Source organism: Streptococcus sp. SR1 (genome assembly GCF_000526075.1).
Taxonomy (GTDB): Bacteria; Bacillota; Bacilli; order Lactobacillales; family Streptococcaceae; genus Streptococcus; species Streptococcus halitosis.
This window is the reverse complement of sequence record NZ_JATR01000015.1, coordinates 115,343-173,013: the sequence shown is the minus strand read 5'-3', so window position 1 is coordinate 173,013 and position 57,671 is coordinate 115,343. Positions and strand designations below refer to the sequence as shown.

General features: G+C 43.3%; 52 protein-coding genes (1 of these 52 cut by a window edge). 11 read left to right on the top strand and 41 right to left on the bottom strand.

The genetic code is table 11. The annotated features are described in order from the left end of the window. Positions 1 to 11: 11 nt before the first annotated feature. The 15 genes from dltB to HMPREF1518_RS05735 form a co-directional block, all read right to left on the bottom strand. Positions 12 to 1,166, bottom strand: a complete 1,155-nt coding sequence (gene dltB / locus HMPREF1518_RS05805) for a D-alanyl-lipoteichoic acid biosynthesis protein DltB (RefSeq protein ID WP_033584782.1) — start codon at positions 1,164 to 1,166, stop codon at positions 12 to 14. A 159-nt stretch (positions 1,167 to 1,325) separates the two neighbouring features. Next, on the bottom strand, positions 1,326 to 2,018 hold the full coding sequence (locus HMPREF1518_RS05800; protein WP_000137507.1) for a methionine ABC transporter permease: 693 nt from the start codon (positions 2,016 to 2,018) through the stop codon (positions 1,326 to 1,328). A 1-nt stretch (position 2,019) separates the two neighbouring features. Further along, positions 2,020 to 3,081 carry a methionine ABC transporter ATP-binding protein gene (locus tag HMPREF1518_RS05795; protein WP_033584780.1) on the bottom strand — a complete coding sequence of 354 codons (1,062 nt, stop codon included), beginning with the start codon at positions 3,079 to 3,081 and terminating at the stop codon, positions 2,020 to 2,022. Then, a complete protein-coding gene (locus HMPREF1518_RS05790; protein ID WP_033584778.1) occupies positions 3,074 to 4,447 on the bottom strand; it encodes a M20 family metallopeptidase in 1,374 nt (457 codons plus the stop codon). Before HMPREF1518_RS05790 ends, HMPREF1518_RS05795 begins: the two co-directional genes overlap by 8 nt. A 98-nt stretch (positions 4,448 to 4,545) precedes the next feature. Then, on the bottom strand, positions 4,546 to 5,400 hold the full coding sequence (locus HMPREF1518_RS05785) for a MetQ/NlpA family ABC transporter substrate-binding protein (RefSeq protein ID WP_033584776.1): 855 nt from the start codon (positions 5,398 to 5,400) through the stop codon (positions 4,546 to 4,548). A gap of 154 nt (positions 5,401 to 5,554) precedes the next feature. After that, a complete protein-coding gene (locus tag HMPREF1518_RS05780) occupies positions 5,555 to 6,385 on the bottom strand; it encodes an amino acid ABC transporter substrate-binding protein (protein WP_000724973.1) in 831 nt (276 codons plus the stop codon). A gap of 103 nt (positions 6,386 to 6,488) precedes the next feature. After that, a complete protein-coding gene (locus tag HMPREF1518_RS05775; RefSeq protein ID WP_000253936.1) occupies positions 6,489 to 6,812 on the bottom strand; it encodes an AzlD domain-containing protein in 324 nt (107 codons plus the stop codon). Then, positions 6,802 to 7,497, bottom strand: coding sequence for an AzlC family ABC transporter permease (locus HMPREF1518_RS05770; RefSeq protein ID WP_081730819.1), 696 nt, complete (start codon positions 7,495 to 7,497; stop codon positions 6,802 to 6,804). Before HMPREF1518_RS05770 ends, HMPREF1518_RS05775 begins: the two co-directional genes overlap by 11 nt. Before the next feature lie 158 nt (positions 7,498 to 7,655). Further along, the gene (locus tag HMPREF1518_RS05765) at positions 7,656 to 8,882 is read right to left on the bottom strand and encodes an MFS transporter (protein ID WP_033584774.1); all 1,227 of its coding nucleotides are present in this window, start codon (positions 8,880 to 8,882) and stop codon (positions 7,656 to 7,658) included. A gap of 70 nt (positions 8,883 to 8,952) precedes the next feature. Then, positions 8,953 to 9,618 carry a CPBP family intramembrane glutamic endopeptidase gene (locus HMPREF1518_RS05760; protein ID WP_033584772.1) on the bottom strand — a complete coding sequence of 222 codons (666 nt, stop codon included), beginning with the start codon at positions 9,616 to 9,618 and terminating at the stop codon, positions 8,953 to 8,955. 115 nt (positions 9,619 to 9,733) lie between these two features. Continuing rightward, on the bottom strand, positions 9,734 to 10,597 hold the full coding sequence (locus tag HMPREF1518_RS05755) for an XRE/MutR family transcriptional regulator (protein WP_033584770.1): 864 nt from the start codon (positions 10,595 to 10,597) through the stop codon (positions 9,734 to 9,736). A gap of 103 nt (positions 10,598 to 10,700) precedes the next feature. Then, positions 10,701 to 11,711 carry a tRNA (adenosine(37)-N6)-threonylcarbamoyltransferase complex transferase subunit TsaD gene (gene tsaD / locus HMPREF1518_RS05750; protein WP_033584768.1) on the bottom strand — a complete coding sequence of 337 codons (1,011 nt, stop codon included), beginning with the start codon at positions 11,709 to 11,711 and terminating at the stop codon, positions 10,701 to 10,703. After that, positions 11,701 to 12,138 (bottom strand): ribosomal protein S18-alanine N-acetyltransferase, encoded by a 438-nt coding sequence (gene rimI, locus HMPREF1518_RS05745; RefSeq protein ID WP_033584766.1) that lies wholly within the window; start codon positions 12,136 to 12,138, stop codon positions 11,701 to 11,703. The genes tsaD and rimI overlap by 11 nt, the downstream gene beginning before the upstream one ends. Next, positions 12,135 to 12,818, bottom strand: coding sequence for a tRNA (adenosine(37)-N6)-threonylcarbamoyltransferase complex dimerization subunit type 1 TsaB (gene tsaB, locus HMPREF1518_RS05740; protein ID WP_033584764.1), 684 nt, complete (start codon positions 12,816 to 12,818; stop codon positions 12,135 to 12,137). The genes rimI and tsaB overlap by 4 nt, the downstream gene beginning before the upstream one ends. Before the next feature lie 235 nt (positions 12,819 to 13,053). Further along, entirely contained in the window at positions 13,054 to 13,269 is a 216-nt protein-coding gene (locus HMPREF1518_RS05735; protein ID WP_000492029.1) for a hypothetical protein, read from the bottom strand. An 836-nt stretch (positions 13,270 to 14,105) separates the two neighbouring features. On the opposite strand from HMPREF1518_RS05735, the gene HMPREF1518_RS05730 reads away from it, so the two are divergent. Continuing rightward, positions 14,106 to 14,339 (top strand): DNA-dependent RNA polymerase subunit epsilon, encoded by a 234-nt coding sequence (locus HMPREF1518_RS05730; RefSeq protein WP_033584763.1) that lies wholly within the window; start codon positions 14,106 to 14,108, stop codon positions 14,337 to 14,339. 1 nt (position 14,340) lies between these two features. Then, positions 14,341 to 16,023, top strand: coding sequence for a ribonuclease J1 (gene rnjA, locus HMPREF1518_RS05725; RefSeq protein ID WP_033584761.1), 1,683 nt, complete (start codon positions 14,341 to 14,343; stop codon positions 16,021 to 16,023). Positions 16,024 to 16,220: 197 nt separating this feature from the next. On the opposite strand, the gene mnmG is transcribed toward rnjA, so the two are convergent. The 7 genes from mnmG to HMPREF1518_RS05690 all read right to left on the bottom strand — a co-directional run bounded on the left by mnmG (position 16,221) and on the right by HMPREF1518_RS05690 (position 24,608). Next, the gene (mnmG, locus tag HMPREF1518_RS05720) at positions 16,221 to 18,134 is read right to left on the bottom strand and encodes a tRNA uridine-5-carboxymethylaminomethyl(34) synthesis enzyme MnmG (RefSeq protein WP_033584760.1); all 1,914 of its coding nucleotides are present in this window, start codon (positions 18,132 to 18,134) and stop codon (positions 16,221 to 16,223) included. Positions 18,135 to 18,142: 8 nt separating this feature from the next. Then, positions 18,143 to 18,598 carry an NUDIX hydrolase gene (locus HMPREF1518_RS05715; RefSeq protein ID WP_033584759.1) on the bottom strand — a complete coding sequence of 152 codons (456 nt, stop codon included), beginning with the start codon at positions 18,596 to 18,598 and terminating at the stop codon, positions 18,143 to 18,145. Positions 18,599 to 18,738: 140 nt separating this feature from the next. Then, positions 18,739 to 19,860 carry a tRNA 2-thiouridine(34) synthase MnmA gene (gene mnmA, locus HMPREF1518_RS05710; RefSeq protein WP_033584758.1) on the bottom strand — a complete coding sequence of 374 codons (1,122 nt, stop codon included), beginning with the start codon at positions 19,858 to 19,860 and terminating at the stop codon, positions 18,739 to 18,741. A 427-nt stretch (positions 19,861 to 20,287) separates the two neighbouring features. After that, positions 20,288 to 21,679 carry an argininosuccinate lyase gene (gene argH / locus HMPREF1518_RS05705; protein ID WP_033584757.1) on the bottom strand — a complete coding sequence of 464 codons (1,392 nt, stop codon included), beginning with the start codon at positions 21,677 to 21,679 and terminating at the stop codon, positions 20,288 to 20,290. A 27-nt stretch (positions 21,680 to 21,706) separates the two neighbouring features. Further along, positions 21,707 to 22,903 (bottom strand): argininosuccinate synthase, encoded by a 1,197-nt coding sequence (locus tag HMPREF1518_RS05700; RefSeq protein WP_033584756.1) that lies wholly within the window; start codon positions 22,901 to 22,903, stop codon positions 21,707 to 21,709. A gap of 15 nt (positions 22,904 to 22,918) precedes the next feature. Next, the gene (locus HMPREF1518_RS05695) at positions 22,919 to 23,725 is read right to left on the bottom strand and encodes an ABC transporter substrate-binding protein (protein ID WP_033584755.1); all 807 of its coding nucleotides are present in this window, start codon (positions 23,723 to 23,725) and stop codon (positions 22,919 to 22,921) included. Between the two features lie 277 nt (positions 23,726 to 24,002). Then, positions 24,003 to 24,608 (bottom strand): LysM peptidoglycan-binding domain-containing protein, encoded by a 606-nt coding sequence (locus HMPREF1518_RS05690; RefSeq protein WP_000060311.1) that lies wholly within the window; start codon positions 24,606 to 24,608, stop codon positions 24,003 to 24,005. Between the two features lie 241 nt (positions 24,609 to 24,849). Between HMPREF1518_RS05690 and sdaAB the strand changes: the two genes are divergently transcribed. From sdaAB to HMPREF1518_RS05675, 3 genes are read left to right on the top strand one after another with little or no spacing between them, the layout of a single operon-like run. Then, positions 24,850 to 25,521 carry an L-serine ammonia-lyase, iron-sulfur-dependent subunit beta gene (gene sdaAB / locus HMPREF1518_RS05685; RefSeq protein ID WP_033584754.1) on the top strand — a complete coding sequence of 224 codons (672 nt, stop codon included), beginning with the start codon at positions 24,850 to 24,852 and terminating at the stop codon, positions 25,519 to 25,521. An 8-nt stretch (positions 25,522 to 25,529) separates the two neighbouring features. After that, positions 25,530 to 26,402, top strand: a complete 873-nt coding sequence (gene sdaAA / locus HMPREF1518_RS05680) for an L-serine ammonia-lyase, iron-sulfur-dependent, subunit alpha (protein WP_033584753.1) — start codon at positions 25,530 to 25,532, stop codon at positions 26,400 to 26,402. A gap of 27 nt (positions 26,403 to 26,429) precedes the next feature. Next, entirely contained in the window at positions 26,430 to 27,059 is a 630-nt protein-coding gene (locus tag HMPREF1518_RS05675; RefSeq protein WP_033584752.1) for an HAD hydrolase-like protein, read from the top strand. A 91-nt stretch (positions 27,060 to 27,150) separates the two neighbouring features. Here the strand turns inward: HMPREF1518_RS05675 and HMPREF1518_RS05670 are convergent, their stop codons facing one another. Both HMPREF1518_RS05670 and HMPREF1518_RS05665 read right to left on the bottom strand, forming a co-directional pair. Further along, complete coding sequence (locus tag HMPREF1518_RS05670) at positions 27,151 to 29,001, bottom strand: polysaccharide biosynthesis protein (protein ID WP_001035719.1); 1,851 nt, start codon at positions 28,999 to 29,001, stop codon at positions 27,151 to 27,153. A 75-nt stretch (positions 29,002 to 29,076) separates the two neighbouring features. Next, positions 29,077 to 29,907, bottom strand: a complete 831-nt coding sequence (locus tag HMPREF1518_RS05665) for a glycosyltransferase (protein ID WP_033584751.1) — start codon at positions 29,905 to 29,907, stop codon at positions 29,077 to 29,079. A gap of 221 nt (positions 29,908 to 30,128) precedes the next feature. Here HMPREF1518_RS05665 and HMPREF1518_RS05660 point away from each other — a divergent pair, with 221 nt between their 5' ends. The 5 genes from HMPREF1518_RS05660 to HMPREF1518_RS05640 all read left to right on the top strand — a co-directional run bounded on the left by HMPREF1518_RS05660 (position 30,129) and on the right by HMPREF1518_RS05640 (position 34,311). Continuing rightward, positions 30,129 to 31,295 (top strand): CynX/NimT family MFS transporter, encoded by a 1,167-nt coding sequence (locus tag HMPREF1518_RS05660; protein ID WP_033584750.1) that lies wholly within the window; start codon positions 30,129 to 30,131, stop codon positions 31,293 to 31,295. Positions 31,296 to 31,430: 135 nt separating this feature from the next. Continuing rightward, positions 31,431 to 31,757: a PadR family transcriptional regulator gene (locus HMPREF1518_RS05655; protein WP_000273860.1), complete on the top strand. Its 327-nt coding sequence runs from the start codon at positions 31,431 to 31,433 to the stop codon at positions 31,755 to 31,757. Continuing rightward, positions 31,744 to 32,337: a DUF1700 domain-containing protein gene (locus tag HMPREF1518_RS05650; protein ID WP_033584749.1), complete on the top strand. Its 594-nt coding sequence runs from the start codon at positions 31,744 to 31,746 to the stop codon at positions 32,335 to 32,337. Before HMPREF1518_RS05655 ends, HMPREF1518_RS05650 begins: the two co-directional genes overlap by 14 nt. Continuing rightward, positions 32,330 to 33,262 (top strand): DUF4097 family beta strand repeat-containing protein, encoded by a 933-nt coding sequence (locus HMPREF1518_RS05645; protein ID WP_033584748.1) that lies wholly within the window; start codon positions 32,330 to 32,332, stop codon positions 33,260 to 33,262. Before HMPREF1518_RS05650 ends, HMPREF1518_RS05645 begins: the two co-directional genes overlap by 8 nt. A 62-nt stretch (positions 33,263 to 33,324) precedes the next feature. Further along, positions 33,325 to 34,311: a DUF6574 domain-containing protein gene (locus HMPREF1518_RS05640; protein WP_033584747.1), complete on the top strand. Its 987-nt coding sequence runs from the start codon at positions 33,325 to 33,327 to the stop codon at positions 34,309 to 34,311. A gap of 62 nt (positions 34,312 to 34,373) precedes the next feature. Here the strand turns inward: HMPREF1518_RS05640 and HMPREF1518_RS05635 are convergent, their stop codons facing one another. From HMPREF1518_RS05635 to HMPREF1518_RS05585, 11 genes are all read right to left on the bottom strand, one after another. Next, positions 34,374 to 35,234 (bottom strand): DUF4299 family protein, encoded by an 861-nt coding sequence (locus HMPREF1518_RS05635; RefSeq protein ID WP_033584746.1) that lies wholly within the window; start codon positions 35,232 to 35,234, stop codon positions 34,374 to 34,376. A gap of 120 nt (positions 35,235 to 35,354) precedes the next feature. Beyond that, positions 35,355 to 36,341, bottom strand: a complete 987-nt coding sequence (gene trhO / locus HMPREF1518_RS05630) for an oxygen-dependent tRNA uridine(34) hydroxylase TrhO (protein ID WP_033584745.1) — start codon at positions 36,339 to 36,341, stop codon at positions 35,355 to 35,357. Positions 36,342 to 36,472: 131 nt separating this feature from the next. Continuing rightward, positions 36,473 to 36,769 (bottom strand): bacteriocin immunity protein, encoded by a 297-nt coding sequence (locus HMPREF1518_RS05625; RefSeq protein WP_033584744.1) that lies wholly within the window; start codon positions 36,767 to 36,769, stop codon positions 36,473 to 36,475. 68 nt (positions 36,770 to 36,837) lie between these two features. Further along, a complete protein-coding gene (locus HMPREF1518_RS05620; RefSeq protein WP_009729617.1) occupies positions 36,838 to 37,527 on the bottom strand; it encodes a CPBP family intramembrane glutamic endopeptidase in 690 nt (229 codons plus the stop codon). Positions 37,528 to 37,687: 160 nt separating this feature from the next. Then, entirely contained in the window at positions 37,688 to 39,172 is a 1,485-nt protein-coding gene (locus HMPREF1518_RS05615; protein WP_033584742.1) for an ABC transporter substrate-binding protein, read from the bottom strand. 108 nt (positions 39,173 to 39,280) lie between these two features. After that, positions 39,281 to 40,204, bottom strand: coding sequence for a carbohydrate ABC transporter permease (locus HMPREF1518_RS05610; RefSeq protein WP_000818344.1), 924 nt, complete (start codon positions 40,202 to 40,204; stop codon positions 39,281 to 39,283). A gap of 13 nt (positions 40,205 to 40,217) precedes the next feature. Continuing rightward, positions 40,218 to 41,147, bottom strand: coding sequence for an ABC transporter permease (locus HMPREF1518_RS05605; protein WP_000714584.1), 930 nt, complete (start codon positions 41,145 to 41,147; stop codon positions 40,218 to 40,220). Positions 41,148 to 41,347: 200 nt separating this feature from the next. Beyond that, the gene (locus HMPREF1518_RS05600) at positions 41,348 to 43,228 is read right to left on the bottom strand and encodes a beta-N-acetylhexosaminidase (protein WP_033584740.1); all 1,881 of its coding nucleotides are present in this window, start codon (positions 43,226 to 43,228) and stop codon (positions 41,348 to 41,350) included. Further along, entirely contained in the window at positions 43,222 to 44,091 is an 870-nt protein-coding gene (locus HMPREF1518_RS05595) for an ROK family protein (protein ID WP_002880939.1), read from the bottom strand. Before HMPREF1518_RS05595 ends, HMPREF1518_RS05600 begins: the two co-directional genes overlap by 7 nt. Positions 44,092 to 44,189: 98 nt before the next feature. After that, the gene (locus HMPREF1518_RS05590) at positions 44,190 to 46,835 is read right to left on the bottom strand and encodes an alpha-mannosidase (RefSeq protein ID WP_033584739.1); all 2,646 of its coding nucleotides are present in this window, start codon (positions 46,833 to 46,835) and stop codon (positions 44,190 to 44,192) included. Between the two features lie 93 nt (positions 46,836 to 46,928). After that, the gene (locus tag HMPREF1518_RS05585; protein WP_033584736.1) at positions 46,929 to 48,209 is read right to left on the bottom strand and encodes a glycoside hydrolase family 125 protein; all 1,281 of its coding nucleotides are present in this window, start codon (positions 48,207 to 48,209) and stop codon (positions 46,929 to 46,931) included. Between the two features lie 170 nt (positions 48,210 to 48,379). Between HMPREF1518_RS05585 and HMPREF1518_RS05580 the strand changes: the two genes are divergently transcribed. Continuing rightward, positions 48,380 to 50,467, top strand: a complete 2,088-nt coding sequence (locus HMPREF1518_RS05580; RefSeq protein ID WP_033584734.1) for a GH92 family glycosyl hydrolase — start codon at positions 48,380 to 48,382, stop codon at positions 50,465 to 50,467. Positions 50,468 to 50,503: 36 nt separating this feature from the next. Here the strand turns inward: HMPREF1518_RS05580 and HMPREF1518_RS05575 are convergent, their stop codons facing one another. The 6 genes from HMPREF1518_RS05575 to nt5e all read right to left on the bottom strand — a co-directional run. Further along, positions 50,504 to 52,183, bottom strand: a complete 1,680-nt coding sequence (locus HMPREF1518_RS05575) for an alpha-L-fucosidase (protein ID WP_033584816.1) — start codon at positions 52,181 to 52,183, stop codon at positions 50,504 to 50,506. Positions 52,184 to 52,696: 513 nt separating this feature from the next. After that, the gene (locus HMPREF1518_RS05570) at positions 52,697 to 54,202 is read right to left on the bottom strand and encodes a zinc ABC transporter substrate-binding protein AdcA (RefSeq protein ID WP_000736542.1); all 1,506 of its coding nucleotides are present in this window, start codon (positions 54,200 to 54,202) and stop codon (positions 52,697 to 52,699) included. Positions 54,203 to 54,211: 9 nt separating this feature from the next. Beyond that, entirely contained in the window at positions 54,212 to 55,018 is an 807-nt protein-coding gene (locus HMPREF1518_RS05565) for a metal ABC transporter permease (RefSeq protein WP_000950023.1), read from the bottom strand. Next, a complete protein-coding gene (locus HMPREF1518_RS05560; protein ID WP_001269482.1) occupies positions 55,011 to 55,715 on the bottom strand; it encodes a metal ABC transporter ATP-binding protein in 705 nt (234 codons plus the stop codon). Before HMPREF1518_RS05560 ends, HMPREF1518_RS05565 begins: the two co-directional genes overlap by 8 nt. Beyond that, positions 55,715 to 56,155, bottom strand: a complete 441-nt coding sequence (gene adcR, locus HMPREF1518_RS05555; RefSeq protein ID WP_001249327.1) for a zinc-dependent transcriptional regulator AdcR — start codon at positions 56,153 to 56,155, stop codon at positions 55,715 to 55,717. Before adcR ends, HMPREF1518_RS05560 begins: the two co-directional genes overlap by 1 nt. A 148-nt stretch (positions 56,156 to 56,303) precedes the next feature. Continuing rightward, positions 56,304 to 57,671 carry the 3' portion of a cell surface ecto-5'-nucleotidase Nt5e gene (gene nt5e, locus HMPREF1518_RS05550; protein WP_033584731.1) on the bottom strand. The gene runs 684 nt beyond the window's last position, so the window shows 1,368 of its 2,052 coding nt (coding positions 685-2,052); its start codon lies off the right edge, out of view — the gene reads right to left on this strand; its stop codon occupies positions 56,304 to 56,306.

The following is a 57,671-nucleotide window of genomic DNA, read 5'->3' as shown; positions in this document are numbered from 1 at the left end:
TTTTCAATCTCTTATCTCTTTAAAATCGTCAGTAAGATTTTATAGGGTTCACCTGAAAAGATAAAGAAACCAATCATAACCAAATGCATGGTCACAAACCAACTTAGTAGCTTATACCAGTTTTTGTTTTTATTTTTCTTATAAAAATTGCTTTTCTTTTGATACACTTCAAATCCAGCCATCAAGACACCATGGTAAAAACCATAAACAATGTAGCTAACACTAAGACCATGCCAAAAACCCATGACCAACATATTGACCATATAGGCATAGGTTGCATTGTGTAGTCTATTTTTAAACCATTTTTTCCTGATAACCTGCATCAATACTCTTGAAAATACAAAATCTCTCAGCCAGGTCGACAAGGTGATATGCCATCTGGTCCAGAAATCCTTGATATCAACACTCAAGAAAGGTTTGTTAAAGTTCATCGGTGTCTGAATACCTAGAATGTTGCTACTTCCAACGGCCATTAGACTATAGCCTGCAAAGTCAAAGAACAGATACAAGGTATAGAGGTACATATACTTGATTGAATAAACGACTGTGCCAGTATTATTTAGAGCGAGTAACATCTGGTAAACATAGGTTGATAAAACAACCTTGTAAAGAAGGCCTAGAACGATACGATACACACCGTCCCCTGCTAACTCTAGATACTCTTTTCGGGGCATGACCTCGTTTATCTCTTTTAAAAATCTCCTACTCCGATCAATCGGACCAGCACTAACTGTTGGAAAAAAGAGCAAAAACTGTAGGTAATCTTTTACACTGATTTTTTCTTTGATCAAGCCATCCGATATTTCTAGCATGATCTGAATGGTCTTAAAGGACATGTAAGAAATTCCAATAAAGGCCAACAAATGCAGAGAAGTCAGAGCAAAGACTTTATTGATTATCAAAGGAAGAATGGAAAGGAAAACCAGTGGTTTCAGCCGCTTTGCCTCTATCCTCTGTGCTAGAAAAACCAGAAAATACTGGTAAACGACAAAGGCGAGCAAATAGACCATCATCGCTCGACTCTTACCATAGATAGCTCCTGCAAATAAGAGGGAGAGCGTCAAAATATAGTAGTCCTTACGTTTTTCAAAAAAATTTACCACAAAACCAATCAGTAAAACTACAAACAAGAGAAGGAAGAAATCATTCCCCTCGAAATAATTCATACCAGCCAAACTCCTTTACATTATCATCCCTTCGACAGCAAACTTTCTGATTTGCTAATTGAGGGACCTTTCTTTATTATAGCATATTTCTAAAAAGAAGCTTTACTCTTCTTGCATTTCAGTGAGAAAACAAAAAGGAGTCCTGTTGAACTCCTCCCATTATTTATGACTTAATTTCTTGGTCAAGAAATCTCCCAAGAACTGGATTGTAAAGATAATCAAGATGATAATGATGGTTGCCAAGATGGTCACATCGTGATTGTAACGGTTAAATCCATAAGCAATGGCTACGTTACCGATACCACCAGCACCAACTGCTCCCGCCATAGCCGTTTCCCCAACAAGGGAAATCAAGGTCACTGTCGTCACACGAATCAAATCTGGAAGACCTTCTGATAGATAAACACCCACGATGTCCCAGAAGGTCGCTCCACTAGCCTGCGCCGCCTCAATGACACCACCATCTAGCTCAGCCAAGACCACCTGCACCTGACGGGCAAAGAAGGCAAAGACCGCAAAAGAAAGTGGGACAAGGGCTGCATTTGGCCCGATACTCGTCTTCACAATCAAGTGAGAAAGTGGCGACATGATTGCCAAGAGGATGATGAAAGGAACCGCACGGAAAATGGAGGTGATCTTGTCTAAAATCCAAAAGATAACCTTATTTTCCAAGACACCGCCTGGCGCTGTCAAGACAAGGAAGAGACCTGCCACCAGCCCCAAGAACCCTCCGATGATGAAGGAAAGAACTGTCATATAAAGAGTTAGGTAGATAGCCGTTCCCCAGCCTGCCTGACCAGCCCAGCCCATCTTATAGACATTTGGTAGATAAGTTTGAATCAACTCTGTCATCTTACTGTCCTCCCTTCAATACTTTTAACTGGACACCCGCTTGACGAATGGCTTCTTGAGCACCTGCTAGCGCTGCTTTTTCACCTGACAAGACCACCACCAATTCTCCAACGGGAGTGCCATCGAGAATTTCGATATTTCCATAGAGGATATTAGCCGTTACTTGGTAACGCTTGTACAATTCATTCAAAAGTGGTTCGTCTGTCGAAGCACCTGCATACTTGAGCTGCACTAAGATACTGTTCTCAGATAAATGCTCTACGATTTCTTGCTTCTCAATCTTGACCATGGCTTCATCAATACCTGTCGCAGTTGAGATAAAGTCCTGGGTCAAAGGCTGTTTAGGATCTGAGAAGATTTCAAGGACACTGCCCTCTTCAATCAAACGACCATCCTGCATAACTGCCACACGGTTGGCAATGTCTTTGACAATCTGCATTTCGTGCGTAATCAAAACAACCGTCAAGCCTAATTTTTGGTTCAAATCTTGCAACAAGGCCAAAATCTGCTTGGTTGTCTTAGGATCAAGGGCAGACGTTGACTCGTCTGAAATCAAGATTTTTGGATCATTGGCCAAGGCACGCGCAATGGCCACACGCTGTTTTTGCCCTCCGGATAGTTGTGAAGGGTAGTTTTCAGCACGATCCGCCAAGCCAACCAAGTCCAACAACTTAGCTACTTTGGCTTTCTTTTCTTCCTTGCTGAGTCCAGAGTGTTTGAGGGCAAAGGCCACATTCTCCTCTGCTGTCTTCTGACTCATGAGGTTAAAATGCTGGAAAATCATCCCAATGTCTTGACGCTTACGACGCAACTGCTCTGCTGTCAAGGTCACTCTGCCATCAAAGATTACATCGTCGTCAATGGTAATTTCCCCAGCAGATGGCTTTTGCAAGAGGTTAATCACCCGTACAAGGGTTGATTTCCCTGCTCCAGAATATCCAACGATTCCGTAGATATCCCCTTCTTGGATGTGAATGGTCACATCCTTAACCGCTGTGATGGTTCTCTTCTTTTGGTGAAAAGTCACATCGATCTGATCTAACTTGATAATATCTCTACTCATAGCTTCTAATCAGCTCCTCTACTAATTCAATATGGGTGTAGTAATCGGCGATTCGCACATTTTCATCTCCACCGTGGTCTCGGCTATTGGCATTTCCTAAACCAAAGGCCACCATTGGTACCTCTAGGGCATCAAAGACCGTATGCATAGGCCCTGTTCCTGCTGTGGTCGGCAAGACTGATACGCCCTGTGGATAGAATTTCTTGGCCAACTCGATCACATTGAGAATGGCTGGTGCGCTCATATCGCTTCGATAGCTCATCTCTCCCAAGGTATAGTATAATTCTACCTTATCAAAGCCATTTTTGTCTAGCTGTTTCCGAATTTTTTCCAGAACATCATGCGGTTCTAGGCCAGGAACCAAACGAACCTCTAGCTTGGCACTAACCTCTGCTGGCAAAATCGTTTTAACCCCTTGTCCTTGATAACCTGACTGAATCCCTTCGATATTAAGGGCCGGCTCGAAAAAGAACCGTTTTAGAAAGGCTGCACGATCCTCTTGTAAGAGAGGCAATTCCAAACCATAAATGCGACTAATTTCCTCAGGATTGCGTTGGGCGTAGGTATCTACCAAGGCTAGTTCTCGTTCATTTGGCTCTTGAACATCCTCGTACAAGCCTTCTACCAAGATACGTCCATCTGCTGCGCGTAGACTACTTAGAGCCTGGACAAGATACCATGGAGCTGATTCCACAACCCCACCATAACTAGAGTGAATATCCACATCGGCACTTTTTACCTTGGCATCAAAGGTCACAATTCCCTTGTTTCCACCAGAAATTTCTAACTGCTCCAAGGCATTCTTAGTCCCTTGTTCCCAGACCAACAAATCAGCCCCACGGAGTTTGTCCGCATGTTTTTCCAGATACTTATCTAGGTCTGTTGAAGCCGATTCCTCCGCTCCTTCCATGATAAAACTGATATTGACAGGTAGGTCATCGTGGTGCTGCATATACTTTCTCAGAGCACTCAAACGAGCCGTGATATGGCCCTTGTCGTCGTCAACCCCACGCCCATACATAAAGCCATTGCGGACCGAAAGCGTAAAAGGATCCTCTGTCCACACCTGGTCACCATCCGCCGGCACAGTGTCATAGTGGTTATAGAAGATCAAGGTCTTGGCATCCGGACGCGAACTCTTGAAGTGCGCCATGACAAAGGGCGCCGTATAAGTCTCATCAATCTCCACTTCAGCCCCTACACGCTTGCAAATCTCACCCAGATAGTTTGCAACCTCCTTGAGTCCAACCTGTTGGGCAAAGACTGATTTCTTGGAAATCAAGGTACGCAAAACCTCAAAATAATGCTGGGCTATATGATCCCTTTCAAATTTTTCAATCTGTTCTTGTTCGCTAGGAAAAACCATATTCTCTCTACCTTTCTATGAACCTATAGTCTTCTTTACAATCCATGCTCTATACAAAAGCAAGAGGTGGAAACTCTCTCCCACCTCCCTGTGTCTTATTACCAAACTGGTTGGTCCAAACCGTCTGATGTTTCTTCGATAACTTTTTTCACTTCATCAGTGTGGTAAGCTGCGATCACTTTCTTGATGGCATCAGCCTTAGGTGATGATTCCCAATCTTTTTTCGCAACGATGATGTTGTACCATTGTTTTGAGTTTTCATCAGCTTGCTCTTTAAAGAGTGCTTTCTTGTAGTCCAATTTTGCTTCTGTAACGAAGGTATTGTTTACAACGGCAGCGTCAACTGATGACAATGAACGAGCTGTTTGACTAGCGTCCAATTCAGTAATCTTCAAGTTCTTTGGATTTTCTGTAATGTTCGCAACTGTTGCAAGAGCAGTTCCAGAAACATCCAATTTGATCAAACCAGCTGATTGAAGCAAGTAAAGCGCACGGCTTTCGTTTGTTGCATCGTTTGGTACGGCGATTTCACCCTTATCTGGGATTTCTTCCACTTTGGTATACTTGTTTTCTTCCCCATTTTTACCTGAGTAAAGGCGGATTGGTGAGATATATGTATCTGCAATCGCTACAAGGTCTTTCCCGTTTTCTTTGTTCCAGTTGTTCAAGAAGTTGTAGTGTTGGAAAGCATTCAAGTCTACTTCGCCATCAGCAGTTGCCTTGTTTGGTTGTGAATAGTCTGTGAACTCTGTGAATTCCAATTTAATTCCATCTTTTTCAACCAATTCTTGGATTTTATCCCAACGCGCTTCTTCAGAACCGCTACGGTTAACTGTTGCAATTTTGACAACTGTTTCGTTGTCTGCTTTCTTTTCTGAATTTCCGCAAGCTGCAAGAGCCAAACCTGCGACTGTAGCAAGAGCCGCTACACCGAGCCATTTTTTAATTTTCATGATTCTATCTCCTTTAAAAATAATACCGTAATAGTATCTCATACTTTATTTGATTTAGCAAATTGTTATTAGATAGGCAGACATATAGTTTGAAACTATATACCTAAAAATTGAGAAATCATCCGCCTTTCTCAGACTGGATGATTTCATACCACTATTTAATATCAGCTTCTGCTGGGAGATAAGTGTCTCCGAAGAACTGTTTAGACAACTTTTCAAGAGTTCCGTCTTTGTAGAGTTCTTGGATACGTTTGTCTACAAATGTTTTCAACTCATCTTGACCTTTAGCAAGAAGTGGGTAAACGTAAGGTTGTTGGTCGCTTGGAAGTTCAATGACTTTCAAGTTGTCCAAACCTTGGTCCTTGATGACTGTTTCAACACCGATTTTATCAAAAATCTTGTAGTCAAACTGGCCATCGCTCAAGCGTCCCATGATTTGTTGGAAGTCCGCTTTAGTATACTTTAGGACAGTTGGATTATCTGAATGTTGTTTGTTGTAGTCTTCTAGCTGTTTAGCAGAAGTTGTCCCTTGAACAACTTCTGTTGATTTTCCACCGATATCATCAAGCGATTTGATGCTAGGGTCATCTTTTTTCACTACAAGAACGTTAGGGTTTTTAGCAGTTGGAGCTGCATAAAGGTATTTTTCAGCACGTTCTTTAGTGTAGCTGATGTTGCTAACAGCCATATTGTAACGGTCAGCATCAAGTCCTGCAAAGACTCCTGACCACTCTGTCTTCTCAAACTTGACATCATACTTGTCAGAGTCTTTAAAGATAGCGCGAACCACTTCAATTTCGTAACCAGTCAATTCGCCATTTTCTTCATAGTTGAATGGTTTTGGTGTAGCATTAGTTGCAACGATAATTTCTTTCTTGCTAGCTGCTTCTCCCTCTTTTTTCGCACCACCTGAGCAAGCTGCTAACACACCTACAGCCACAAGTCCTAGAGCAGCAAGAGATGAGTATTTAACGATTTTTTTCATGTCATTTCCTCCAAAATAGAATACTTTACTATCTTAACAGAAAATATTTTTTTTTGCCATTATATGATATCTATCTCGGTGATAGGTTTTTTTTATGGCTGATTTAAAAGACCAGACGCAAGACTGCAATCAAGACTACCCCAAAAAGAACCGTACCTACTAGATTGCGGTAGCGAAAGGCTACCCAAGCCGTTGGAAAGACTGCTAAAAAGTCCAGCCATTTGATTTGAGGGAGACTGCCAACTTTGCCAGTCACTACGCTTGAAAGGATCAAGGCAAAGATAATGGAAACAGGCAAAAACTTCAAAAACCGCTCGACGATAGCTGGCAAGCCCTTGTACTTAACCAAGATGAAGGGAATCATACGGGGAATCCAAGTCACTAGGCCTGAAAAGATAACGGCTAACAAAAGATATTTACTGACCATCTAAGACCACCCCCATGGTACAACCTAGCAAGGTCGCAAACAAAACAGCTAGCGACTGAGACACTACTGTCAAGAGCAAAAAGAAGGACACCGCAACAACGGCTAGGATTAGTAGCAGATTCCGTACAGGAACCCGTCTTTGCATAATCTGAAATTGTGAAGTAAAAATCCCGATAAACATCCCAACAAGGGCAAAGTCCAAGCCAAAGACTTCAGGATTCGGAAGAAGGCCACCTAAAGCCGTCCCCGCCACTGTCCCAATAAACCAGGCTACATAACTATTGAGATTGTTCCCGTGCATCCACATAGGATGGACTTTATCTGTATGGGCTAATTCTCCCATCAAAACGCCATAGGTCTCATCTGTCAGGAGACTAGACATGCCGATATTTTGCCAGAGACTAGTATGACGGAAATAGGTCGATGCATGCAAGCTCAGCAAAAAGAGTCGCAAGTTGATCAAAAAGACCGTCATAGCAATAGCTGCCACAGGCGCTTGTACCGCAATCAGTGCCAACATGGCAAACTGGGCGCTCCCGGCATAAACAAAGAGGCTCATCAAGCCCATCTCAACAGGTGTCACATAGGGCGCACCGATAATCCCACAAGCCAGACCGATACTAACATAGCCGAGGGCAGTCGGCATGGCCGCATGTACACCTTCCCAAAATCCTTTTTCTTTCATCCTTCTCCTCATATTTTCTCCAGTTGAGGCTGTTCATCATCACAGCCACAGCACGGACTATTATAACATATTCAAAGAAGAGAAAAAAGTCTGCTGATTTTGGCCGTCATAAAAAGACTGGCGATCCAGTCTCAAACACCTATTATACAAATTCTCCTCTAAATGCTCTCACGAATATTCAAGAGCATGACAAATGCGGTTAGGAGTAATAGCAATAGAATAAAGCTGACCGCTAGGACCCCAAAACTTGTAGCAATCGTTACGAAAACGATTGTGAATAGACTTGGTAAGACAACCGTAATAGCACCAATAGAGGATTGAACCGCTCCCATTGACTCCTCAGGTATTTGTTTAAAGACGAGTTCTTGCAATCTAGGAGAGAGTAACCCTGCGATGAAGGCATCCAAGGAGCTGAAAAGCAGAATCAAACCAAAATGAACTGTGGCAAATCCTACTAGAAGGAGTAACTGGATGACGACCGAAGCGTATAGAGCTGTTTTTATAGAAATCGTATTTTTCAGATAGCCACTTACAAGGCTTCCGACAATAAGTGCTAACAATTCTAGTGTTGATAACAAAGCGAGTGATTGACCAGTTTGTAAATCCAAAAACGGTTGGTTTCTTAAAAAAAGAGTTGAAATAGGAACAGTAACATTAATCACCGCTTGGCTGATAGAGACGATAAATAAAATGAAGATCACTCTATCCATATTCCAGATCAATTTTGATGATTGGAACAAATGCTGGCAAAACGATTTTATAGAAAGACCTTCTTGATAGCTAATTGTTTTTTCAACTTTCAAAAGATCATTTTTTATGAGAAGAATACCTACAAATGCTATCAGAAACGTCAGAGCGTTTAGCAAGGAAATGAACTGAATGGAAAGAATTCCTAGTAAAACCCCTCCTAGAATATTACTGATTGTCCGAACTAAACTAACTGTTGATTGTTTAAAGCCAATAGCTTCTGTCAGATGTTCTTTCCCAATGATTCTTATAAAAATAGGAGTAAGCATGGCTCCTGAAAAGTAACTCAATGTATCCGACAAAAGGTTCATTAAACAAATAAAGAATACAAGCCATAAGGAAAAGGGCTGCCCTGAAAGCGAAAGCGCCACTATAGAATAAAGTACAAATTTGACAAAACTAATAACCGTATACTTTAGAACACGATGGTGTTGAAAGTCAGCCAAAACTCCCATAAAAATTTGCAGAACTTGAGGAACAGTCTCTGAAATCGTAATGAGTAAAATTGCCAAGGGGGCAAACGAAGCATCTGCCACATAATTCAAAAAAGCAAGATAAAAAATTGTATCCCCAACCATTGAAATCCACTGGTTGATGGTTAGTTGCCTAAAATCTCTATTTTGAATAAATACTTTCATCGCAACTCCTTTTTGAGTTCAAATGGGAACTTTTCCCCAAGGATAGACCGATATTGCTGAGCACCCAAAATTACAGCAACGGTAAAATTTGACCAATGCCATTGTAGACTATGTGCAGTCCAATAGGCCAATAAATGGACTTTGTCACTCTAAATAAGACTGCAAATATGAGACCGCCACCCATATATACGAAAAAGTCTGTCAAGACCCAACCGTGGTTACTAATGTGCAAGATTCCAAACAAAGCAGCCGAACCGAGCACATCCAGTCCCCATTTCTTTCCTTTTTCCAGAGCTGTCATCACCAATCCACGATAAATCATCTCTTCAAAAATAGGACCTGCAATCACAGGATAGAAAAAATACATCAAAAATGCCGTTGCTCCCGTAAAAGTAGGAACATCCAGTTGATAAGCAATTTCATTTTTGGTAGGCGGAAAAATAAAAAATGTGACGAAGTTCCAAATAACAAAAGCTAGGAGAGATAGGAAGCAATAGAGAAGATAGGAACCTCTAAATTTTCGACTGTTGATTTTCTGCCATTTCCCTGACCGAATCATAACAATAATAGCAAGCAGAACCACAAGAAAATTCAACAGCATATCTGACAAATAATAGGCAAAGTCAGATAGACCAGCAGCAAGGTCGCTATGTAAAAGCAAACGAATGAAGAACTGGTCAGAAATGACAAGTAGAATAGCTATTAAAAAATAGTAGCGTGAGATTATCTTTTTCATTCTATTTTCTCCTATACTATGAAATAAGGATAGTATAACACGGAAATCACCACATTTTAGAAAATCGCATATTTGATATTGTTTCTCATGGAAATTTCACATTCGCGATAGTAGATTAATCGATAAGTTCTTTGTATTGCTGAAAACGCAGTTCAAAAAGAGCTGTTAATTGTGGATTTTCTAATATTTGCAGAGATTGGATAAAGTGTTCAATCTCTTTTTGATTGCTCCCCTTAGTTTGAAGGAAAATGCTCATCTTCTTTAAAAACTGCCACAATAATTTCTCAAAAACATAGTATGGTCGGAGCATACTCTCCAACTCGGCTTCAAAGATTGGGATATAAGAAAAAAGTTTGCGCTCCATGAGCTCTGAGATGATATTAAGATAACCACTTTTCATATACAATTGATTGTGTACCAACTCTTTAAATTCCTTGGATTTTTCAAGTAAAGAGGTGGATAAAAAAATCAGATCTTGATTACTTAAGAAAGGCATGGTATTGCAAAAAAGATAGAGTTCAAACCAGGTCCAAGACTCGATAGCATAGAGGTAGCTAGTCAAAAACTCACTATCCTCTTCTTCTAGCGGATAGTTTTTATCCAAGGAATGGATAGCATCTTTGATCACAATAGCATTCAAACGACGATAGGTCTGCGCCATCTGTTCTTGCTCGACTTCCTCTAATAGTTTCTCTAAGCCAGCTATATCTTGATGGGTAAAACGATTTACAATCTTTCGACCGATTCGCATATGTGGGGATTCCTGGTAATTATTAAGCTTGTGTCCAAACTCGTCGAAGGTCACATTTATCCCTTGGATAGCTAGGATCAGTTTATCCGCAGACAACATGGACTGCCCTAGTTCAAACTTGGATAACTGAGATGCTGTCAGTCCATCACAAGCTACATCTGACTGCTTGAGTTTTCTCGCCAAACGTAATTCCTTGTAAAATTCTCCCAATTCCATTCTCTCAATCATCTGACCACCTCCTAATTTTTACATATTATATCATCATTTTTACAGTTTTGTCAAAATATTCTGACATTTTCTGGAGTTAAAAAGCCAGCTTCAAGCTGACTCTTTATTCCATGGTATCAAAGGCGAGACTCGGCTTAGCATTTAGATCCAAACTGGCAAAATTCTTCTTATTCCACTCACTGACACTGGCATAGGCAATCATACCGGCATTGTCTCCACAAAGGCGCAGGGGTGGGATGATGACCTTGACATCTGTGATTTCAGCTGCTAGGCGTTCTCTGAGCCCTTTATTAGCTGCCACGCCACCGGCCACGACTAGGGTTTTAACAGGATATTTTTCCAAAGCCTTCTTGGTTTTGGCCATAAGAATATCCATGACTGCTGCTTGGAAAGATGCTGACAGGTCTTCCTTGGACAAGCTTTCTCCCTTTTGCTCGGCATTGTGGTGAAGATTGATAAAGGCAGACTTCAAACCTGAGAATGAAAACTCTAGATTGTCCTCCTTAATCATGGCACGAGGGAAATCATAAATATCTTGCCCCTGATGAGCTAGCTCATCAATCTCGCGACCTGCTGGATAGGTCAAGCCCATGACACGGCCGACCTTATCATAGGCCTCACCAACTGCATCATCCCGCGTTTCCCCAACAATCTTATAATCCCCAGCCTCAGAAACATAGACCAACTCTGTGTGCCCACCACTAACCAAGAGGGCTAGCAAGGGAAACTCCAAAGGCTCGACGCTCTGTGCTGCCATGAGGTGACCCGCCATGTGATTCACGGGGATCAGCGGAAGTCCATGAGCCCAAGCAAAGGCCTTAGCAGCTGACAAACCAACTAGCAGTGCTCCAACCAAGCCTGGTCCGTAGGTAACAGCCACAGCCGTTACATCCTCTTCGGTAATTCCTGCTTCTGCTAGCGCCTCCTCGATGCAGGCTGTAATGACCTCGACATGGTGACGACTGGCTACTTCTGGCACTACGCCCCCAAAACGTTTGTGACTCTCAATTTGACTCGCAATGACATTGGACAAGAGCTGGTCGTCGTTTTTTAAGACAGCGACACTGGTCTCGTCACAGGATGTCTCAAATGCTAAAATATATCTATCCTTCATCTATTTCTCTCTTCATGATGATGGCGTCCTCGACTGGGTCATGGTAGTAGGCCTTTCGCTCAGCGATGACCGCCATCTTTTCTTTCTTGTAAAATGCTTGCGCTCGTTGGTTTGACTTTCTGACTTCGAGGAAAATCTCCTTATCCGCTAGCAATTGAGCAAACAAGGCTGACGCAATTCCCTGACCCTGATAGGCTTTTTTGACAGCGATTTGCAGGACTTCTGCCTCAAAGAGATTCTCCTGAACGGCTAGAAAGCCAATCACTTCTGCCCCGTCCAAAGCCAGAACATACCATGTCTGGTCTTGGGACAGGTCTGCTTGGATTTGTTCCAGTGTCCAAGGGCTGACTGGGTAAACATCTGCCATGACAGCGTAGATGGTTTTAGCTAGTTCAGGCTGTTTTTGGATTCGTTTGATTTCTATCATAGGCGTTTAATGTAAGACTCGCCAGACTCAGTATGGTTCTTGAGCCAGTTTTCCTCGGCTTCGACACGCTTGAGATAATTTGGCACAAAGTCGTGCAAGGAGTCTTCTTTCTTGTCCCATGCCCAAAGAGCTAGATTAGCTGCATTTGGCAAGGTCTCTTGGGAACTAGCTTGTGGTAGCTGTTCTTGGATCTGCTCCACAAAGGCTTCAACCTCTCCAACAAAGGTCACGTGTTCAGCATCCTTGACTTTTTCTAGCACTTCCGCAAAGGACAGGTGTGCTTCTGGCATGACAGGTTTGGCATTTTCATAAAATCCTGCATAAACATTGTTGCGACGCGCATCCATCAGGGGAACAAGTAAACCTTCTTGTTGGCGTGGTACCAGAGACAATAGACTCGACATACCAACCAACTCAATGTTCAGGGTATGAGCCAAGGTCTTGGCAGTTGCTACCGCAATTCGCAAGCCCGTGTAGCTACCTGGCCCTTCAGCGACCACGATTCGATCCAAATCCTTAGGTGTCCAATCCAAACTGGCCATCAAAAAATCAATGGCAGGCATGAGGGTAATACTGTGATTCTTCTTAATATTAATCGTCGTCTCGGCAAGAACCTGCTTGTCCTCTAAAATGGCTAGAGAAAGAGCCTTGCTGGACGTATCAAAAGCTAAAACTTTCATAACACATTCCTATCTTTTTGTCTGCTTACTATTATACTACAAAAGCTGACGCATGGGAGTTTTCTTTGTTTTGAAACAAAAGGGCCTGCCACTTAGACAAAAAGAAGTGTAAATAAGTCATATATGTTTCAACTCGATTTTCGATGCAAGAGATCATCATCGTAAAAATAGAAAAAGTCCATCCCATCTATCAAGACAAGGTGGATTTTCTGTATATCTAGAGGAATAATTGACTTTAGGCATTTAAACCAAAGTAGAAAACAAGCCAGACAACATAGGTGACCAGGAGGAGAAAAATTGAATAGAGCGTCACAAAAGCAAGCTTCCAAAGGAACTTTGTTTTGCGGTGTTCCAGATGCACAAACAGGGCATTCCCCCCATAGACACAAGCTACAAAGACTACAAACATCAAGAGGCGAACCCCTACTGCAAATTCAAACAAACTAAACATTCTTAATCCTCCTTTTGGTATTCCTATTTTTATATAAACTGTTGACAATGTTGGTCTATCAATGTTAAAATGTAATTCAACACTGGTAGGAAAATCAGGTTGAGTCGTTGACTCTTCGGGTTGCAGTGCTATCCCTGAAACTTTGGTTTCTAAAGAACTGAAATTGCGATTGAACAATTCGCCCCCAGTGTTTGACGGCTCTTGACTTCGGTCAGGAGCTTTTTGATGCTTTTAAAGTTGATTCCCTCAGTGAGTTATAGTAAAGTATAAATATCGAGAGGATAACGTAATGTACGCATCTTCAGGGTATTTGTAGCCACCACGCAACCGATAACTTGACTTTACTGACTTGTCAATGTTAAAATATAATTGAACATTGGTAGGAAAATCAGGTTGAGCCTTTGGCTCTTCAGGCTGTGGTGCTGCCCCTTGAGCTTGCTCAGAAAAATCCCTTAATTTTGTCTCAGCCTTTTTGGTTGCTCTTGAGATTTCTCAAGAGCTTTTTCTTTTTTCAAAGATATCATTCTGTCCCAACCATCTACTCCAACGATTGATTAATGAAACTAGAACTATGTTTTTCCTTAAATCTACTATCTCTTTAGATTTCCCCTTTAATTATAACACCTAAGCGCTCTCCGACCAAATCCTACCTGTCTTTTTGCTCCTTCTTCCCCTCCCGACTTTCTCGTTTCCGTCTTTTACTAATTTTTCATTTTGTGGTATAATTGAAATAATTGTAACGAATCAAGGTCAATCTAGACACAAAATGGAATGAAATCAAGCAAATCTCTGCTAAAAGTTTGGAATAAGTTGACCTATAAATAGAAAGGAACTATATGATTTACAAAGTTTTTTATCAAGAAACAAAAGAACGTAGCCCACGTCGTGAAACAACACGCGCACTTTACCTAGATATCGATGCCAGCTCAGAACTTGAGGGCCGTATCGCTGCTCGCCAACTTGTCGAAGAAAATCGCCCAGAGTACAACATCGAGTATATCGAACTCTTGTCTGACAAATTGCTAGATTACGAAAAAGAAACTGGCGTCTTCGAAATCACGGAGTTCTAATATGGCCTATACTCTTAAACCTGAAGAAGTCGGCGTTTTTGCCATCGGTGGTCTGGGAGAAATCGGGAAAAACACATACGGAATTGAATACCAAGACGAGATTATCATCGTCGATGCTGGGATTAAATTCCCAGAAGATGACTTGCTGGGTATCGACTACGTTATCCCTGACTACTCTTACATCGTGGACAATATCGACCGCGTCAAGGCTGTTTTGATTACACACGGACACGAGGACCACATCGGTGGGATTCCATTCCTGCTCAAGCAAGCAAATGTCCCTATCTATGCTGGACCACTTGCCTTGGCTTTGATCCGTGGAAAACTCGAAGAACACGGCCTCTTGCGCAACGCTAAACTTTACGAAATCAATCACAACACTGAGTTGACCTTTAAAAATCTCAAGGCAACTTTCTTTAGAACGACTCACTCTATTCCAGAGCCTTTGGGAATTGTCATTCATACTCCTCAAGGAAAAATCGTCTGTACGGGTGACTTTAAGTTTGACTTTACTCCAGTTGGGGAACCTGCGGACTTGCACCGCATGGCTGCCCTTGGTGAAGAAGGCGTACTCTGTCTCCTATCTGACTCGACAAATGCAGAAGTGCCAACCTTTACCAACTCTGAAAAAGTCGTTGGTCAGTCCATCATGAAGATTATCCAAAGCATTGAAGGACGCATCATCTTCGCATCCTTTGCCTCAAATATCTTCCGTCTCCAGCAAGCAACGGATGCTGCTGTTAAAACTGGACGCAAGATTGCGGTCTTTGGTCGTTCTATGGAAAAGGCCATTGTCAATGGTATCGAACTTGGTTACATCAAAGCTCCTAAGGGAACCTTTATCGAGCCAAATGAAATCAAAGACTATCCTGCAGGCGAGGTTCTTATCCTCTGTACAGGTAGTCAGGGCGAGCCAATGGCAGCCCTCTCTCGTATCGCTAACGGAACCCACCGTCAAGTGCAACTCCAACCCGGCGATACCGTTATCTTCTCTTCTAGCCCAATCCCTGGAAATACCACTAGCGTCAACAAATTGATTAACACTATTTCTGAAGCTGGTGTCGAAGTTATCCACGGTAAAGTGAACAATATCCATACATCTGGACACGGTGGTCAGCAAGAGCAAAAACTCATGCTCCGCTTGATTAAGCCGAAATACTTCATGCCTGTCCACGGTGAATATCGTATGCAGAAAGTCCACGCTGGACTAGCGGTGGATACGGGTGTCGAGAAGGACAATATCTTTATCATGAGCAATGGTGATGTGCTTGCCCTTACTGCTAACTCAGCTCGTATCGCTGGGCATTTCAATGCCCAAGACATCTATGTCGATGGAAATCGTATCGGTGAAATCGGCGCTGCTGTCCTCAAAGATCGTCGTGATTTATCTGAGGACGGTGTCGTTCTAGCAGTCGCAACTGTTGACTTCAAGTCTAAAATGATCTTGTCTGGTCCAGATATCCTCAGCCGAGGCTTTGTCTACATGAGAGAGTCTGGCGACTTGATTCGCCAAAGCCAGCGCATCCTCTTCAATGCTATTCGTATCGCGCTGAAGAACAAAGATGCTAGCGTGCAATCTGTCAATGGTGCCATTGTCAACGCTATTCGTCCTTTCCTCTATGAAAATACAGAACGTGAACCGATTATCATCCCGATGATCCTCACACCAGATGAAGAAGAATAAATCAACAAAACAGCCCCGTCTTCGGAGCTGTTTTTTCTATGCTTTTTTGAGATTGAAACTCAATAAAAATCGAAATCAGACTAGAAGGCTAGGCGAAAGCATAACTTAAGCTAGCTCCCATAGTTCGGGGAACTATGGGAGGCTGTAGATGAATCAAAGCCAAGCTTTGAACTCATTCGTAAGAAGCCAACGATGTATCATTTTGATTTTTGAAGAGTTTTAGAAATACTACGATTTTTACCTTCCAGATACACCATCAAAATAGAAATATCTGCTGGGTTTACACCAGAGATACGGCTGGCTTGGCCGATAGTTTCTGGATTGATAAGTTTGAACTTCTGACGAGCTTCTGTCGCGATAGAATCAATATCATCCCAATCAATATTGGCTGGAATGCGTTTTTCTTCCATGCGTTTCATCTTGGCAACCTGATCCATGGCTTTAGAAATATAGCCTTCGTACTTGATTTCTGTTTCAATCAATTCGATAATCTTGTCATCCAAGTCCTCGGCAGCTGGCCCTATGAAAGCTACCACATCTTTGTAAGAAACTTCTGGACGGCGAAGGAATTCTTTGGCTGTCACCGCATCTGTCAACGGCTTGAAGCCCATCTCCTCAACCTTAGCATTGGTTTCCTTGACTGGCTTGAGTTTGATACTGTCTAGGCGCTTCATCTCATTTTCAAATTGATTTTTCTTGATTTCAAAGCGAGCCCAACGTTCATCGTCAACAAGTCCAATCTCGCGTCCCATCTCTGTCAAGCGCATATCGGCATTGTCATGACGGAGGATGAGACGGTATTCAGCACGACTGGTCAAGAGACGATAGGGTTCAATGGTTCCCTTGGTCACCAAGTCGTCAATCATCACCCCGATATAACCGTCACTGCGCTTCAAAATCAACTCAGGCTTGCCTTGGATTTTCAGAGCCGCATTAATACCAGCGATAATCCCTTGGCCAGCAGCTTCTTCGTATCCTGATGTACCATTAGTCTGACCAGCAGTGAAGAGCCCCGAGATTTTCTTGGTTTCCAGAGTCGCACGCAACTGGTGAGGTAAGACCATGTCGTACTCAATGGCATAACCTGTTCGCATCATCTCTGCATTTTCCAACCCTTTGATAGAATGAACCAACTCACGCTGGACATCCTCAGGCAGACTGGTTGAAAGACCTTGCACATAGACCTCCTCTGTGTTGCGTCCTTCTGGTTCAAGGAAGAGCTGATGGCGTTCCTTATCCGCAAAGCGCACAATCTTATCCTCAATCGACGGACAGTAACGAGGCCCCACTCCCTTGACCACACCTGTAAACATAGGCGCACGGTGGAGGTTACTTTGGATAATTTCATGACTGGTACCGTTGGTATAGGTCAACCAGCATGGCACCTGATCCTTGACATAGTCTTCATCACGTGACGTGTATGAGAAGTGATTAGGCGCTTCATCTCCTGGCTGAATCTCTGTCACGTCGTAGTTGATAGAAGAGGCCTTGACACGTGGAGGGGTTCCTGTCTTGAAACGACCGATTTCGAGGCCCAGTTCCTTGAGATTGTCAGCAAGGTTAATAGAAGCTAGGCTGTGGTTAGGACCTGATGAGTACTTGAGATCTCCGATGATGATTTCCCCACGGAGAGCAGTTCCTGTGGTCACGATAACAGCCTTGGCAGCATACTCTTGATGGGTCGCCGTACGCACACCGACAACCTTGCCATCTGCCACCAAAATCTCATCAATCATAGTTTGACGAAGGGTCAGATTTTCTTGATTTTCAACTGTCTTGCGCATTTCCTTAGAGTAAAGCTCCTTGTCAGCCTGCGCACGAAGGGCGCGAACAGCAGGTCCTTTCCCTGTGTTGAGCATCTTCATCTGGATGTAAGTCTTGTCAATATTCTTGGCCATTTCACCACCGAGGGCATCGACTTCACGCACAACAATCCCTTTGGCAGAACCACCGATAGAAGGGTTACAAGGCATAAAAGCCAGCATTTCAATGTTGATGGTCGCGAGCAAGACCTTGCAGCCCATACGGCTGGCAGCCAAGGAAGCCTCGACCCCAGCGTGTCCCGCACCGATTACAATAATATCGTATTCTTCCATAAAATTATAAGTCATTTTCTCTCCTATTCCTCAAGATGAATGTGTCTTAGTTGGCCGTCCCATTCTGGTAGGGCTGTTTTTAAAAAGGCTGGAACTAGTTGAATATTCTGGAGCTGATCCAAATCAATCCACTCACAGGGCTGCGTTTTTTCATCTTCCTGCATGGTCAATGGGGCATCCTCAAGCAAGTTCACCAGATAATGAAACTCAATGTTGTGATAGGAAACACCGTCCTGTTCAAAACGATTTTCGACCACAAAAGCTAGCTGCCCAGCTTGAGCTTTGACACCCAGCTCTTCCCTCACTTCACGAACTACCGCTTCTTCCGTGCTTTCATTGACTTGAATCGCACCGCCAATAGTGTAATACTTGCCCTTGTCTTTGGTAACTAGGAGCTTGCGATTTTGAAGAATCAAGGCTGTCGCCCGAACACCAAAAACAGTATTTCCCACTTTTGTCCGAAAGTCTTGTTGAGTCATTTTTATCCTTTCCCTTAAACGACACAAAAACAGTCAAAACTCGTAAGAAGTGCAGGACAAAAAAGCCTGCAACATCCATGAGCTTTGACCATCATTTCTATTGCTTTTATTATTGTAGCAAATTGAGAAAATTTGTCAATCTAAATGTACTGACAAACTTGTCCATTGCGGTAGGCATTGTCAATCAAGCCACCACCGAGACACTCTTCGCCATCGTAAAAGACAACTGCCTGTCCTGGTGTGATGGCGCGTTGCGGTTCCGCAAAGATAACTTCTGCCTTGTCTCCTTTGACATGTACTGTCACCTTTGAATCAGGCTGACGGTAGCGGAATTTAGCTGTACATTCTAGCGTAAACTCCTCTGGCATCTCACGAGTAAAGTGAACTTGACTGGCCTCTAGGCTGGTTGACATAAGCGAATCATGATAGAAACCTTGGCCGACATAGAGGATATTTTGGCTCAAATCTTTTCCGACAACGAACCAAGGAGCATTGTCTCCTCCGTGTTGCCCACCGATACCGAGTCCGCCACGCTGACCAATCGTATAATACATCAGACCAGCATGCTCGCCCATATCGCGACCATCCACAGTCATCATGCGACCAGGCTGAGCTGGCAGATAGTTGCTGAGAAAGTTTTTAAAGTTCTTTTCTCCGATAAAGCAAATTCCTGTCGAGTCTTTCTTCTTAGCAGTCGCAAGTCCTGCTTCTTCTGCGAGTCTGCGAACTTCAGGCTTTTCCAAATGTCCCAATGGGAACATGGTTTTTTGGAGTTGTTCTTGCGAAAGTTGACTGAGGAAATAGGTCTGGTCCTTGCCATTGTCCACGCCACGAAGCATGTGAACGATGCCATCCTCATCACGCGCCACTCGAGCATAATGCCCAGTCGCTACATAGTCTGCACCCAAGGTCATAGCATAATCCAAAAAGGCCTTGAACTTGATTTCCTTGTTACACATAACATCTGGATTTGGCGTGCGCCCTGCACGGTATTCCGCTAGGAAATACTCAAAGACGCGGTCCCAGTACTCTTTTTCAAAATTGACAGAGTAGTAAGGAATGCCGATCTGGTCTGCTACCGCAGCCACATCCTTGTAATCTTCGGTCGCCGTACAGACGCCGTTTTCATCTGTGTCGTCCCAGTTCTTCATGAAGATACCGATCACATCGTAGCCCTGCTCCTTGAGCAAGAGAGCCGTCACCGACGAATCAACACCACCACTCATCCCAACGACAACACGTGTTTTAGAGTTATCACTCATGGTAAGTCTCCCATCTATTCGTTTGTTCATACCCTTCAAAATTCTATTCATTATGACTTTCAAAAGAATTTCTTTGAGTATCGTCTTTTCGTTTGCTTTTAGGAGTAAAATGGTCTGGGAGACCATTTTAGCCTATCATCTTAAAATGAAAATATGATAGGCAACAAGTCGCGGACATAACTTGAGTTCGCTCAATCAGTCTGGGAGACTGATTGAGGTTATAAATCAGACAAGCTCAGCTTGCATCTCATTGCGAGTTAACGACGTAATAAAAGATAAACGAAATGACTAGTTCACGATTGAAGGTCGTGTGTGCTTCACGATTGAAGGTCGCTTGAGCAGTATTCATTATAACACGCTTGGTTGGAGAAGACAAGAAAGAGGCTGATAAATCATCTCAACCTCTCTTCCTTACTTTGCAAACGAATCAATTTTCCCCTTTAAGTTCTTTCTTCGCTTGTTCTATCTGGTATTTCACTTGCTCAAAGCCGGTTCCTCCTAAGGAATTCCGTCTCTGAACAGCAGTTTCTGGGCGCAAGTAGATATAAATATCCTCTTCAATCAAGGGATGGTAGACTTGCAACTCCTCCAAATCCCAATCTTGGATGTTTTTACCATGCTTGATAGAGTCTAGAACCAATTTCCCTACTATTTCATGCGCTTCTCTAAAAGGGAGGCCTTTTTCTGCCAAATAATCTGCCAGTTCGGTCGCATTCGAAAAATCATTCTCTGTGGATTGCTGCATTTTGGCCTTATTAACCTGCATGCTCGATAGCATACCTGCCAACACATCCAGAGAATTCAAAATCGTTTCTACTGTATCAAACATGCCTTCCTTGTCCTCTTGCAAATCCTTATTGTAAGCCAAAGGCAAAGACTTCATGACGGTCAATAGTCCAAGCAAGTTCCCGTAAACCCTTCCTGTCTTCCCTCGAATCAATTCGGCCATATCAGGATTTTTCTTCTGGGGCATGATAGATGAACCCGTTGAGAAGCTATCAGACAAGCTAATGTACTGATACTCAAAACTGCACCAATTGATGATTTCTTCACAAAAACGGCTCATATGCATCATCAAAATGCTGGCATTTGATAGAAATTCTAAGATGAAATCACGGTCACTCACTGCGTCCAAGGAATTGGTATAGGGTTGTTGGAAACCCAATAAATCACTCGATAATTGACGATCGATTGGAAAAGTTGTCCCCGCCAATGCAGCCGCACCCAGGGGAGATAGGTCCGTATGTTTCAAGTTAAATGCAAAGCGCTCGCTATCCCTTTGAAACATATTGTAATAAGCCATGAGATGGTGGGCAAAACTAATCGGTTGGGCGTGCTGCAAATGAGTATAGCCTGGCATGATGGTTTCCACATGTTTTTCAGCCAAATTCAGCAAAACACTGTTCAGATTCGCCAACTTATCCAAGACATGGCCAAGCTGCTCCTTTAGATATAAGTGCATATCTGTTGCGACTTGGTCATTCCGAGAACGAGCCGTGTGCAGTTTCCCAGCCAGAGGACCGATTTTCTCTGTCAGCAACACTTCCATATTCATATGAATATCTTCATTTGCAATATCAAAATGAAGCTCCCCTGCCTCTAAATCTCGCAACAAAGCTTTCAGACCATCTTGGATCTGCTCTCCCTCTTCCAAGCTTAAAATGCCAGTCTGTCCTAGCATTTGAACATGAGCTAGGGAACCCATCAAATCAAATTTTGCCAGCTGGTGGTCAAAGGAAATACTCGCACCGAACTGTTCTACCCAATCTTCCACAGTACCTTCAAATCGACCACCCCATAATTTTGTATTTTTCGACATATCCTGTCGTCCCTTTCTATCGCGTCACTACTCAACATTTTTCTGAACTTCTGAATAAACCTTAGTCGGAAGCCCCCAAAGCTTGATAAATCCCACAGCAGCATCTTGGTCAAAGGTATCCGCACTAGTATAAGTCGCCAAATTTTCATCGTAAAGAGAATTTGGAGATTTCCGAGCCACTACCTGGGCGTTCCCCTTATAGAGTTTAACTTTTGCAGTTCCATTGACAACTTTCTGTGTCTCCTTGATATAGGCAATCAAAGCCTGAGTTGCTGGGCTAAACCACAAGGCATTATAGATGAGATTGGACAACTCATTTTCGATAATGGGTTTGAAATGCGCTACCTCTCTCACAAGAGTCAAGTCTTCAATTTCCTTATGAGCTGCCAATAAAGTCATAGCACCTGGGCACTCATAAATCTCTCTTGACTTAATACCGACTAGGCGATTTTCCACATGGTCAATACGACCGACACCGTGTTTACCAGCTATTTCATTGAGCTTTTGAATCAAATCCGCCACTTTCATCTTCTCACCATTGAGAGAGATGGGCACCCCGCAGCTAAACTCAATGTCAATAAATTCTGGACTGTCTGGCGCCTCTTCTGGTGAAGATGTGATTCCAAATGCTTCTTCTGGTGCTTGGTTCCAAGGATTTTCCAAAACACCACATTCATTTGCACGTCCCCAAAGATTTTGGTCGACAGAGTAAGGATTGTCAAGGTCAGCTGGAACTGGAACGCCGTTTTCTTTGGCATATTGGATTTCTTCTTCACGAGACCATTTCCACTCACGAACAGGCGCAACTACTTTTAAATTGGGGTCCAAAGCCGCAATAGAGACTTCAAACCGAACTTGGTCGTTTCCCTTACCTGTACAACCATGGACAATTGTGGTTGCCCCCGTCTGATGAGCTATTTCAACGAGTTTTTTTGAAATAAGAGGGCGACTCAGAGCAGATATCAAGGGGTACTTTTGTTCGTAGTAGGCATGAGCCTGAAGGGCCACTAAAACATAGTCATTAGCAAATTCTTCCTTAACATCAATGACATAAGACTCTACAGCCCCAACCTTGAGAGCTTTATCATGGATGAACTCCAAATCTTTTCCTTCACCCACATCCATACAAACAGCGATCACATCATAGTCTTTTTTTAACCATGTAATAGCAACTGATGTATCCAATCCACCTGAATAGGCTAAAATGACTTTTTCCTTACTCATTTCTCTTCCTTCTTTCTATTTTTCGATAGAGGCTTTAAAAGCATCGTCAATCAATTTGTCCAACTCCCCAGAATCCTTCAACTTCTGGATGGTTTTGTCAACCGCTTCTTTCAATTCCTTACTATCTTTTTTCATCGCAACAGCGTAGGAATCTTCTTTGTCATTGTCAAAATCAAACTCAGCGATGGCTAGGTCTGGATTATTCTCTACAAATCCTTTTGCCACTGGTTCCTCAAAGATAACCGCATCCAGTTGTCCTGATTTCAAATCTGTTATCAAATTTCCATTTTTAGGAAGTGAAACGAGAGAAGAATCCTGCAAGGTTTCTTTAGCCAGAGTTTCCTGGATAGAACCTTTCTGCGCTCCAACCTTTTTCTGAGCCAAATCCTTGACTGATTGGTAATTCGTTAATTCAGTTTTTCTTACGATAACCTTATTTTTCGAAGTGTAGTAGGGAATTGAAAAATCGTAAACTTGACTTCTCTCTTCCGTTTTAGAAACACCTGATATGGCAAGATCGGCCTTGCCTGAATCAAGACTAGCTAGTACATTGTCAAAACTCATTGGAGAGAACTCCACTTCTACACCTAGTTCTTTTGCGATGGCTTTGGCTAGCTCAACATCTGAACCTACAATCTGATTTTTCCCATCGACCAATTTCTGGTATTCAAACGGAGCAAACTCTGGATTTAGGGCCACCACCAATTTTCCTTTAGCCTTAATGGCTTCAACACCTTGGGATTGAGTGTTACTACAAGCAAATAATAAGGGAAACATAAGCAAACCAAACATCGTCATCAACACCTTCTTCACTTTATTCATAGAAGAGCCTCCTTTCATTTTTATACTTTATTATTGTATAAATAATACTCTTATCGTTCTCGTTTGTCAAGGGGAAACTGCATTTTATTTCATTTTTATTAAGAAAAAGCTTATTATATGATATATTTTTACATATAATAAGCTTATTTATACTATTTGATTTTTAAAACAATTTGAAGAATTTAGTCGAAATTATACAAATAGAGCATTGCTGAGAAGATCGTTACGCTTTTTGTTATAGAGAAACAAAAAAGAGCCCTAAAGGACTCTTGTATTCTTAATACCAACCGTTGTTAAGCCAGAAGTTCTTGGCAGCTGTCCATGAACCGTAACGTCCTGCAACGTAGGCATCTGCTACACGTTCTTGGTTTTCAGCTGAGTAGTCACCGTTCAAGTATGAATCTGTCAATTGGTAACGTCCGATGTATTGGCCGTTTGTAGCTGTGTAGCTACCACCTGATTCTTTTTGAGCGATCCATTCTTTGGCTTCTGCTTCAGAACCACTTACAGTAGATGTTGCTACAGTGTTGCTTTCTGCTGCTGGTGCTTCATAAGTTGTAGTTGCAGCTGGAGCTTCTTCAACTGTTTCTGTAGCTACTGGAGCTGTTTCTTCCGTTGTTGCTGCTGGAGCTGCAGTAGAAGCTGTCCCTTCGATGACCAAAACTTGGTCAACATAGATAAGGTGGATATCTTTGATATTGTTTTTTGCTGCTAATTTTTCAGCAGTCGTGTTGTACTTCTCAGCGATTTCTGAAAGAGTATCACCTGATTTAACAGTGTAAGTTACAGTTTCTTGTGCAGATGCAAGAGCTGGGGCAAAGAAAGCAAGTAAAGCTGCTACTCCTGCGATAGTTGTTTTGATTTTTTTAGTTGTTAATGACATATCTAAAAATTCTCCTTCCATTGGATATATCTATGATACCTTTTAAATGTTACCGTTGTTTAACGGTTATATGTAGAAATATTACAAAAATGTTTTATATTTACCGTTTTAAGGAGGTTTTTGTCACAAAAGACCTTATTTTATACCATCTTTAATCATTTTGAGCTTTTGATAAGGGAAACAAGCGCAGAGGTCCATTCTTTGATATAATAGTTATAAGAATCTTTATAAGGGGAAACAGATGCAATCACTTCGTTTTCAATCTGTCTTTGATATTATCGGACCAGTCATGATTGGCCCATCAAGTAGCCACACAGCTGGAGCTGTTCGTATCGGAAAAATTGTCTCTTCCATCTTTGACGATACGCCAACAGAAGTTGAATTCCAATTATTTAATTCATTTGCCAAGACCTACCGTGGTCATGGAACTGACCTTGCTCTCGTCGCTGGTATTTTAGGTATGGATACGGACAATCCCGATATTCCAAATAGCCTTGAGATTGCCCATAAACGCGGTATCAAGATTGTCTGGACCATTCAGAAAGACAGCAATGCCCCTCATCCTAATACCACTAAAATTACTGTGAAGAATGAACACAAATCCATCAGTGTGACAGGAATTTCCATTGGTGGGGGAAATATCCAAGTTACGGAGCTTAACGGCTTTGCTGTCTCTCTCAACATGAACACACCAACCATTATCATCGTGCATCAGGATGTCCCAGGTATGATTGCCCATGTTACTGAAGCCCTCTCTCGTTTCGATATCAACATCGCTCAGATGAATGTGACTCGAGAAAAAGCTGGAGAAAAAGCCATCATGATTATCGAAGTCGATAGTCGAAGTTGCGAAGAGGCGATTGAAGAAATCCGAAAAATCCCTCATCTCCACAATGTCAATTTCTTTAAGTAGGAGGAAACATGTTTTATTCTATCAAAGAATTGGTCGAGCAGGCGGATCTAGACTTCCAAGGAAATGTCGCAGAACTCATGATTGCGACAGAATATCAATTAACCGGTCGAGAACGTGCAGAAGTTCTCCTCCTCATGGAACGCAATCTAGAAGTCATGAAAGCCTCTGTCGAGCTCGGTCTCAGTGAAAACAAATCCCGTAGTGGCCTAACGGGTGGAGATGCGGCCAAACTAGACCGCCATCTCAAAAGTGGCAAGGCCTTGTCGGACTTTACCATCCTATCAGCCGCCCGAAATGCCATCGCGGTCAATGAACACAATGCAAAAATGGGCTTGGTCTGCGCCACTCCAACCGCAGGAAGTGCTGGCTGTCTGCCAGCCGTTCTCACTGCTGCTATCCAAAAATTAGACCTTAGCCATGAAGAACAGCTGGATTTCCTCTTTGCTGCGGGTGCCTTTGGACTAGTCATCGCAAACAATGCCTCTATCTCAGGTGCTGAAGGTGGCTGCCAGGCCGAAGTTGGCTCTGCCTCTGCCATGAGTGCCGCAGCCTTAACCTTGGCTGCAGGTGGGACCCCCTATCAGGCTAGCCAAGCCATCGCCTTTGTCATTAAAAATATGCTGGGCCTCATCTGCGATCCCGTCGCTGGTTTAGTCGAAGTTCCCTGTGTTAAGCGCAATGCCATGGGAGCAAGCTTTGCCTTTATAGCAGCAGACATGGCCTTGGCAGGTATTGAGTCTAAAATCCCTGTTGACGAAGTCATCGATGCCATGTACCAAGTCGGATCTAGTCTTCCAACTGCCTTTCGTGAAACGGCCGAGGGTGGACTCGCCGCCACACCTACTGGTCGCCGCCTACAAAAAGAAATCTTCGGAGAATAAGCTTATCTATATCTATTAGGAGAAACTATGCCCTCTATCTCAGCAATCTTTTTTGATCTGGACGGAACCCTGGTTGACAGTTCCATCGGGATCCACAATGCCTTTACCCATACCTTTGAACAACTAGGAGTTCCGAGTCCTGATGCCAAAACCATTCGTAGTTTTATGGGACCGCCACTTGAAAGTAGTTTTACAACATGTCTTCCCAAGGAACAAATCTCAGAGGCTGTGCAGATATACCGTTCTTACTACAAGAAAAAAGGGATCCACGAAGCCCAACTCTTCCCCCGAATAACGGAATTACTTCAAGAACTTTCACAAAACTACCCTCTCTACATCACTACAACAAAGAATACTCCTACCGCTCATGATATGACTAAAAATCTGGGAATCCATCATTTCTTTGATGGCATTTATGGTTCCAGTCCTGAAACACCTCACAAGGCGGATGTCATCCGTTATGCCTTGCAAACGCATCGACTCCCTGCAGACCAAGTCCTCATCATCGGGGACACCAAGTTTGATATGATTGGAGCCCAAGAAACTAGCATCAAAAAGTTCGCTGTTACTTGGGGATTTGGAGAAGAGGCTGATTTACTAAGCTATCAACCTGACTGGATTGCCCGTACCATTGATGATATCATTAAGCAACTATAAATAATACAACGATTTGAAATTACAGAGTAAAAAGGCCAAGGTCCTGTACAAACAGAACCTTGGCCTTTTATTTATAATTAGTTGGGCGATCTTACTCAACGTGGGTTGTCTCATTTGCAAAGGAAATAATCGCTTCTTTGAGCTCGTCTCCACTGAGTGAACGGAATTCTTCGATCTTTTGATCGATGGCTTCTAGAGGCATGACGTTAACCTTACCAACGAAAATCTTATCCATGACTTGGTTATCAACCAATTCGGTCGAAACCAAGAGTTCTTCATAGAGTTTTTCACCTGGTCGGATACCGACCTCAACGATTGGAATTTCACTTTCCGTGTGCCCGCTTAGAAGGACCATTTTCTTAGCCAAGTCGTAAATCTTAACGGGTTTGCCCATATCAAGGATAAAGACTTCTCCGTCCTTAGCATAAGCACCAGCATGGATGACCAGACGGCTAGCCTCTGGAATGGTCATGAAGTAACGTGTCATACGGAAGTCTGTCACCGTTACAGGACCACCTTCAGCAATCTGACGTTCAAAGACAGGAATCACACTACCACGGCTACCAAGAACATTCCCAAAACGAACTGCACAGTAGGTTGATTTACTACGTTGGTTAAAGCCGGTAACAATCAACTCTGCCACGCGCTTAGTCGCCCCCATAACATTCGGTGGATTGACCGCCTTGTCAGTCGAAATCATGACCATCTTAGGTACTTTGGCCTCATCAACAGCCTTGGCAACATTATAGGTCCCGAGGATATTGTTCTTGAAAGCTTCTTTTGGATTGCGTTCCATCATTGGAACATGTTTGTGGGCTGCAGCATGGTAGATGATAGCTGGTTTGTACTGTTCAAACACTTGTAAAAGACGATCATAATCCTGAATATCTGCAATGACAGGAACATAATCAATCCCTTGGAATTTACGAATCAACTCATGATAAATAAGGTAGATTGAATTTTCACCATGTCCAAGCAAGACGATACGCTCTGGGTTGAAGCGGCTAATCTGGCGACAAATTTCAGAACCAATCGAACCGCCGGCTCCTGTCACCAAGATGGTCTTACCTGTAATTTCTGCACCCAGACGTGATTCGTCAAGGCGAATTTCCTGACGGCCCAAAAGGTCTGTGATATCAATTTTTTGGAAACCACTACCCGATTGATGTAAGCCTTGAACAACTGTCTCAACTTTAGGCATCTTGTAACATTTGACACCTAGTTTATTACACATCTGCAAGATACGTTCATACTCTGATGGATCAAGCGAAGGGATTGCTACAATGACACGCTCGATTTGGTGACGTTTGGCCAATTCAGGTAGATTGTCATAAGAGCCTAGGACTGGGATTCCACCTAGTTTTTGCCCTTTTTTCTTTTCATCATTGTCCAAAATCCCTACTATCTCAAGCTCACTGGTTGGATGTTGGTAGCTATTCATAAAGAGGGCACCACCATCTCCCGCACCAATCAAGAAGGTACGGCGATGCTCTCCATCTCCACTACCCTTTTTACGTTTGGAATAAATCAACTGCCAGGTGATGCGAGGAAGCAAGATGAGGAAGGTACTCAACAAAATGAAGAGCACGATGAAACGGATAGAAAATAATGGAAGAAAGGCATAGCAGATTCCATAAGAAAGAACACTACTGAGTGTCACTCCAAAAAAGATTTTCATAAAATCCGTAATCTTACTGTAGCGACTAATACTAGCATTCAGCCCCCAAAATGCAATTATGATTTGATAGAGAAGGAAGGCTAAAAGAGTGTAGATCACATAGTCCACAGGCGCAGGATTTATAAGGCCATAAAACAAGATATAAGATACGATGATGGAAACTACCATACTCAGAATATCAAATATCCCCCAAAATACTTGTTTTTGCTGTTTATTTAAAATTTCAACCAGATCAATCACGTAATCTGTTAGTTTTTTATTCATAGGAATTTACTCCCCCTTAAAAGAGTCAGATGATACTATTGTTATGATAACCCGAATCGTTCAATCTATCAGGTCTTACTTGCTCTTTCTTAAAAGTTTGACAAAGATAAACTGACGAACAAAACCTGGACAAAGTGCAACAATTGCCTGAATGAACATACTTTTAGCATATTCCCTGTAAGAAATTTGCCCTCGCTCCAGCATCCGTTGGCGAGCTTGACGATAGAATTTAAGGTAACGCAAGCCACCTCGACGCTCAAACATCCCTGCACCTACACGAACCTTACACAAGATTTGATCTAGGTTGCCAGTCTTGGCACCTGCCGTAATCATATTGAGCCAAAGGAGATCATCCTCCATGTAAAGCCCGTCTTCGTAGTTGCCCGCCTTGAGGACCATGTCCTTTTTGAACATGACTGTCATATGGTTAAAGGCGCTTCTCATTCTCTGATAAGCCACAATGTCTGCGTGCTGAGTTGGAACACGACGATAAGACACGATCTCATCTGGATTATCAATAAACTCTGCAATCTGCCCGCCTAAGAGATCGAGATTTTCTTTCTCCATTAGTTGAAGCTGTTTCTCAAAACGATCCGGAACGGCTAAATCATCCGTATCCATGCGAGCAATAATGTCATGCTGGCACTGCAAAACACCGTAACGAAGAGCCAAGCCTAAACCTTGATTTTGCTCTAAGGGGCACCGTTTCACTGGAATGTCTGACTGAGCTTCCACTTCATCTAGCACCTGATAGAGCTCAGGCGTGAGGGGCCCATCCTCAACAAGAACAAGTTCACTCGGTTTCAAGGTTTGATTTTGAACACTTTTGATAGCATCTCTCAAAAACGTCGGGTTTTCCTTTACATAGACCGACATCAAGACGCTGATTTTTTGCTTTTCAGGCACCGTTTTTCTCCAATATATAGATTTCCTTCCACTATTTTATCACAAATTTTCTCACTTTCCTATTTTTATATCAAATCAAGGAAAATTCTAGTAAAGAAATGTATCTCCTTTCACTCTATTCTCGCTTAAATTAATCGAACTTTCTTAGCTGTCATTACTTGACATTATATAGAAAAAAACTTAAAATAAGCTGTTATTAAAATCATCCTATCGAGGTTTTTATGAAAAAACAATCACTCTTTTTTATCCTAGGAATTGTCTTAATCGGGACTGTTTTACGCTCTCCTTTCACTGCTCTTCCAACTATTTTAGGAGATATCGCTCAGGGACTAGGAGTTGAGGTTAGTTCTCTTGGGATTTTAACCAGTCTCCCTCTCTTGATGTTTGCTCTTTTCTCGGCTTTTGCGAGCCGCTTGGCACAAAAGATCGGGTTAGAACATCTCTTTACTTACTGTCTTCTCCTCTTAACTATTGGCTCTGTCATTCGGATTTTCAATCTTCCCCTTCTCTATCTAGGAACTCTAATCATCGGAGCAAGTATCGCCATCTTCAATGTACTCCTCCCAAGTATGATCCAGGCAAATCAGCCTCAAAAGATTAGTTTCCTAACAACTCTCTATGTCACTGCCATGGGAATTTCGACAGCCATCGCTTCATATCTTTCGGTCCCTATCACCCAAGCTAGTTCTTGGAAGGGCCTCATCCTCGTTCTCAGCTTTCTCTGTCTGGTCACTCTGCTAGTCTGGTTGCCAAATCATCGCCACAACCACTATCTAGAAGGCCAAAAAGAAAAGCAAGTCAAAGAAAATATTCTAAAAAGTAAAGATGTCTGGGCCATCATTATCTTTGGTGGTCTTCAGTCCTTGCTCTTTTATACGAGCATGACCTGGCTTCCAACGATTGCTATTAGTGCTGGTCTTTCTAATAGTGATGCGGCTCTTCTAGCTTCTATCTTCTCGCTGATCAGCATTCCTTTTTCAATGACTGTTCCAAGTCTGACAACTCATCTGTCAGACGGCCACCGTCGAATCATGCTAACAATTATCTCTATCGCTGGTATGACAGGAATTGCCATGCTCTTGTATCCAAGTAGCAGTTTCCTCTACTGGTTAGTCGTCCATCTCTTGATTGGAACGGCCTGCAGCGCCCTCTTCCCCTACCTCATGGTTTGCTTCTCGCTTAAAACCAGTTCGCCTGAAAAGACAGCCCAGCTGTCAGGACTAGCGCAAACAGGGGGCTACATCTTAGCAGCTTTTGGTCCTACCTTGTTTGGTTACAGTTTTGAACTTTTCCAATCTTGGATTCCAGCTGTCCTTGCCCTACTAGCCATCGATATCATCATGACCGTCTCACTCTTTATGGTGGATCGGGCTGATAAGATCCTCTAAACTTCTAGTTTATACTAGGAGTTTTTTATATGTAAAATTTTTACACATATTTCTTGACAGGGCTTTCAACTTGAGATACAATATATTTGAAAAGAGTATATATAAAATTTTTATATAATATAAAGGAGGTTTCCCATGTACTTCCCAACATCTTCTGCCTTGATTGAGTTTCTCATCTTGGCTGTACTGGAGCAGGGGGATTCTTATGGTTATGAGATTAGTCAAACCATTAAGCTCATCGCCAATATCAAAGAATCTACGCTCTATCCCATTCTCAAAAAATTGGAAGCCAGTGGCTTTCTGACCACCTACTCTAGAGAGTTTCAGGGGCGTATGCGCAAATACTACTCCTTGACCAATCGGGGCGTAGAGCAGCTCGTTACTCTAAAGGAAGAGTGGACGCTCTATACCGACACCGTCAACGGCATCATAGAAGGGAGTATCCGCCATGACAAGAACTGACTATCTGACTCAGTTAGAAACCTATCTCCATAAACTGCCTGAAGCTGACCGCATCGAAGCTATGGACTACTTTAAGGAACTATTTGACGATGCTGGCCCAGAGGGCGAAGAGGAGCTCATTGCCAGTCTGGGCACTCCAAAAGAAGCGGCTCATGATGTCCTCTCTAACCTCCTCAATAAGAAGGTCAATGAAGCCCCTGCTCAAAAGAATGACCGCCAACTGCTGCACATTGCACTCTTGGCCTTACTAGCAGCCCCTATCGGAATCCCTGTTGGAATTGCAATTATCTTAACCATTATCGGGCTTTTTATCGCGGCTGTCTCTGTCATTCTAGCCTTTTTCACCGTCTCTGTGACGGGTATCCTGCTGGGCGGAGTCTTTATCGTAGAGAGCTTTAGTGTTCTGGTCGAAGCCAAATCTGCCTTTATCTTAATTTTTGGGGCTGGTTTGCTTGCTATCGGTGCTTCTTCTCTTGTTCTACTGGGCATCTCCTATGTAGCTCGTTTCTTTGGCCTCCTGGTCGTCCGCTTGGTGCAATGGATTCTTAAAAAAGGAAAGAGAGGTGACAGACATGCGTAAATTGACAAAAGGATTTCTCATCTTTGGTGTGGTTTCCACGATCCTTGGTTTTATCATGATTATTGTAGGTGCCCAGTCCAATGGTATTCAAAGTTTACTTGCCATGTCAAAAGACCCCGTCTATGACAATCGTATCGAAGAAGTAACCTTTGGAAATGAAGTGGAAAAACTTGATTTAGCCCTTGAGGAACATAGCCTAACCATCACAGAGTCTGTAGATGACAAGATCCACATCACCTATCATCCTTCTGTGTCTGGTCGTCACGATCTGACTACTGGCATGAGTGACAAAACACTGAGCGTCACTGACAAACAAGCCTCCCAACATCGCTTTCTCGGTTCAGGAATCGAAGGCCTACTTCGTATTGCCAGCAGTTATTCTCACCGTTTTGACGAAGTCATTCTCTCTCTCCCTAAAGGAAGAAGGCTGCAAGCTATCACCGTCACAGCCAATCGTGGACAGACCACTATCCGGCAAGCCAACCTTGAAAATGCGACAATTAAAACAAAAGGCTATCTCTTAAGAATAACAGAAAGCTCTATCAAAAACAGTACACTAATGACACCTCGTATTATCAATATCTTTGATACCGAATTGACAGATAGTCAGGTCAAGACCGAAGAGGAACACATCTATGCTGAAAATATCAAGGTCCGTGGTAAGGTTGAGATAGACTCTCATAACGACTTAAGACTCTTTCTTTCTAAGGCAGAATTCGATCGTATCAATCTAGATATTTCTTCTCAGCATGGCGGTATTTATCGTAAAGCTCAAAGAGAACACCCTAGACAAAAAGAGAATGAATTTGCCAACCCCTACAAGACAGACAAAGCAGATGTTAAGGATATGCTCATTATAAAAGCCAATCAGGATATCTACCTACCTAAGGAAGAAGAGTACTCTGCTCCACCTAGAAATCATTGACAAAAACGCTTTCATCTGCTAGTCTAAAGATAGAAAACGACCATAAAAAAGGAGGTTCCACCATGACACAAGAATGGTTTGAAAGTGCCGATCTTGAGAAGAAATCACCTCAGACGAAATCGGAAATCCAGCCCAACGAGCTAGAAACTTCGGAAACTGTGGAGACCGAACCACAAGCAAGCGAAGAAACACCTGTCTCACCTAAAGAGTTGGAAACGCATGAGGAGGAAGCTCCCGAAATGATTGAGGAAACCCAAACCGAGGAAGAGGGAGAAGGGGAAGCTGAAGGGGAAGCTGAAGAGGAAGCTGAAGAGGAACACAAGCAAGAAAACCCTGCAAAAGAGAAAAGTATCCTCAGCAAGGCTTTAGAAAGCCCCTATATCCCAGATATTGACCCTCGTAAAACAGCCAGATTAAAAGCAGAAATCGCACTATTTTGGACTTGGCTACTGGATGCTATCCAAGAACCAACTGCCAGCAAGACTACGGACCAAAAGCATCGTTACAGTGTCTTTGGCCTGCTCACTTTGCTATCCATGATTAACCTTTTCTTTAGTATCTATCATATCAAGCACCTCTACTACGGCTATATGGCCTCTATTGCCAATAGTTTACCTAACCAGCTCCCACCTTTAGATCTCTTTGCTGGACTTTCTATCTTAGTCGCTAGCGCTCTATTTTACTTTTCTATCATTTTGGGAGGCTTTACTGTTCGACGTGTGCTGGACCAGGAGAACGACTTCACATTCCAAGAAGCTTGCAATCGTTACCGCCGACTCTTTGCTATCCCGCTTGTCCTAACAGCTCTAGCAAGTTTCTTTGCACTCTTTGGTGGCTTACGATTTACTGGTATCCTCACTCTTCTAAGCCTGGCCATCATTGCCCTTGGAAATCTCTTTGTGATTAGCAAGCCAAGTAAGACTAGTAGCCTTGACCCATTTTATCGATTCTTGCTAGCTGTCTTACTTGATGGCGCTATTCTATTCCCCTTCTTCATTGCAGAGCTCGCGCTGACAGTAGACTACCTTCGCATCCTGACCTTCTTTTAACCAAAATCCCTGCCATTTGTTAATGACAGGGATTTTTATGCTTACTCTTTTTTAAACAAGGCTTACTCGATGCTTGCCAATCCTTCAAAATCTTGTCCTAGGATGGCTTGTACTTCTAATTGATTGGCATCTAGTTGGTGGTAAAATGCTGTTGGTAGTAACTCTAGGAATCTTGCATAGTCCAAGCGAGCGATGGATTCGTAGTCTTCTGCTTTGGACCCATCACCAGAAATCTTCACTAGGTCAATCTCCCAAACAAGTTCCTTACCTGCCAGCTGCTCGGTATAAGGAGCTGGTACAAAGGGTTCCTTTGGCAAAATTGTCTTGACTCCCTGGGCTAGGTGGTAGATACCGTGTACCTTGCCTTGGGCGTCTGGGTAAAATTTCACACTGGCAAGGTAGGCATCAGATCCTTGAACCTTCTTGACCAGCTCTTCAAAACGTGCCAATCCATCTTCAGCCAAAAAGCTCTCGAGGTATTCCTTGTTGAGATAGATAGGGGACAAGATTCCTTGGCAATATACTAAACGAACCGCCTTATCCGCTAGATAATTCTGAACTGTTTGTCGGAAATAAGCTTCAAAATCAAATCCTTCTAGTCCTTCTACCGCTTGCCCCAACTTGTTCGATAGGGCCTGGAGGAGAGTCTCTACAATCTCCCAGTCCGCTCTGGTAAGGAAGTCTGGAATCACCACTTGGTAGCCTTTTCGACTATCCGCATAGTTCACTTTGAAGAGAAATTGAGACTGACCTACAATCCCACACTCCATATATTCGAGACGATTGAGAGGTTGACGGAGATAGACTGCATCATAACTATGCGACTCCAAGCCCTCCACCAAGGCCAAGATGGACTTGGCAGTCAAGACCTCCTGTTGTCCTAGAATGCTTTCTTTATTTGGGATAAAAAATGTTTTCGCCATAACTGGCCTCCTTTGAAATCGTTTACACATAGTATACCCTATTCCCCTGAAAGATACAGAAACAAATTTTAGATTTTTAGATAAAAAGCATAGAAAAACAGCCCCTGAAGGCTGTTTACTTTATACTGTAGCGACTTGATCCAAGTTTTCACCGATAGCTGCTAGGCGCTCGATCACTTCTGCTTGTGTCAATTCATTTTCTGAAACATAGCGGTTTCGTGGGTGAACACGGCACTCGTGTGAGCATCCACGAAGGTACTTGTCTTCATTTTCTTCTGATGTTAGGATACGACGGTTACAGAAGGGATTTCCACAGTTGACATAGCGTTCACATGGTGTTCCATCAAACCAGTCTTTCCCTACGATGGTTGGGTTAACATGGTTAACATCAACGGCGATACGCTCGTCAAAGACGTACATTTTCCCATCCCAAAGCTCGCCTTGAACTTCTGGGTCTTTACCGTAAGTTGCGATTCCTCCGTGCAATTGGCCAACATCTTTGTAGCCTTCACGAACCATCCAACCTGAGAATTTCTCACAGCGAACGCCACCTGTACAGTAAACCACAACACGTTTATCCATGAATTTTTCCTTGTTGTCACGGACCCATTGTGGCAACTCACGGAAGTTGCGGATGTCTGGGCGGATAGCCCCACGGAAATGCCCGAGGTCGTACTCATAATCGTTACGTGTGTCAAGGACAACGGTATCTTCGTCAAGAAGGGCTTCTTTGAACTCTTTTGGAGACAAGTAAGCACCTGTTGTTTCAAGTGGGTTGATGTCGTTGTCAAAGTCGTTGTCTTCCAAACCAAGGTGGACAATTTCTTTCTTGTAGCGAACAAACATCTTCTTGAAGGCTTGTTCATTTTCTTCGTCAATCTTGAACCAGAGGTCTTCCATGCCTGGGAGGCTGTGAACGTAGTCCATGTATTTTTGAGTTGTTTCGTAGTCACCTGAAACAGTCCCGTTAATCCCCTCGTCAGCGACGAGGATACGGCCTTTGAGACCGATTGATTTACAGAAAGCCAAGTGATCTGCCGCAAATTGCTCTGCGTTTTCAATTGGAGTATAAAGGTAGTAAAGTAAGACACGAATATCTTTTGCCATAAGATTTGTTCTCTTTTCTATTCTTAAATTTTCAGAATTTTTCATTCAACTATACTAGTATACCCACTTGGGAAAACGAATGCAATTTATTTGACCGGAAATTGTTGAAAGAGTCCTACCCCTGCACTTCATCAGTAACCATAGCGAATCGCAGATAATTCTCTCAATTTTTTGATTTGCTTAGCTTGACTTCCTGACAAACTTAGCTTGTTTTCAATCAATACACGCGAAAGGTCAACATTCATTTGGCTCAATATAAATGGAACAGAGGTCCCATCATCCTCTAATCGTTTTTTATAAATCACTAACTGATTTTTCAGGGGAGCAAGTTGAGGCGCAGCCTTTATATCTTCCAATAGATGATCAATGATGGTCATCGCTTCACAACGTCTTTCACTTCCTCCAGCAAACCATTTTAATGGTGTCATACTCATTTTCCTCCTGAAATTCGCTTATAAATTGAAAAACTATAATTCCTAACTCTCCAGCCAGTATTTTACCCAAACACCCTATGTAAAAAAGTCAGCAAAAATGGCAAGGTCGCTACAATATTATTGATCACATGCACCGCATAGGAAGGATAAATGCTCTTGGTATAACGGGTCAAACCAGCAAAAATGATTCCAGATGTTGCAAAGACGAAGATATCTAACAGACTAGGCAGACTTGAAAAATGAGGAAGAGCAAACAAAATGGAAGGAAGAAGCAAATCAAGGCCAAATCGCGAATGTTTAAAGAAAGCATGTTGCAACAAACCTCTATAGATCAATTCTTCCATCAGCGGAACCAGAAAGAACAGGGCTATATAGATACCTAGCTCTGCAAAGTTAGTCCCACTATAACCAATCAATACAGCCCAACCTTCAGCAGTTGACTGGACATGTTTAGCTGTCTGAACGTTAAAAGAGATCTGGAGCACTACCACTAATACTGTCAAAATCGAATACCAGAGCCATTTTTTTCTTGGAATGCGAAAGAGATAGCCATGGCCTGTCTTAGCCAAAATCCAAATCATGACTCCGATAAATAGCAAACTCAAGATATTTTGAATCCAGACGAAATTGCCAATCTGGGAAGAAAATTGCCAATAATTTTGGACAATAAGCGTCAGCTGAGAAAGACCAAATACGAAAAACAGGTAAGAGAAGACTGCACTTATTTTGAGTAGAAGCTGATATTTTTTCATAATAAATCCCCTATAGATGTATGTGTATCACATCGCATAAACCCTCAGAACCACTCTTTTCATTTTTACATCCTAAAAATCACTACCTCCCCTAGAGAACTAAGGAAGGCAGTGATCACATTTTTAGGAATTAGGAATGAATACACGAAATCAATCGATCTTATGATTTTTTGTTTTTCAAGAATTCGTCGTATTGTTTTTGCATTTCGTTCAATACTTTTTCGTAAGCACCTTCAGATTTCAATTTTTCCATCAATTCTGGAATAGCTTTATCTGGGTCTACAGTACCAGTGTTGATAGCTGTATCGAATTGTTGCATTGTGTTAGAAATTGCTGAAATTTCAGATTTCACACTGTCAGTGTTAAAGATAAATCCAAGTGCTGGAGATTCTTTAGCTTCTGCCAATTGTTTCTTAGAATCTGCAATTTGTTGGTCTGTAACGTTTTCGTTGATGTAAAGGATCCAGTTGTTACCAGTGTTCCAACCTGACATGTGAGTGTTTCCTTTATATCCATCAAGGACGCGGACACGGTTTTCTTTACCTTCAACTTTTTCCCAGTTCTTGCCTTCTGGACCGTAAACAAGACCGTTCAAAAGTTCTGGGTTAGTGTTCAAGAGGTTCAACACTTCCATTGATTTTTCTTTGTTCTTAGAGTTGTTTGAGATGACAAAGTTAGCGACTTGTGTTGTTTGGTTTTTCTTGATAAAGTTAGTGATTGGTTTGATTTGGATGTCTTTGTTCGCAACACGTGAGAGCAAGCTGTTACCATAGTCAGCTGGTCCTACTGTTTCTTCACGAACGAACCAAGTATCTTGTTGAAGGTCAAATGAAGTATCACTTGTTGCTACGTCTTTTGGAATGTATCCTGCTTCATAGAATTTGTGAAGAGTCTTCAAGTGTTCTTTGAAACGAGGCACTTCGTAACGGTTTACGATCTTAGTAGTGTCTCCTTCAAGGTCGATAACAAATGGAAGTCCGTTTGGTACTGGGTAGTCAAAGTTATCAGATGGAATAAAGTTCTTCGTAACTGCAAATGGTACTACGTCTGGAGCTTTTTCTTTGATTTGTTTCAAGACTGGTTCAAGTGTTTCGTATGAAGTGACACCTGAAATGTCAATACCATATTTTTCAAGAAGAGTTCCGTTGAAGGCAAAGTTTTGAGATGATGCAACGTTAGCTGCAACTGGTACTGCATAGATCTTACCGTTTACAGTGTTCCCTTTGATGTAAGCTGGGTCAAGTGCTTTGTAAAGCTCTGCTCCTTCTTTCTTGTACAAATCAGTCAAGTCAGCATAAGCACCTTTTTGAGCATTTACGACATAGTTAGATGCAAATGCGATATCATAATTTTCACCAGATGATGTGATAACAGACATTTTCTTATCATAATCACCCCATCCGAGGTATTGGATATCCAATTTAGCACCGACTTTTTCTTCGATGATTTTGTTTGCATTTTCTAGCAATTCATCCAAGTTGTCTGGTTTGTCACCGATTTGGTACATTTTGATGACAGGTTTTTCACCTGAAGTAGTATCAGCAGCTTTTTTGTTGTTACCTGTAAGGTTTCCACAAGCAGCGAGACCAGCAGCCAAAGCGACTACGCTAGCAGATGCAAAAGCATATTTTTTCCAGTTTTTCATGATAAAAACTCCTTTTTTTGTTTTTAAACTTATAAACGATTTAATGATTTTTAACTCCAATCGCTATGATGAAGTTGGGAAGAGAGAAACGGTGTTTCTCAGCAAGTGCTATTCTTTCACACCACCGATCGTCAAACCTTTAACAAAGTAGCGTTGGAAGAATGGATATAGAATCGCGATTGGAAGGGTTGCAACGACAACCATGGCCATACGACCTGTTTCTTTCGGTAGAGCAACTCCCAGTTGGCCAGATAGGCCGACTGCTTTTGCAATGTAGTCCATATTTTGTTGGATTTGCATGAGCAAATATTGCAATGGATACAAGTTGTCACTCTTGATGTAAAGAAGGGCGTTGAACCAGTCGTTCCAGAAACCAAGAGCTGTCAAAAGCGTGATGGTTGCGATACCTGGAAGTGACAAGGGCAAACAGATCTGGAAGAAGATCCGAGCTTCACTGGCACCATCGATACGAGCAGATTCGAGAATGGCTTCTGGAATTGTCTTCTTGAAGAAGGAACGCATCAAGATGATGTTGAATGGTGAGAGAAGCATTGGAACAATCAAGGCCCAAACGGTATCACCGAGTTGAAGCAAGCGAGTGACCACGATATAGCCTGGTACCAAACCAGCATTGAACAACATACTAAGAAGAGCGAAGATCGTAAAGAATCTGCGGTACTTAAAGGTTGTCCGTGAGATGGCGTAGGCATAAGTGGTTGTGATGAAGACGTTGGTCACTGTTCCGACTACGGTTACAAAAACTGAGATAAAGAGCGCTTGGAGGATCTTATCTTTAAACTGAGCCAAGAACTGGAATCCATCTACACCAAACTTCGAAGGGAAAAAGCTATATCCATACTGGAGGATGCTCTTTTCGTCTGTCACCGAAATGATGATAACGAAGATAAAGGGCAAGATACAAGAAAGAGCGATCAAACCAGAGATGATACTAAAGAAGATATCTGCTTTCTTACTGAAGGAGTGAATGCCGACATTATCGATTTTTTCTTTTTTAATTTTCTTTTCTGCCATATTCTCCTCCTTTCTAGAACAAAGCTGAGTTTGGATCAACTCGTCTTGCAAGCAAGTTTGATAGGATAACCAGAATCAAACCGACAACGGATTGGTAAAGACCGGCTGCTGAAGCCATACCGATATCTGCTGTCTGAGTCAAACCATTAAAGACATATACGTCCAAAACGTTGGTTACATTGTAAAGCTGACCAGCATTGTGTGGAATTTGATAGAAGAGACCGAAGTCTGCGCGGAAGATATTTCCGACTGCAAGGATGGTCAAGACTGTTACAAGTGGAGTCAACTGAGGAATGGTTACGTTGCGAATGCGTTGCCACTTGCTAGCCCCGTCCACTGTTGCTGCTTCGTAGTAGGTTGGGTCAATTCCCATGATCGTCGCATAGTACATGACACTGCTATATCCAAAGCCTTTCCAAATACCTAGGAAAAGGAGAAGGTATGGCCAAATGCCTAAGTCAGCGTAAAAGTTGACTTCCTTCATGCCAATGGATGTTAGGAAATGGTTGAATACCCCTTTGTCAATGTTTAGGAAGGCATCTGTAAAGAAACTGATGATAACCCATGACAGGAAGTAAGGGAACAACATAGACGTTTGGAAAATCTTAACCATTCTCTTAGAGCGGAGCTCGCTGAGGATGATGGCAATCCCTACTGATACAATCAAACCGATAAAGATAAACCCGAGATTGTAGAGAACGGTATTTCGAGTGATGATAAAGGCATCTTTTGAACTGAACAAGAATCTGAAATTATCTAACCCGACCCATTTACTATTCACAATACTATCTATGAAACCATTACTGGTCATATGGTAGTCTTTAAAGGCAACCACATTCCCAAATACTGGAATGTAAAAGAATAGAATCAACCAGAGCGCCCCTGGTAAAACCATCAAGAGAAAGATCCAGTTATCTCTCAAGGTCTTTGAAAACTTTTTCATAATTTCCTCCCTTTTTATTCCTAAAAACTGATTTCATCGAATTTTTAGGTTTGATAACGATTACATTATTAGTATACTCCTATTTGAAGGCTAGGTTAAACTACTAATTATAGAAAAAACTCCACAAATTATTTTTTGTGGAGAAGTTTTTTATAAGAAATAGGTTTCACGAGAAACATTCTGACTCGGAAAAAAGACCTTTAAGTCGTATAAATCGTCGAAGCTGTCGCAATGGTGTGCCACTGGTTAGCTGTGGTGGCTGCGAAATCCTTGTCTGCGTAGAAGTCAGTAAATGGTAGGATTTCAACTTCTAGCTCGTCAATGCGCTCAATTTGTCTTGCCAGATAAGCCTCGATGCGGCTTTCTGCGCGTTTGATGCGTTGCAAGAGTCCGCCCATACGGATATCAACCGTATCCAAACCAAAGACCTTGTTTTCTTTCAACCATTGACGGCTAAAGAGGGTATGGAAATGTTCGATTTGGCTTCTAAGTTTTGGTAATTCTTGTCTGGCGATTTGCTGTAAGCTGACTTTGTCACCGGCTTTATAAGCTTCACGAATGCGTCGTCCCACATCCACTTTACTGCTTAAAATCTGGTTCAACTGGGCCTGAGTTTCAAAGAGGTAAGCATAGTTTCCAGCTTTTTCTTTGATAACAGCAAGCGTTTCAGCGGCCTGAGCAAAGTGCGGTTTGTCCTGTTCAGGTGTCACGTGCCGGTCAAGAATCGGACAGAGAACATCCTGATAAAAGACATAGCGGTTGGGATTGATCCCGCTGAGATTGCCTGGCAAGTCTGGTAAGAGGTTAGCTAGGTCAATCTGCATAAAGTCCTCAACCGATAGACCTGTATTGGTCTTGAAGTGAGCAGACAAACGGTCGAGGTTATTGCGGTAGCTGAGTTCTGCCCAGATTTGCAAGCTGGGTAGGATAGAAAACTGGGCAGTTTCCCCACCATTGTCCCCCCAACCAGTTACGATGACTTCTTTGATATCATTGGCGCGGCAGGCTTTGTTGGCTTCTACAGCGATGAGACGACTGAAATGGTTGTTGGGTGTGAACCCAATCCACTTCCAAGCCCCACCTGCAAAGGCAATATCTTGGCTAATCTTGTGATGGTTGCGGAAATTGCGGTTGTATTTTTCCTCGCTATCCTGATAATAGTCCCAGTAAACCAAGGTCACGCGGTCTTTGAGACGATCTAGGTAGACACGCGTTTCCGCTGGAATTTCCACATCACGATCGTACTGGCCATCTGCTGACATGAGTTTAAAGAACATATCACTCCACATCTGACAATGGAAACCATACTTGTCTGCAATATCCAGCACGCGCTCTAAGTGTTGACACATGAGGAGACTACGGTCTACAACACCGTTCAAGATGAGGTAGCGTCCCAAGCCAACCAAGTGAGCCTCGTCCATCCCGATATTGACCTTGCGAGTCTGCAGTTTAGATAGAGTGGCAAACATGCCATCAATCAGGTCATACACCTTTTCTTCTCCGATAAGGAGAATGTCCTCTACATCACGGAGTTCTTGCACTTCTTTGACACCCCATTTAACGAAGGCCGACAAATGAGCCAAGGTCTGGATGCAAGGCACAAAGGTCATGTCAAACTGCTGGGCGTAGGCTTCTATTTCCTGCAATTCCTCTGCTGAATAAGCCCCGCGGAAGTAACCAAAATAAGGCTGCCCCTCAATCTGGTAGGTGTCTTCCATATAAAGCTCAAAGGTTGAGTAGCCCATGAGAGCCAAGACCTCAATCATCTGCTTGGCAGAAGCGACATTGATCACGGCATTGCGCGAACAGTCCGCCATGTAGGCCAACTCTTCATAAGCCGCCTGCTCCTCGATCGCTACTTTGTCACCTTCACCTAGAGCTGTCGCTAACAAGGACAAGGCGCGGTAAAGTTGGTGAGGTTTGCGATAGGTTAGTTGATAGTGGCCTCCCTCACCCTTGATAGAGATAGAGGCTTGGTCAGACTGAGCGACTGCCACTTCCACATCTGGTAAAGAGATATGTTTTGTCAGCAAGTCGATTGCCTGCGTTTGCTTGGGACTAAGTCCTGTAAATCTTACCACTGATTTTCCTCCTGTAGCCAGTTGACAAGGGCACCGTAGAGATTGGCTTCTGCATGATAGGTGCAGGCTTGGATAACTGGTGCGACCGTGTATTCTTCGTAGGTCTCGACAAAGTTACCGACAGCCTTCTTGACACCTTGGATAAAATCAGGGTTTTGGCTGATGGAGCCACCTAGGCTAATGACATCTGGGTCGATCAGATACTGGATATTGAGCAAGCCTTGCGCCAGATTACGGTTCATGCGCTCAATCGCTTCTTGACAAAGAGCATTGCCAGCTGCGGCCTCTTGGTAAATCTTGCGTCCGTCCCAGTCAGTCTGACCAGACTTTTCAATCACGTATCGCACCATATTTCCAGTTGACGCTAGTTGCGACCAGTTGTTGAGTTTTTCAGCAGGGGCAAGGGTTGTCATGTAGCCAAACTCTCCCCCCAAGCCGTGGCGACCTCGGTGAAGCTTGCCATTGATAATCATGGCACCACCGATTCCAGTCCCAATCACGACACAGGCTGCATTTTCAATCTCTGGATGAGCCAGCAGTTCACTAAGTCCAACACAGTTGGCATCATTTTCTAGATGGACAGGGAGTTGATGATGAGCAAGAGCTTCATACCAAGAAAAGCCATGGATGTAAGGTACGGCACTGATTCCCTCAATCACACCTGTTTCTTGATTGACCGCGCCTGGAACGCTCATGGCAATGCCCTTATAATCTTTCTCCGACAGACGTTGGTCTAGCCAAGTCAGTAAATCCTCCAAGTTTTCTGGCGTCGGAGTACTTGTCTTATCTAGTATTTTTCCATCAGGAGTCAGACTGGCAAACTTAATCCCAGTCCCTCCGATATCAATGGTTGCAATGGTCATTGTTCTTCCCATAAAAAGGGGCGAATCAGTAGTCAATCCTTACTCTTTCGCCCCTCCTTTCTATCTCTTATTATTAGTTATCAAACACTTTAAAACTGTTAAATGTCTTCTTTTTTGATCAATTCTGTGCGAATCTCTTGTGGCGCTAATAGTCCTGAATGAACGGGATATGGTCGTTCAAGCAAGTCCAAAATGGTTTGCTGGTGTTCTGATATGCGTACATTTTCTTGACTCATATTGTAGTAACGAAGTACATATCCTTCTTCATTTTCAGCTACCTTAAAGGCTGTCGGGCAGACTTGTGGCAAGCTGAGCGCCGCATGGCTCAAGAGACTACCAGTCGCTGCCACACTTCCTTCTTGTTTAGCAACTTGAAGACTAGTGAATGGTGTTTGGAAGGCTTTAGCACGACGGAAGGCTGAGAAGCGTTCCCCTGCTTGGTGGCATTCAAGTGTAAACTCAACTTCAAACTCACGCAAGCATTGAGCTTCTGGTGTTGGGAAGTAACCCCAGTCACCTAACTCACCTGAGGCACGAAGGATGGTCACGGCAATGGTATCGTCACCAAGGATTTCATACTCGTGCAGTCCTTTATTAGCCACCGTCACTCCTTTTTCATCATCATAAAGGCTGACAAAGGCTTGTTGGTGTTGAGGATTTTCAGGATTTTCCCATGAAGCTGCTGGTTTGTTTGGTCGTGTCACTACCTCATAAATGCTTTCCGAGTCATTGCTTGGACGCGTATTATGAGTCTTGATCAAGAGACGGATACGGTGGTCCTTGGCTGTGTTAGTAAAGCGAGTCTTGAAGCGGATTTGAGGATTGTCAACAAAGACAGTCATCTCTGTTTCAAGAAGAACGCTTGTCAATTCTTCTGAGCGCCCAGCTTCACGCGTCATAAACTCGATGATACCTCTTTGTTCCGCATCCAGCTTTTCATCTGCACTTACTGGAATTGTCAATTCATGCTTGAGCAAGATCTTGGCAAAACGTGCTGTATTTTCCAAGACTTCACAGCCTTTGAGTTCTGCGTAGATAGGCTCTGTTCCTTTTGGTTGGAAATAGATGTACTCATTTCCGATGTCACCACGGTCTTCAAAGCGAATAACATCTTCATAAGCTTCATGAGTTGTCTTGTCGTAGACTGTGATATTTTCATCCACACTGACCGTTACAAATGGCGTATCAATCACTCCGTTTTGGTAAATACCGTCACGGTGTTCTTGTTCTCCTTCGAGCAATTGGAAAGTGGTCCAAGAAAGTGGTGCCAGATGAACCGGCACTGTCACGCGTACTTGTCGAGCGATACGAGCCTGACGGAACTTGTCTTTTGGTAAATCATACTCAAAATTAGCTCCCAGATCTTCGATTTTCGCTTCTACAGCATGCCCTTCCAAGTCTTCGACACGGTAGTTTGGCAAGGTCAAGGCTGCCATTTTCTTGTAGCCTTCTGTTGGGTGCAATTCTTTGAAATCACAAACCGCCACATCAATCACTGTGCTGACAGTGTCAACCTTGTCATGCAAGCCTGTGTTGATGACCGTAAAGAGATGGTCGCTTTGGGCTTCGTGGGTTGCAATTTTACCCTTCCACTCGTTGAGAAGATTGGTCTTAACGAAGTTTCCGACTTGGTTGACCTTGGCAAAACGTGTTTCCATCTCACGGTGAACCTCGTCCACACTACAGCCACAGATACTGTCATGTGGCGCATTTTGTAGAAGGACTTTCCAAGCATAGGTCAACTGGTCCTTATGGTTGTGCCCACCAGTGATGACAGTCAATGGCTCCACTACTTGTTCTAGCAAGTTGCTATTTTCTTGGAAGGCTTGTTTGAGGTAAATGCGTGAAGAAGAAGTGTTGGCAAGTGTGTACCAACCGTCTGTTTCTTGACTGGTCAACTCACCTGTAACCGTAGATAGTTGCTCCGGCAGAGCACTTTCTACTGCGTGGATATAGTCATCAAAGGAACTATGCACAAAGGTCACATCTGGGAAGAGTTCATTTGCCACACGAATGGCTTCACTCAGATTTCGCTGTACAGGCTGGTGGTCACATCCGTTCATCATCAACCATTGGTTGGTCGAAGCGTAGTCACGCACGTCTGCCAATTTTTGTTTCCAGAAGGTCAAGGCCTCGTCTTTATCCACTGGAATTTCATTCCCATTACTGTACCAGTTGGCAAAGAGGATACTGAGGACACGACTTCCGTCTGCACCCTGCCAGTACATTTCTGAAAACTGGGAAGTAAACTGCTCATCTTCGAGGACTTGGTTGTCAAATCCAATCGGCTTGACACCACGACCAAAGGCTGCCACGTGAATGCCTGATTTTTGAAGGATTTGAGGAGCTTGCCCCATATTTCCAAAGGTATCTGGGAAGTAACCAATCTGGGTTGATTTACCCCATTTTGCACATTCTGCTTGACCAATCAAGGTATTGCGGACATTGGCTTCGCTAGAAATCAAGTAGTCATCCTGCAAGATGTAAAAAGGACCAATTTTGAGTTTGCCTTGGTCGATGTAACCTTGGACTTTGTCGCGATTTTCAGGACGAATTTCTAAGTAGTCATCAAGGACAATGGTTTGACCATCCAAGTGGAAGCTCTTGAACTCAGGATCATTTTCAAAAAGGTCAAAAAGATTGTCAAATAACTCCACCAACTGCATACGGTGGCTTTCAAAAGGCAAGTACCACTCACGGTCCCAGTGACTGTGTGAGATAATATGTACAACAACATTTTCCATGAAGTAAAACCTCATTCTAACTTAAATTTTTATTTTTAACGTTTTAAATGTGAATTTGTGATTCTTTACAAGAATCTATCGAGCTAAAACTCATTATCGAATATCCAAGTAATCCAAGACCAACTCACAGAACATCATGTTGGCCCAAGAGAACCATTCACGTGAGTAGAGCGTTGGATCATCCACGTGGAAGCTTTCATGCATAACACCTGTTCCACCATCGCAGGCAACCAGCTGATCCAGCAAGTATTTTTTCTCTGCCTTATCTCTTGTTGTCAAGCCTTGGATAGAAAGGGCAATGGGCCAGATATAGCGATAGAAGGTATGAGAACTTCCGAGACCGCTAGCATATTCTCCTTGGTAAAAGTATGGATTTTCAGGGCTCAGAATAGTGCGGCGTGTGGCTTGATACACTTCGTCTTCAATGTCGCAATAGCCCAGATAAGGCGCCGCCAGCAGACTTGGTACATTTGGGTCATCCATGATGCTAGCATTCCCTAAACCATCCACTTCAAAGGCGTAAATCTTTTCGCCCTTGCTGTTGGTGATGTAAGCGTAGTTTTCGATTCCTTCTTGGATTTCAGCTTGCAGGCGTTTAGCATCTGCCACGATGTTTTGGCTATCAGCTAGATCCAGTTCTGCAAAGATTTCTTGCACATAACCCAAGACTACTACAGCAAACATATTGGACGGAATCAAATAGCTATACTGACAGCAGTCATCACTCGGACGAAAAGCTGACCAGGTCATACCTGTCACTGCAAAGTCAGGTCCAAATCCATCATTTACCAAGGGGTCTTCCTTGCGGTCCGTATCACGGACAAAACGATAAGGAGAGTTCTTGTGGTCTTGCTCCACTGTCCATAGATGAAGAATTTCCTTGGTCGCTGCGACAAAAGTCTCATCAAACTGACTGGTCTCGCCAGTCTCTTTCCAAAGGAGATAAGCCAGTTGCAAAGGATAGCAAAGCGAGTCCACCTCGTACTTGCGTTCCCAGATCCAACCATTAAGGTCCGTGTGGTCAGTCTCGTGGTGGCCCTTCCAGTTCTCCTCAATGTTAAAGGAGTTAGCATAAGGATCCTTGAGCACCAAGGTCATCTGACGCTTAACCAAACCTGCAATGGTCTGACGCAGGAGGACATCTCTTTTAGCCACATGCAAGTAGGGTCTAAGTTGGGCTGTCGAATCCCGAAGCCACATGGCAGGAATATCCCCAGTCAAGACAAAAGTAGAGCCATCTTCTAAGATTTCAACCGTATTGTCCAAGGTGTCTGTATAGCAACGCTCGAAGACATCCACCCACTTCGGATGATCCTTGGCCCGCTCTGCTACTTCATCCAGCCATTCTCTAACAATTTCTTTCGAATAAATCATCGTGCAGTTTCCTCTTTCAAACAAGTTTCATGTTCAGTATATAGTTTTTGAGACAGAAAATACATACACAAATGATAGTCATTTTTCTACAAAATTGCTTACTTTCGAACCCCATATCTAAAGGTCTCATTTTTCTGATATAATGTAGAAAAACAGCTAAAGGAAAGACTATGAAAGCACTACTTGAAACCATCGATACCCGCTTTGGGACTGCCAGCAAACACGCCTTTTCTCGAGGAAATACCCTGCCCTACACGGGCGTCCCTTTTGGGATGAATTATTTTGTGCCTCAGACCAGCGATCAGGAGGGAGCTTGGTTTTTCGATCCGCATCTGCCCATTTTTCAGGGGATTCGATTAACCCACCAACCCAGTCCTTGGATTGGGGACTACTCTTGGCTCCTTCTGACACCTGTTACAGGTCAGCTTGGGGGAGACAGCCTCTTTCACCGCCAGTCTTCTTATGATATAGATAAAGCTTGCTTCCAGCCTCACTATTTGAAACTCTTTTCTCTGCGCTATCAGATTGAAACCCAGCTCACACCGACATGCTATGGCGCTTCTATTCGTTTGGAGCAAAAGCAAGGCAAAGCCCTCTCCCTCTATCTTCACGTAGCAGATGAACTGACAGTAGAACAAATAGATAAGCGGACTCTTGCCCTGCGTCAAGAGGGAAAAACAGAGACCAACAAAAATCCGCTGATATTGTTTACTGCTTTACAAATGAATACGGATATTCTTGCTATCAGCCAAGAAGAGGGAGACTGGCGAATTGACTTAGCAAGCAGTCAAGCCGAGATTCAACTAGCAACTTCTTTCATATCGCCTTCTCAAGCTCTGCTTAATCTACCTCAAAAGGACTTTGACAGCTGTAAAGTAAATGCGAAAGCGGACTGGGAAAATCTCCTCCATCGTTTTGACATACTAGAGACAGGAGAGACTGACAGGACCTTCTTTGATCACTGCCTCTACAGACTCTTCCTCTTCCCGCAGACTTTTTATGAAGTTGATGAATCAGGGCAAGCCATCCACATGGATCTGGCTACTGGTACTGTCAAGCCTGGTGTCCTCTTTAGCAACAATGGTTTCTGGGATACCTTCCGCACCACCTTCCCCCTCTTTGCCCTTATCATACCGGAACACTATCGTCTCTTTTTAGAAGGCTTTCTCAATAGCTATCGCGATACTGGATTCCTTCCAAAATGGCTAGCTCCAGACGAACGGGGTATGATGCCTGGTACCCTTTTAGATGGCATTATCGCAGACAGCGCCTGCAAGGACATGGCCCCCGACCTAGAAAAAGAACTCCTTCAAGCCATGCTTGAAACAGCCGCTAAGTCCGACCCTCTCGGCATCAATGGCCGCCACGGACTAGCCCAATACCAAGAACTGGGCTACCTCTCTACCGACCACCACGAAAGCGTCAGCCATACCCTAGACTATGCCTATAGTGACTTTTGTATCGCCAGCTGTGCCGAAAAGCTTGGTCAGAATGACATCGCGGAAACTTATAGAACTTCGTCACAAAATTACCGCAATCTATTTGATGCTGAAACAGGCTACATGCGTGCGCGAGATAGTCAAGGAAACTTCCGCCCTGACTTCTCTCCCTATAGTTGGGGACGAGACTACGCTGAATGCTCTGCCATTCAAGCGACTTTAGGCGTTCTCCACGACATCCCAGGCTTAATCCAGCTTATGGGTAGAAAAGAAGCCTTCAGCAATTATCTTTTGAAAGCCTGTCAGGGTGCTCCCCTCTTTGAAACCACCGGCTATGGTTACGAGATTCACGAGATGAGCGAGATGGCTACCGCTCCTTTTGGGCAAATCGCCATTTCCAACCAACCGAGCTTCCACATCCCTTATCTCTTTCGCTATAGCGACTACCCTGACTACACTGCTCTACTCATCAAAACCTTGCGTCAGAAAGCCTTTCACCCAAGCTGGCAAGCCTATCCTGGCGATGAGGACAATGGCAGTCTCTCTGCTTGGTATATCTGGTCAGCTCTTGGATTCTACCCGACCTGTCCAGGCAAACCAAGTTACGATCTCGGAATCCCTCTCTTTGACCATCTCCGTATCTACCTGGCTAAGGAAAATAAATGGCTGGATATCCATGCCAAGCAAAACCACAGCCACTTCAACTTTGTCAAAGAATATCGATTGGACAAGACCATAGTATCTAGCATTCAACACCAAGACCTCTTGAAAGCTGAGCAACTGACCTTCACCCTCAGCTGGCTACCAAATCACTCCTAACCAAAAGAACCTTTGCATCGCGCAAAGGTTCTTCTTTTATGAAACTTGGACCTGAAGCTGGTCAACCAGCTGACCATCTACCATCAAATTCAGATAAAAATCTAAGCTTTTATCTCCTGAAAAATACAAGGTTGGTAGCGTTAGCCTTTTTTCAACCTCGCCAACTTGAAACGCAAGGGCTTGAATCTCGTCCCAATAGGCGACACCATGCACACCCGTCCCTGGTTGAATCGAAATCTTAGCTTCTAAAGGACTGCTAGATTCTCTTCGCTTCACTGTAAAGTGGACATTTTCTCCCTTGGTCACAGCCAGACTTTTTTCTGAAAACTCTAGTTGCTGAACAGCTTCTTTTTTTGACAAGCTAGGTGTTTTATAGAGTGAAATCTTGGTCAACAAAGGCAAAGCCTGTGCCTCTGTAATGGTCACGCGTATCTTCTGCGCCTCAACGACTGATCCTCGTAAGAGACGTTTGTAGCCAACAGTATAACCAGACCCAAACTCCTGCCAGACACCATCCAACTCTACCTGAACATGAAAAGCAGCGATGCGTTGCCCCAACTTCAAATCTTCTCTTAACTCAATCACATCAAATGTTTTAGGTGATCCTAAATCGAGCTCTAATTGGATTGGCAACTCTGAATCACTTGCCCATGAACTAGTTTCCAGTCCATCTGTCAGATGATGACAGGCAAAGTCTGGTGATAGAGCAAGTCCAGATACCTTGGCTCCCAGAGCTAAATCTTCCCTATAGAGTGTGTCACGGTAGGCAGCAAATTCATACAGTCGCCGGATATCCTTTTCGTCAAAGAGTCCATCTTGGTTTGGCGGAATATTGAGTAAGAGAGGTGTACCCCGACCCACCGAGTGAAAGTAGATTTCGACCAATTCCTCGAGAGACTTGGGGTCCTGATCCTCATGGTAAAACCAGCCCGGCCGAAGAGAAACATCTGCCTCACCGATTGAAAATAGCGTCCCAAAGGGGTCTCCGTGCTGTAGATAATCTAATTCCGCCTCTGTTCCTAACTGGTCTGGTTTGACCTTTTGCCACAAGGGATCCCCTGCATAGCCTCGTTCATTTCCAATCCAGCGGATACTGGTCCCTTCAGTTGAGAAAATCAAACAATCGCCTTGCAAGTCACGAATGGTTTCAAACCAAGTCTCAAACTCATAGTTGACCTTCTGGGCCCCTTCGCCTCGAGCACCATCCATCCACACCTCAGTGAACTTCCCAGCATTGCCATAAGCAGGATTTGACAAGATTTCCTTCAATTGAGCCAGATAGTAGGCATTGTAATCCGCTTCTCGGTCCACGTGATAGAGGGGACTGTGAGCATCCCAAGGAGACAAATACACTCCCATATCCATGTCAAACTCAGTTGCAGCCTGGGAAACTTCAAGGAGCAAGTCCCCCGCTCCTTTCCTCCAAGGGCTAGCCTTGACCGAATAATCTGTATGGGCTGACGGATAGAGCACAAAACCATCGTGGTGCTTGACCACCAAAATCAGCTTTTTAAAACCCGTTTCTTTGAGCACTCGAATCCATTCACGCGCATCCAACTTGGTCGGGTTAAAACGCTTGGGATCCTCTTGCCCACTTCCCCATTCTTGGTCATAAAAGGTATTGGGACCAAAATGGATAAAGGCAGCTAGTTCATCCTCTAAATAATCCAGCTGGGCCTGGCTTGGTAATGGTCCATGTGGTTTTATGTTCGTCATCATCTCGTATCTCTTTCTCTTGTTCACAAAGTTATCCACAACTTGTGGATAAGAAAACATTCCTAAAAACTAGTTTTTTCAGTCTCTAGCTCACCTGTCACCTTAAACATACCTTTGTCAAATAGTTCTGTACTAGGGTTTCTACTAGCTTTCTAGAAAGTCACTAATATACGGAACTATTTTCAGGATACTTCAACACCCTGAGTTGTATGTCATTTCCTCCAAGACTTATCCACAGACTGTGAATAAACTAGTGTTCCAGACCGCTCTCTCTTTGACTATAACAAAAAGCGATAGCAACGTCAATATGACTAAGATCCCTTCCTAAATCCCCTGAAAAGATTCTATAATTTGTACAATCGTAGCTTTTGCATTCGCCAGCTAGTGAGAAGCAGCCAGTAGAAAATGACTGCCTTATCACATTGTGAACAGCACAACTGTGGTACTATAATACCTAACAACCTAATCGTTTCTAGCAAAAAATCCCGCAGATTTGCGGGATTCTCTCTTGCATCAATGCGCCAACATTTCTTGAGCGATTTCTTGGCCAGATAGGTTATCTGGGTAGTAGGTTGGCCAGTTATCCATCTCTTCAAAGAGGGCTTCTTGGCTAGTACCTCCAAAGAAGATATGGAAATGTCCTGCCTTAACTGGGGCGATATTGTGGTCACTAAACTGAACATACTTGAATTGTCCAGCGTCCGCATCTGTCGCTTCAAAGAGGAAGCGCACACCACGGTTGCCTTTCTTATATGTCAAGATTTTCTTGCCGACATACTTGTAGGTGAATTTCTTGCTTTGGCCACCTTGAACAAATTCCATAGTGTTGTCCGTGATGTTGATCTTAGTCACATCTGTCTGATAGCCTTTTCTATAGTAAGCCTTGTACTCATCCTTGGTCATCTTACCAGTCAACTTAGCCTTGTAGTCAAAGACTTGATCAAAGGTCCCATCTTCAAGGAAAGGATAAACTGACTGCCAGTTGCCAACATAGTCACTCAAGGTACGATCTTTGACATCTGCATCCTCAAAGTAACCGTTGTGAACTGTCTTAGTGTTTTCTTCCTTCTCTGGCTCGATTTCTGGTCCTTCTTGGTCCGTTGTTTGTTTCAAAGCCTTGAGGTTTTTCTCCATCACAGAGATATAGTCCTCACCATCCTTGGTTGCTTCTTCTGTTAGACTTTCTAGCGGATTGAGCACGTCTAGTTTGACACCTGTTTCTTTTGAAAGTGTATTGGCGAGGGCTTGTGAGGCATTTTCTTCAAAGTAGATATAAGAAATCTTGTTTTTCTTAATATACTCTGTTAATTCTGCCAAACGTGCTGCTGATGGCTCTGCATCTGGTGATAGACCTGAGATGGATACTTGCTTGAGACCATAGTCCAAGGCAAGGTAGTTAAAGGCAGCGTGCTGGGTCACAAAGCTCTTTTGTTTAGCTTGAGACAAGCCATCTGTGTAGGCCTTGTCCAAGACTTGCAATTTTTCGATATAGGCAGCAGCGTTCTTTTCAAAAGTCTCTTTTTTATCAGGATAATCTGCTGACAAGCTGTCACGGATATGCTCTACCAGTTTGATGGCGCGTGCTGGTGAAAGCCAAACATGAGGATCGTAGTCGTGATGGTGACCCTCGCCGCCATGATCATGCCCTTCCTCTTCTTCCTCACCTCCTGGTAGGAGCAGCATATCACCTGTCGCCTTGATAGTTTTCACCTTTTTCTTATCCAAGGATTCTAGCAATTTTGGAACCCAAGTTTCCATGTTTTCATTTTCATAGACAAAGGTATCTGCATCTTGGATTTTGGCAACTGCCTTGGCAGACGGTTCATACTCATGGGGTTCTGTACCAGCACCGATGAGGAGTTCTACATTAGCAGTATCTCCTGCGACTTGTTTGGTAAATTCGTAGACAGGGTAAAAGGTTGTCACGATATTTAGCTTCCCATCTGCCTGTTTTTGATTGGAACAAGCCACTAAAAACAGGGCACATAGACTAGCTAGTAGTAAGCTCAGTTTTTTCATTTCATTCTCCTATTTGATAAAACGTTTCAGTAGACTGACTAACAAAAAGACAGCTACAAAGATAATGGTGATACTAGCACTGGCAGGGGTTTCTGCATAGTAGGAAATATAGAGACCTGCCACCATTCCCAAAAAGCCAATAGCGCTGGCTAGTAACATAACGGATTTAAAGTTTTTCCCCAGACGAAGGGCAATGCTAGCCGGCAAGACCATAATGGTCGACACCAAAAGGGCTCCTGCAGCTGGAATCATAAGGGCAATGGCCACCCCTGTCACCATGTTAAAGAGGATAGACATGGTACGAACTGGCAAGCCATCTACAAAAGCCGTGTCCTCATCAAAGGTCAGGATATACATTGGTCGCAAGAACAAGAAAGTCAAGAGTAAAACGACCGCCGCAATGGCAAAGAGGAATATCACCTGCTCCTGGCTAATGGTCACAATCGAACCAAAGAGATATTGGTCCAAACTCATGGAGCTCGAACTTTTCCCCTTACTCATCACGATAAGAGACACTGCAAGTCCTGTTGACATGAGGATGGCAGTCCCGATTTCCATAAAGTTCTTATAGACTGTCCGGAGATACTCTAGAAAGACCGCAGCGATCAAGACAATGGCAATGGTTGAAATGGTTGGAGAAATTCCCAAAACCAGACCAAAGGCTACTCCTGATAGAGAAACGTGACTGAGGGTATCGCTCATGAGACTCTGACGACGTAAGATAAGGAAAGTCCCAAGAACCGGAGAAAAGAGACTCATGGCAATGACCGCCAAGAAGGCACGCTGCATAAAGTCATAAGATAACAAACTAAGCATGGTCCACCTCCTGGTCGCTTTCGTGAACATTGAAACAACGCCACGGCGAATCTTGGTTACGAACCAGATGAATATTGCGATCCGCATAGTCCTTGACCTCCTCAGGATCATGGGTAATCATCAAAACAGCCTTGCCATGATGGTGGGCACTATGGTGCATGAGTTCGTAAAATTCATTTTTGCTCCCCGCATCCATCCCTGTCGTCGGCTCATCTAGGACAAAGATATCTGGGTCAGAAGCAAACATCCGTGCAATAACCGCCCGTTGCTTTTGCCCACCAGAGAGGGAGCCAATTCGTTTGTCACGGTGTTCCCACATACCAACTGAGTCTAGACTGGCCTTGATATGTTCCTCATCATGAGCATTCAAGCGACGGAACCAGCCCTTTCGCGGATAGCGACCCGACTTGACAAATTCATAAACCGTACTTGGAAAGCCAGCATTAAAACTAGCTATCTGCTGGGGAAGATAGGCTATCCTAAGTTTTTTCCCATGAGTATTTGTCTTTGAGATGGTTACCTTGCCAAATCTCGGCTGCAAGATGCCTAGACTTGCCTTGATCAGCGTCGTCTTGGCAGCTCCATTTTCACCAGTCAGGGTGACAAACTCCCCACTATCAACACTGTAGTTGATGTGCTCGAGGACAGGTTCTTTGTCATAATAGAAAGACAAGTCCTCTACTGTAATATACCGCATTATTTGATTTCTCCTACTAAAGCAGTTAAAAACCGCTGGATAACTTCTTGTTCATCTGGAGTAAACTGACTTGCCACTTGTTCATAGGCTAAGAGCGTGTGTTCATGATGATGGTGGTGTTCCTCTGCCACTGGTCGAGCTAGCTCTGTCAGTTGGTAAAAAATCACACGCGCATCTTTTGGATCTCTGGATGTCTCTAACATGCCCTCTTTGACCAAAGATTTGATAGCCTTGGTCACTGCCGCCTGACTGACATTAAGGCGACGGGCCAACTCCGAGTTGGTTAGGGATTCTTCTGACAAGAGCATGAGGATGTGTTCCTGAGTATTGGTCAAGGCAACGTCACTTGTGCAATGCCCGATCAGAATTTCATGCTGGTTCTCAGATCTCAAGATCACCTCGTTTAAAAAGTTATCGATTTCCTGTGCAAGCTGTCTCATGTGTTACTCCTTCCCTAGCTATCTTTTCCATAAAAAACTTAGATAGCCACCGATTCTTTACTGGTTAATTATATCATAAACCAAAAAAGAGTCAAGGGAAAAAGGCGTAAAAACGTTTCCCTAGACTCTTCTAGATGTGAAATTTAACCTATTTTAGCTTTGGTTTTCTGCTCGATAAGATACCTGCCAGACCAGCTACCATTCCCATCAAGAGTAAGAAGATGGATTGTTCACTTCCTGTATTTGGGAGAGCTTTTTCTGAGACAACCGCCTTCTTGCTAAATTGACCTGCCACCTCATAAGTAAGTGGTACATTTGTAGTCGCATCGTTAGCAGCCGCATTCGTTTGAGGCGTTTCTACTGGTAGACTAAAAGTTGTAGAATCCACAGAAATCGTCCGTGAGTTCGGATTGATCTTTTCATACTGGGTCAAATCAGCGGTTTTAAGATACTCTTCAAAGGCTGCATCCATAGAAGGACCTTCTTCTCGCGCACCACCTAACATAGTGTAACCATCACCACCTGCAGCTAGGAAATCATTGGTTGCAAGATAGTAAGTTTTTGCAAGGTCTAGAAGATCATAACGACCAGTCGTGCGGTTTTTGACCTGGATGGCCAAGACACGTTTACCTGATGGTAGGTTGGTATCATAGTAGACCTTCACACCTGAAACTTGCAAGAAACCACCACTTGGTTCTAACAATGGTTGTCCGTTCTCATCCAAGACCTTCTTGCCATCTTTATCGACCTGCAAGATAGATCCGAGTGACTTTTCAAACATATCCAAGACTTGTTGCCCAGTCACTTGGATTTGTGAGATGGTATTTCCAAACGGAAGAACGGCAATGACATTTCCTTTAGTAATTGGTTTGCCTTTTGCAATGGTTTCACGCAAGCCACCACCATTTGTCACAGCGATGTCTGTCGGATGGCTAAATCCTGTTTGACCATACTGATAGAGCGAGTCCGCTACGACGTTTCCGAGGTTAGTTTCACGAACCCGAACATTTTCACGATCTCCGTTGAGTTCTACAGGGCTGTTTGAAACGACTTCAACAGCATTTTCAGCATCGTATTTTTGTTTAATGTCTTTGACTAGTTTTTCAACTGTTGGATTGGCTGGTAATTTTTTAGCATCAGCAGCCGGAATCTGAGTTGGATTGCCCAAAAGCTGACGTGATTTGTAGGTGATTTTCCCTACATTATGAAGGTAACTCCCTGTTTGGTTATAGGTAACATTGTCTCCATAGGTCGTTGATTCTACTGTATGAGAGTGACCGTCGATTACTGTTACGCGTTTCCCTTTCAAACGAGGATTTTTAGACAAGGCTTCTGCCAAAGTTGAACCACGCCATTCGACTGGGGTTGTGGTATCTACACCCAAGTGAGCGAGCACAACATAGTGTTTGTAGTCCTTACCTTCTGCACGAGCCTTGGCTTGAACTTCTTCGATGACCTTATTGACTTCAGAGATTGGATCTGTAAAAGTTACCCCTTTGACATTTTTAGGGTGAGT

Excerpts from the sequence above, each read along its gene's own strand:
- HMPREF1518_RS05730 (WP_033584763.1), top strand. The coding sequence starts at position 14,106 with ATGATTTACAAAGTTTTTTATCAAGAAACAAAAGAACGTAGCCCACGT.
- HMPREF1518_RS05580 (WP_033584734.1), top strand. The coding sequence starts at position 48,380 with ATGAAAGCACTACTTGAAACCATCGATACCCGCTTTGGGACTGCCAGC.
- HMPREF1518_RS05660 (WP_033584750.1), top strand. The coding sequence starts at position 30,129 with ATGAAAAAACAATCACTCTTTTTTATCCTAGGAATTGTCTTAATCGGG.
- HMPREF1518_RS05770 (WP_081730819.1), bottom strand. The coding sequence starts at position 7,497 with ATGAAAGAAAAAGGATTTTGGGAAGGTGTACATGCGGCCATGCCGACT.
- HMPREF1518_RS05795 (WP_033584780.1), bottom strand. The coding sequence starts at position 3,081 with ATGAGTAGAGATATTATCAAGTTAGATCAGATCGATGTGACTTTTCAC.
- HMPREF1518_RS05780 (WP_000724973.1), bottom strand. The coding sequence starts at position 6,385 with ATGAAAAAAATCGTTAAATACTCATCTCTTGCTGCTCTAGGACTTGTG.
- HMPREF1518_RS05755 (WP_033584770.1), bottom strand. The coding sequence starts at position 10,597 with ATGATTGAGAGAATGGAATTGGGAGAATTTTACAAGGAATTACGTTTG.
- HMPREF1518_RS05640 (WP_033584747.1), top strand. The coding sequence starts at position 33,325 with ATGACACAAGAATGGTTTGAAAGTGCCGATCTTGAGAAGAAATCACCT.
- mnmA (WP_033584758.1), bottom strand. The coding sequence starts at position 19,860 with ATGAGTGATAACTCTAAAACACGTGTTGTCGTTGGGATGAGTGGTGGT.
- HMPREF1518_RS05785 (WP_033584776.1), bottom strand. The coding sequence starts at position 5,400 with ATGAAAATTAAAAAATGGCTCGGTGTAGCGGCTCTTGCTACAGTCGCA.
- argH (WP_033584757.1), bottom strand. The coding sequence starts at position 21,679 with ATGTCGAAAAATACAAAATTATGGGGTGGTCGATTTGAAGGTACTGTG.
- HMPREF1518_RS05655 (WP_000273860.1), top strand. The coding sequence starts at position 31,431 with ATGTACTTCCCAACATCTTCTGCCTTGATTGAGTTTCTCATCTTGGCT.
- HMPREF1518_RS05625 (WP_033584744.1), bottom strand. The coding sequence starts at position 36,769 with ATGACACCATTAAAATGGTTTGCTGGAGGAAGTGAAAGACGTTGTGAA.
- HMPREF1518_RS05735 (WP_000492029.1), bottom strand. The coding sequence starts at position 13,269 with ATGTTTAGTTTGTTTGAATTTGCAGTAGGGGTTCGCCTCTTGATGTTT.
- HMPREF1518_RS05605 (WP_000714584.1), bottom strand. The coding sequence starts at position 41,147 with ATGAAAAAGTTTTCAAAGACCTTGAGAGATAACTGGATCTTTCTCTTG.
- tsaD (WP_033584768.1), bottom strand. The coding sequence starts at position 11,711 with ATGAAGGATAGATATATTTTAGCATTTGAGACATCCTGTGACGAGACC.
- HMPREF1518_RS05585 (WP_033584736.1), bottom strand. The coding sequence starts at position 48,209 with ATGATTTATTCGAAAGAAATTGTTAGAGAATGGCTGGATGAAGTAGCA.
- HMPREF1518_RS05620 (WP_009729617.1), bottom strand. The coding sequence starts at position 37,527 with ATGAAAAAATATCAGCTTCTACTCAAAATAAGTGCAGTCTTCTCTTAC.
- HMPREF1518_RS05615 (WP_033584742.1), bottom strand. The coding sequence starts at position 39,172 with ATGAAAAACTGGAAAAAATATGCTTTTGCATCTGCTAGCGTAGTCGCT.
- HMPREF1518_RS05570 (WP_000736542.1), bottom strand. The coding sequence starts at position 54,202 with ATGAAAAAACTGAGCTTACTACTAGCTAGTCTATGTGCCCTGTTTTTA.
- HMPREF1518_RS05565 (WP_000950023.1), bottom strand. The coding sequence starts at position 55,018 with ATGCTTAGTTTGTTATCTTATGACTTTATGCAGCGTGCCTTCTTGGCG.
- HMPREF1518_RS05695 (WP_033584755.1), bottom strand. The coding sequence starts at position 23,725 with ATGAATAAAGTGAAGAAGGTGTTGATGACGATGTTTGGTTTGCTTATG.
- HMPREF1518_RS05610 (WP_000818344.1), bottom strand. The coding sequence starts at position 40,204 with ATGGCAGAAAAGAAAATTAAAAAAGAAAAAATCGATAATGTCGGCATT.
- HMPREF1518_RS05760 (WP_033584772.1), bottom strand. The coding sequence starts at position 9,618 with ATGAAAAAGATAATCTCACGCTACTATTTTTTAATAGCTATTCTACTT.
- HMPREF1518_RS05765 (WP_033584774.1), bottom strand. The coding sequence starts at position 8,882 with ATGAAAGTATTTATTCAAAATAGAGATTTTAGGCAACTAACCATCAAC.
- HMPREF1518_RS05700 (WP_033584756.1), bottom strand. The coding sequence starts at position 22,903 with ATGAGTAAGGAAAAAGTCATTTTAGCCTATTCAGGTGGATTGGATACA.
- trhO (WP_033584745.1), bottom strand. The coding sequence starts at position 36,341 with ATGGCAAAAGATATTCGTGTCTTACTTTACTACCTTTATACTCCAATT.
- HMPREF1518_RS05560 (WP_001269482.1), bottom strand. The coding sequence starts at position 55,715 with ATGCGGTATATTACAGTAGAGGACTTGTCTTTCTATTATGACAAAGAA.
- adcR (WP_001249327.1), bottom strand. The coding sequence starts at position 56,155 with ATGAGACAGCTTGCACAGGAAATCGATAACTTTTTAAACGAGGTGATC.
- HMPREF1518_RS05675 (WP_033584752.1), top strand. The coding sequence starts at position 26,430 with ATGCCCTCTATCTCAGCAATCTTTTTTGATCTGGACGGAACCCTGGTT.
- mnmG (WP_033584760.1), bottom strand. The coding sequence starts at position 18,134 with ATGACTTATAATTTTATGGAAGAATACGATATTATTGTAATCGGTGCG.
- sdaAB (WP_033584754.1), top strand. The coding sequence starts at position 24,850 with ATGCAATCACTTCGTTTTCAATCTGTCTTTGATATTATCGGACCAGTC.
- rnjA (WP_033584761.1), top strand. The coding sequence starts at position 14,341 with ATGGCCTATACTCTTAAACCTGAAGAAGTCGGCGTTTTTGCCATCGGT.
- sdaAA (WP_033584753.1), top strand. The coding sequence starts at position 25,530 with ATGTTTTATTCTATCAAAGAATTGGTCGAGCAGGCGGATCTAGACTTC.
- HMPREF1518_RS05800 (WP_000137507.1), bottom strand. The coding sequence starts at position 2,018 with ATGACAGAGTTGATTCAAACTTATCTACCAAATGTCTATAAGATGGGC.
- rimI (WP_033584766.1), bottom strand. The coding sequence starts at position 12,138 with ATGATAGAAATCAAACGAATCCAAAAACAGCCTGAACTAGCTAAAACC.
- HMPREF1518_RS05715 (WP_033584759.1), bottom strand. The coding sequence starts at position 18,598 with ATGACTCAACAAGACTTTCGGACAAAAGTGGGAAATACTGTTTTTGGT.
- HMPREF1518_RS05595 (WP_002880939.1), bottom strand. The coding sequence starts at position 44,091 with ATGACCATTGCAACCATTGATATCGGAGGGACTGGGATTAAGTTTGCC.
- HMPREF1518_RS05590 (WP_033584739.1), bottom strand. The coding sequence starts at position 46,835 with ATGGAAAATGTTGTTGTACATATTATCTCACACAGTCACTGGGACCGT.
- HMPREF1518_RS05690 (WP_000060311.1), bottom strand. The coding sequence starts at position 24,608 with ATGTCATTAACAACTAAAAAAATCAAAACAACTATCGCAGGAGTAGCA.
- dltB (WP_033584782.1), bottom strand. The coding sequence starts at position 1,166 with ATGAATTATTTCGAGGGGAATGATTTCTTCCTTCTCTTGTTTGTAGTT.
- HMPREF1518_RS05575 (WP_033584816.1), bottom strand. The coding sequence starts at position 52,183 with ATGACGAACATAAAACCACATGGACCATTACCAAGCCAGGCCCAGCTG.
- HMPREF1518_RS05775 (WP_000253936.1), bottom strand. The coding sequence starts at position 6,812 with ATGGTCAGTAAATATCTTTTGTTAGCCGTTATCTTTTCAGGCCTAGTG.
- HMPREF1518_RS05790 (WP_033584778.1), bottom strand. The coding sequence starts at position 4,447 with ATGGTTTTTCCTAGCGAACAAGAACAGATTGAAAAATTTGAAAGGGAT.
- HMPREF1518_RS05635 (WP_033584746.1), bottom strand. The coding sequence starts at position 35,234 with ATGGCGAAAACATTTTTTATCCCAAATAAAGAAAGCATTCTAGGACAA.
- HMPREF1518_RS05670 (WP_001035719.1), bottom strand. The coding sequence starts at position 29,001 with ATGAATAAAAAACTAACAGATTACGTGATTGATCTGGTTGAAATTTTA.
- tsaB (WP_033584764.1), bottom strand. The coding sequence starts at position 12,818 with ATGAAAGTTTTAGCTTTTGATACGTCCAGCAAGGCTCTTTCTCTAGCC.
- HMPREF1518_RS05645 (WP_033584748.1), top strand. The coding sequence starts at position 32,330 with ATGCGTAAATTGACAAAAGGATTTCTCATCTTTGGTGTGGTTTCCACG.
- HMPREF1518_RS05650 (WP_033584749.1), top strand. The coding sequence starts at position 31,744 with ATGACAAGAACTGACTATCTGACTCAGTTAGAAACCTATCTCCATAAA.